This is a genomic window from Butyricimonas sp. RTP31003st1_G1_RTP31003_210430 (genome assembly GCF_040920905.1).
Lineage (GTDB): Bacteria > Bacteroidota > Bacteroidia > Bacteroidales > Marinifilaceae > Butyricimonas > Butyricimonas paravirosa.
This window is the reverse complement of record NZ_JBCOSQ010000021.1, coordinates 1-57,671: the sequence shown is the minus strand read 5'-3', so window position 1 is coordinate 57,671 and position 57,671 is coordinate 1. Positions and strand designations below refer to the sequence as shown.

Genomic DNA, 57,671 nt, shown 5'->3' with positions numbered 1-57,671 from the left:
GTTTTTCATTTTTTGGAGCGAGAGGGCATCGTCAAAGTCCTTGGCGTCTTTCGGGTCGATCGTGAACGTCGTGACTTCCCGGAAGTCTCTCCGGTTCTTGATCTCCTCTGCCGGGATGGCATCCTTTATTCTCTTTGCGGCTTTTTCCACGTTTGTCGGGAATTGCACGGGCAGTTCGTATTCCGCCATGATGGCATTCATTTCCGTGTCGTTGTCTCCCGGTGTTCCGAGAACTTCCAGCACTTTACCCACGGGGTTTTTCTGGTTCTCCGGCCACTCGGTGATCTTGACGATGGCTTTTTCTCCATCCTTGGCCCCGTTCAAGTCGGTTAAGGGGATAAATATATCGTAGGGTAACTGTTTGCCCGTGGGAACGAGAAAGGCGTATTGTTTGGAGCATTGTATGATGCCCACGAATGTCTCTTTCTTGCGTTCGAGGATTTCCACCACTTCCCCTTCGGGGCGTCTTTTGGAACTCCGGGCGTAGAGCAACACTTTTACCTTGTCGCCGTTTAAGGCGTGGTTCAAGCCAACCTGGGGGATGAAAACGTCTTCCTGGCAATCATCCGAGATCAAGTAGGCGGTACCTTTGGCCGTCAAGTCAATAATTCCGGTCACGTAAATGGTATTTACCTTGAATTTGAATACCCCGGTTGATTCTTCCGTGAGCATATTGTCATTTTTCATCTCGTAAAGAACGGTCATGATCAATTGCTTGGCATTCATGTTCTTGATGCCTAGTCTTTGGGCTAGTTGCTTGTAATTGAAGTTTTGATCGGGGTTACCGGAAAATATATCGTATAATAATCGGTGTAATTCTTTTTTACCGATGTCTCTCTTGCTTTTTTTCTCTTTCTTTGGCATAATCTAAATCGTAAAATATCGGGTATGGGCGATAAAAGAACGCCTGTCCCTCTTAAATAAAGTTACTAATGTACTGTTTTATTTTCGTATTTTTATATATAAAGTTTCAAAATCTCCGTTTTTCTTTCTTGAGAGATGTTTAGACAACTTGAATTGCTTGTCGGGGAGAATGTTTTAGCTTTCTTCCAAATAATCGTTTTTGATATTGTTAGTTGTATGATTTTTAGGTGGTTATTTATGCCCTTGTTAATAACGATTTGTGAAATTATACATGAGCAATAGCTGATCACTTTCGTGTAAAGCGCTATTAGAACGCTATTAAAACGCTATTAAAGCGCTATACTAAATAGCGTTTTAATAGAATTTTAATAGTGTGATTATAATTTTTTATCCGGAAGTGATCATCAAGTGATCTATTATACTTGATGTAATGATTATGAAATAAGGGACTTAAAAGGTTTGTCGTGGGGAGAACGACCCGATGGGTACCCGTTTTGTATTTACGGGATACCCATTTTTTTTATCAATTCTGGGCTCGGAATTCGTTGGGGGTGCATCCGGCCACCCGTTTGAACATCCGGCTTAAATGCTGGGGATATTGGAATCCCAGATCGTAGGCGATTTCGCTCATCGTTTTGTCCGAGGAGAGTAGGTTTTCCTTGGCACGTTCGATGACCTTGGTCTGGATGTATTCCGAGGCCGTTTTCCCGGTTTGTTTGCGGATCATATCGCCAAAATAATTTGGGGAAAGAAAGACCTTGTCTGCGAAGTATTTGACCGAGGGTAAGCCTTCTTGTTGCGGCGTCGGGCCATCAAAATATTCATCCAGCAAACGTTCGAACCGGACGATGATGTCGTTATTTTGCTGGTTGCGGGTAATGAATTGTCGGTCATAGAAACGGAGGCAGTAGTCCAATAGTACTCCAATATTTGCCGTGATCAGCCGTCGGCTGTGTTTATCAATGGCGTGTTCCAATTCTGCTTGTATTTTATTCAGGCAATCTATGATCGTTTGGCGTTCTTCCTCGGAGAGGTGTAGGGCTTCATTTACCTCGTAGGAGAAAAACGTGTAGTTACGAATCTCTTGTCCGAGTGCCGTACCCCGGATGAGGTCCGGATGAAACAGTAGCCCGTGGGCCATGGGGCGAACTCCGGGAGCCATGTCAATTCCGGTGATCTGTCCCGGGCCGAAACTGACGATGGTGCCGTCTTGATAGTCATAGAACTGCCGTCCGTAGCGAATGTCGCCACATTTGATGTCTTTTAGGAAAAGGGCGTAGATGCCGTAGTTAAAAATTGCCTGTGTGGGCCATTGGGTGGATTGTGATAAATCGACGACGCTGACTAACGGGTGGCGAGTTTCCAATCCGAAGAGTTTGTTGTAGTCGTCCACGTTGTTTATTTTCAGTATCTCTTCCATGTTGTTCGTTATTAGCTACTCACAAAAATAAGATATTTTATCGGAAAAATAATCGGTGTGTTTTCAAGTTCCGTAATTCAGGTATAAACTTCTGTAAATCGTATACAGGCGGGCCGCTTTTCCCGATCTACATTTGTATCAATGTAAAACGTATGATTGAAAAGACTACGATTATTAATTTGAATAAAAAGTGGAGATATGAAAAAGTTATTATTTATTCCGTTCATATTGTTGGTCCTGGTGTCCATGGCAGCGTGTGGCAGTTCGGGGGATAATTCGTTTGTACCGGACGAGGAACCCGGTATGTCCGTGGATTCGGTCGGTAACCGTCGATATTTGGTTCTTTATAGTTCCCGTTCCGGGAACACGGAAAAAGTGGCCCGTCAGATTAGCACGATACTTAATTGTGATATATTGGAAGTGGAACCCGTGACGGCTTACGAGGAGGATTATAATGCCATGCTTGACCGGGCAAGCGAGGAACTGGCGGCTATCGATAGGGGGAATTATCCGGCTATCGCAACGTCCGTGGATGACTTTGACAAGTATGATCTTATTTTTATCGGTTACCCGATCTGGTATGGTCGTATGGCCACGCCGATGCAGGCTTTCCTGCATGAACACGCTTCCAAATTGGAGGGGAAACGGATTGCCCTGTTTGCCACGAGCGGGAGTAGCGGGATGTCAACTTCCGCAAATGAGGCCCGGGGGTTTTGTCCGCAAGCAACTTTTACAGAGACTTTGTTGCTGACGTCAAGCGGGCTTGCCCAGATGGAGAGCCGGGTGGCAACGTGGCTTGAAGGGTTGGGTGCTAACCGGGAAGAAGAGGAGGATGAGGTGAGTTCGCTGAAAGTGAAGATTACTATCGGGGAACGGACGGTGACGGCGACAATGGAGGATAACGTGACGGCGAAGGCATTTCTGGCTCGCTTGCCGTTGGAGGTGGAGTTGAGCGATTACGCCGGGGCGGAGAAAATTTTCTATCCTTCACCGAAGTTGTCTACCGAGGGGGCTCCCCGGGGAGGTAATCCCACGGCGGGAAGTATTATGCTCTACGAACCGTGGGGGAACGTGGCGATTTTCTATAAGAGTGGCTCGGCTAGTAATAGTCTCATCCCGATGGGACAGGTTGACGGGGATGGGATCGAGGTCTTCCGTGTCTCCGGCTCCTTGAAGGTGAAGTTTGAAAAACAATAGAAGGAAAAGATTTGTAAATGGAGAGAAATATGTGAAACGAAACGTGTTAAGCGACACGTTTCGTTTGACGTTTATTTCTCCATATCTCGAAGATGGCCGGGAGTATCGAGATAACGATGATCAGAACAATGAGTAATTTTAGGTTTTTCTGAACAATTTCCAAGCCACCGAAGATGTACCCGGCATAGGTGAATAAAGCTACCCATATGACGCCGCCAACCACGTTGAAGGTTGCGAAATGGCGATAGCTCATGTGTCCCATTCCGGCAACGAAAGGTGCGAAAGTACGGACAATCGGAACGAAACGGGCTAGAATGATGGTTTTTCCCCCGTGTTTCTGATAAAAGTTGTGCGTTTGTTCCAAGTAGCTTTGCTTGAATATTTTGGAGTTCGGGTTGCTGAACAATTTATCCCCGAATAATCTGCCAATTAGGTAGTTGGATGCGTCCCCTAATATGGCGGCGATACAGAGGAAGGCCACGATAAGGTGAACGTTTATGTTGTTTGTCGGGAGAGACGCTAGGGTTCCTGCCACGAATAGCAAAGAGTCTCCCGGTAGAAAGGGGGTTACAACTAAGCCGGTTTCGCAGAAAATTATTGCGAAGAGTATCGCGTATATCCAAATTCCATATTGCGCCACGAGATCTGCTAGGTGAGTGTCAATGTGGAGGATAAAGTCAATCAGAAAGTGAACGTATTCCATAGGTGATTGGCAAGATGAGTTTATAGGAAAAGAGCCACTTTGTAGCAAGCGGCTCTTTTATGTAATCTTTATTTGATCAATCCTTTGTCGAATTTTTCTTTCACCTTGATCAACATATCGTTTGTCATGCTGGTAAGGTCGAATTTCGGAGCCCAACCCCATTCTTCGCGGGCGCAAGTGTCGTCCATGCTGTTTGGCCAGCTGTTGGCGATGGCTTGTTTCACCGGATCAATCTGGTAATCCATCTTGAAGTCGGGGAGGTGTTTGCGGATTTCGGCAGCGATTTGCTCGGGTTCGAAGCTCATGGATGCGATGTTGAAGCTGTTCCGGTGTTTTAATTTGCTGGGATCGGCTTCCATTAATTGTACAACTGCATTCAAGGCATCCGGCATGTACATCATGTCCATGTAGGTTCCCTCTTTCACGTTACAGGTGAATGAACCTTTGCGGATGGCGTCGTAGTAGATCTCTACGGCATAATCCGTGGTTCCGCCACCGGGGAGAGTCACGTATGAAATCAATCCCGGGAAACGCACGCTACGGGTGTCAACACCGAAACGGTTGAAGTAGTAGTCGCTTAAAAGCTCGCCTGTTACCTTGCAAACCCCGTAAATCGTGGTGTTAGAACGTTGCAGCGTGTCTTGGGGAGTTTTGTCTTTTGGGGTATCGTTCCCGAAGGCCCCGATAGAACTCGGTGTGAACACGGCACAATTGTTATCCTTGGCAATGTACAGAGAATTCGTTAAAGCACCAATATTGATGTCCCAAGCTAGTTTTGGGTTCTTTTCTCCCGTGGCTGATAACAGGGCAACCAGGTTGAAAATGGTGTCAATATTGTATTTTTTCACGATGGCACTGAAACCTTCCCCGTCAAGAGCGTTCAATTCCTCGAATGGACCTGCTTCTGCCAATGCTTTACATTTTTCAGCACTAATATCAGCTGCCACTACATTGTTGTTTCCATAAATGGATCTCAAGTGGGGTACCAGTTCGGAACCGATTTGTCCCCCTGCACCAACGATTAATATTTTTTTCATCTCTATAAGTTTTTGTGATGAATGATGTTACTTTTTCTAGTTTTAGATTGTAGCGCGAAAATAGTTATTTTAGAATCTCCTTGACTAACAATTGACAATTTTTTTTGCCTATTCACTAAAAAGTTGTTCGTCAGAACTCTGTTCTGCTTCATAATATTCATCGATTTGCAGGTTCGGGGCTTTATAGGCGGCCACGGCGAGCTGGTCACAACGTTCGTTTTCCGGGATATTGGCGTGTCCTTTTACCCAGATGAATTTCACGCGGTGTTTGCGATAAAGGGCGAGGAATTGTCGCCAGAGGTCTGGGTTCTTTTTTTTCTTGAATCCGGTCTTTTCCCAACCGAATACCCAACCTTTTTCAACGGCATCGACCACGTATTTCGAGTCGGAGTAGATGGTCACGTTGCTCCCTTCGAAGCGCAGGGCGGCAAGCCCGATGATGACGGCGAGCAATTCCATACGGTTGTTCGTGGTCCGGCGGAAACCTTCCGACAGCTCTTTACGATGCGGTCCGGCCATAAGTACGACCCCGTAGCCTCCCGGTCCGGGGTTACCGCTGGCGGCTCCGTCTGTGTATATCGTGATATTATGTGACATGTATTCGTTTTTATGCCGTAAAAGTAAGCATTTTGTTAAAATATTTGTATATTTATGTCGAGGAAACAACAGGCCTTTGTGTGGACCTGATAAAATAGCAAATATGATAAAATTAAGTCGAATTGTCTTGATGTTCCTGTTCGTGGGCATTCTCGTCGCTTGCCAACCGAGGGAACGGGTGATTGATTACCCGGCCTTTCAGGCTAAAAATTCTGCATCACTTGAGATCTCCCGTATTGTTTTGAATGACACGGCTACTATTATTTATGCCGATGTCGAGCAATTTCCCGGTGGCTGGGCCCGGGTGGATTCCGGGATCTATATTTTGGCGAACGGGCAAAAGAATCTTGCCTTGAAGTCGGAAGGATTGAAGTTGAGCGAGAAATTCGAGATGCGTGATACCGGGTTGCTCTCGTTCAAGTTGTTTTTCCCGCCGCTCCCGAGAGGGGTGAATTCGATCGATTTGATCGAGAGCCGGATGAATCTGGGGGGCTGGCATGTTTGGGGATTGAATTTGAATCCTGATGTTGAAGTGGCTGCCATGGCTGTCCCGTCGGACGTGTCTGCCCGGGACTGGAAGGAAGCTACCACGTTACCACCGGCTGAGTTGAAGACGGGGAAAACGAGGGTGAAAGTGCGTTTATGCGGTTATCGTGATTTGATGGACGGGCGAGATGTCGAGCTTTTCGTGAGCGATATGTTTAGCCCCGGGAAGGAGTTGTCGAAGAGGATTGATAAAGATCATAGCTGTACGTTTGAGTTTGATCAATATTCCACGACGTGGGTCTATTTGAGTAACACACTCTTCCACACGATGATCGTGCTTGATCCGGGGGATGACGTGGAGGTGTATGTCGATTTGGAAGAGGCTACCCGAAGGGCTTCCCGCTACCAGAAAGACCGGATGAAGGCTCATCGTTTGGCTTACGTGGTCGGGGAAAGTCGATTTATCCCCTTGAATTACGCGTTACAGGATGAGTACGAGGATGGATTTTCCATGTATTCTTTCTATGAGGATATAAACGGGATGAATGCCGACGAGTATATCGCGTACGTGATGAAGCTTTGCCGGGCCGAGATGGATCGTTTGGCGAATGACAAGGCGCTGCCGGACGGGGTACGGAAATACCGGGAGATCGGGGTGAAAGGTTTTGTGATGAGGCTGGTTTGTTCCGGGGAGTCTAATTTGGAAACGGCTTACCGGGAGGCGAATCATATCGGGTGGGATCAACGGGAGATCGATTTCAAGGCCCCGGAGTTCACGGATAAGCATTTTGCGGTGTTGAAGGATTTGGATGTGAACCGGTTGGATATGTTGTACGCTCGTGATTTCCCGTATTGTTTTGATATTGTTGGTTACCGGATTCCCTCGTTGAATCGGTTGGAAAAGATACTGGGGAACCAAGAAGGATTTTTAATTGATTATTTCAAATTGCAGGGTATTTACGAGCAATTGGAGAATATGAAACCCTTGACGAAAGAGCAACAGCGGAACCTGGCATCTATCGACCCCTATTACACGAAGGCTTTTGAACAGGTGAAGCAGCAGATTGACGCGAAAGTTGCGGAAAGTAAGGTGAAAGCGGGAAAACGAATCCGGGAGGTTCCGTCGGTGTCCGAGAAAAAGCTATTCGATGCTATTATGGCCCGGTATAAGGGGAAAGTGGTGATGGTGGACTTGTGGGCCACGTGGTGCGGACCTTGCCGGGGGGCGATTGCCTCTTTTGAACCCAGGAAGAATAAGTTCAAGGATAAGGATGTTGTTTTCGTGTATATCACGAACGAATCTTCTCCGGAATCCAAATGGTTGGAGATGGTGGCAGGAATCGAGGGGGAGCATTATCGTTTGAATCGTAAACAATGGGATTATATATGTGATTATTTCGGCGTGGACGGGATTCCCTCGTATGTCATTGTCGATCGGGACGGGAATGCCCGGTTGAGAAATGATTTGAGGGGATCGGGGATGTTGGAACAGGAATTGTCGGGGATGCTTTAAGCGTCTTGTTGATATTTCATCGTGAACTCTTGCCGGCCGGTTTGTTCGTCGGTTTGTTCACGTGTGATCGTAAAGCCTTGGCGTTTGTAGAATGTCAAGGCTTGCGTGTTTTCCGCGTAAACATTTAATTCCAATTCGGGGTGTTGTAACTTGATACGAGTCATAAGGGAATGTCCGATTCCTTGGCCTTGTCGGTCAGGAGAGACGAAAAGGGCGGCGATGTAGTTGCCGATTAAGGAGATAAATCCCGTGATCTCGTTTGTGTGTTCGTCTTCATTGACGAGGGTTTGGCTTTGTGGCAGGTACTTGTTACGCATATCCGGAACTTTGTTTTCCCAGTAGGAACGGGGAATGAAGGAGTGGGCGATGGCGGATGCTTCCAGCCATATCCGGATGACAGAGTCTTCGTCTTGTTGTTGGAAGTAGCGGATCATGGTTTTGTATGTTTTTGTGTTTATGTTGATGTGGGCGAATGTAGCAAAAAATAGGCGAGATTGAAAATGTTTTTTATGAAGAGGAATAAATGTTGGAAGAGAGGGTGATAAAATTGTAATAGCCTGAAGTGCTGATTTTCAGAAAAAAGTTGTTACTTTTGTATGGTTGCGATTCATTGGAGAAGGGATGGAGACATTGATTTTTTGTCATGAGGTGCGGCGCTTTACCAAAAAGTGTATGTTTAAATATTTTTTGCATTAAATAAAAATAAGAATAATGGATTTTGTATCTCCTGAACACTTGTTCGAGGAACTTCCTCTCACGAAAGAAGAGGCGAGTATTCTTGACGAGTATATTTGCGATTATGATTTCACGGTTGTTGGAAAACAAGGGCCGGAGTGGATATTTTCTTTCTTGGGTGTTGTTCGTGCGGAGTTAGGGGGAGAGGAAATGATCTTGGAAGATTATGATCTTCTGAATGATATTTTTATTCGTATATTGGAATGGATGCTTGAGGGGTCCGATTATTTGAAATGTTTTGAAGGGGTCAAGTTGAATGATGCCCGAATGCAAGTGGAACGTTATCTGGATGAGGCTATTGCCAGTAGAGAGGCGATCCGGTTGATTGATGCAGAGGAAGAAGGGGAGTATATTACTTCGAAGTTAGAGAAATTGATGGTGTCGGGTTACCTGTACAAGAAATCGCTCGTGTGGATAACGCTACTGACGATCGTTCGGTTTAGTCCGAGGTTGCATTTATTGCCGGCACGGGGGCTCGTTTTACTGGTGTATAACACGTTGAATAAACCTAATCCAAGGGTGATGGAACGTTTTAACGAACGGGTAGCTCTTGTGAGAGAACAGGATGATGCGCTGTGTTTTGAGGGACATACCCGGGATCAGATTCAGGAGGCTGTTTGGATTCTTGGGGCCCGGATTTTGTTGGGGGATCCCGTGCAGGAAGAACTGGCAAGCTTGCGTTCCATGTTTTTCAGATACTTGTATGTATTACAGGATAAGGAAGATGAAGTGATTCGGAAGAATGCGTTTAATTCTTTATTGTTTAACCAGAAGAATGCCGTGTTCACGTGGGAGGAATTGTTAAAATTCTCCATTCCTGTCCTGATGGAATCTATTGCAGAAAAGACGGTTGACGCGATTAGAAATTGTCAGGGGCGTCTGTACGAGGGACACGGGCAATTATTAGTGGAAACGAAAGCAATCACGCTTGCCGCTCCGGTTTCTTTAAAGTTTGACACGCTGATGGAGATTGACGGTGTCGCTTTGAAACTCGGGTACAGTAAGAAAAAGTTGAGTTTTGAAGAAGGGTTGGTGGGGACAACCCAAGCGTGGAGAAGTATCCTCGCTGACTTTTCGGATGAGTTGAGAAAGAGCGTGATTCATAAAAAGCGGCCGCCCGTGGGGGCTGTCGTGAATATACGGGTGAAGCTGGTGCATAATTTTAAACCCACGCTGGCTTTCGTTACGATCGTGGACCCGCGGTATGATGGACAGGGCATTTTGCATGTCAGCCAAGTGACACGGGCAAGGTTGGATAGTTTAAAAGATATTCTTCATCCCGGGGATATTATGACAGCGACGGTGGTGGAGTCGGAGGATGATCGCTTGCAGTTCTCGATCTGGGAGGAACTGAATCAAGTGGCCGTGGAGCATTTGCGGGTAGGGGATCAGTGCAACGCCTTACTCCTGAGTGAGAAGAATGGTTTCCTGACATGGTTGTCTGAAAGTGGTTTCTTGGTTTCGACTCCTCTTGCTGAAGGGGTGAGTGAGGAGAGAGGGGGGTATTATCTTTTGGAGGTTACCGATGTTCCCCCGGTAGGGAGGATCAAAGGAAAGATTCTAGGTGCCACGAAGGAACGATTTGACCGGCACGAGGCGGTTGCTAATCTGGTTTACAGTTATATAGAAGAGTGCAAGAAATATAAAAACGGGGATGGACAGGGGAAGTTTAACACGGGGAAGATCGAGCGTTCTATCGGGGTTTCAGGTAAGTACGTGAAGGAGTTGATCCGGCTGTTGCAGCTTTACCTGACGCAAGAGGTTTGTTTGGAGAATCTGAATTTACTTTATTTTATTCGCTTATTGGCTCACGTGTTAGGAGATTATCGTTTGAAAGGGTATTATGATTGCCTGATCAATCATTTGATCGTGAAGTATGAATTTATAGAGGGACGTTTAGAAACACTGGATCTGGGCGCACTGGAGAAGGACTTCCGGGCTTACCCGGCATTGGAACCTTTGTGGGCGGTGATCCGGATGCTGGCATCCTACGGGGATCGTTCTTTCGCGGGGGATTTGGAACGTCTTTCTCATTCTGAGGATGATTACGTGGCTAAAGTGGCCGAATCTATATTGGCTAAGGAGGGGCAGGGAAATCTTACGGAAGAATCCCGTTGGAGGGAAGATGAGTTATTGGAATTGTTGTCTTTGAAGGGGAAGGAGGATACCATAGTCGGGAACATGAAAGAAAAGCAAACGTTTAAGAATTCACTGGTCTATCCGGTGGGGGCGAGACATGTGGACGTGGAGGCTCAGCTGGATTCGATCATGCAGGATATGTGCAGTTTTTTGAATGGACAGGGGGGAACCGTGTATATCGGGATGAGTGATAAAGGGGTGCCTGTGGGGATTCAGGCGGATTTGGATTACTTGTGTTGTAATTTGGATAAGTATGAGTTGTTCCTTCATCAAAGGATAAAGGAGGCTTTCGGGGAAGAAGTGGACCGGACAATTCAGATTGAAAGGAAACAATTCGGAGATAAGGTGGTGGAGGCTCTCGTGGTTCCGCATTTCGACCGGGTGGTGGAGTATCATTCGGAGAATTGAAAGGCCGTTAGAGGTGAAAGTCGGTTTCAAGAGTTTTGGAGGGGATTGTAACATGAATAATTGGGATTATGGAATGGAATCGAGTGGGTAGCGTGATATGCCTGTTGGGTGGAATCATACTTGTCTTTGGTGGGGTTTATATGATCTTGACGGGACAGACGTCTGGGGGATATACTTCCGGGTCAATGGGGAATGTCCAGTATGGCACGATGGATGGGTACGGGGTGTTGTTCGTGGGAGGAGGAATGCTTGCAACTGCTCTTGTTTGTTATTTGAGCTATAAGAATCAGATTAAGAAAAAGAAGAAGAAAAAAAGAAAAGGTGGTTCGAAGAAGAAATTATAACCAATACTAAATATTTTTCATATATTTGTTTTTAAGTAGCACATTTATATGGAGCTTGGTGATGGATATACGAAATTAGTTTACGGGGTAAATCGTAAAGACGAAAAAGCGTGGCAAGAGTTGTTCGACTCTTACTATGAAAGTTTGTGTCATCATGCGGCTCGGATTTTATTGGATGATCACGTGGCGGAGGATGTCGTGCAGGAGGTGTTCGTGAACTTGTGGAACGGAACAGCTGTTTTCGAGAACGAGAAGGCTTTGACGGTTTATTTGTATCGTTCGGTGACGAACAACGCGTTGAAATATTTGCGGGACCGGAACACGGAAGAGGCCCGGTTGAGGTTGTGGAGTGAGGTGGAACGGGAGATGTCCGAAGAGGATTTTTCGAGCGTGGTGCGGGAAGAGGTGTTGCGCAAGTTGAGGGAGTTGATTGATTTATTACCGGGAGAACGTCGGAAAGTGATCTTGATGAGCATGGACGGGATGAGCGGGGAGGAGATTGCGGCGAAGTTGGGCGTGACGATTCATACGGTTAAACAACAAAAATATCTAGCCTATAAATTTATAAAACAGGAACTTGGCAAGTACTGGATCGTGGCCATGTTATTTTTTCTGTAAAAAAATCATTTTTCTTTTTATACTTTTTCGGTTTTTTGGATTTGATAAATGAATCCAATATAAAAAGTGTAATGAAACGTCACGGTCATACTATATTTGAGGTTGTTCAACAAGTGGTTCGAAACTTTTTCAACGAGGAAGATGAAGAGACGAAAAAGGAGTTTCAGCAATTGATGCGAGAACCGGGCTTGTTGAATAATGCTTCCGGGCTGGAAGACAAAAAACAGCTTGTGTCTTGGCTGAAGGAACCTTCTCGTTTTTCTTCGAAGGATGGGTACAAGAAATTTCAGACATACGTGAGACGGGGACGGAAAGTCCGGGTGATACGGAAGGTGGGGATTGCTGCCTCATTTTTACTGGCTCTTGTTCTAGGAGGGACAGCTTACTGGTTGAATGTACATTGGGAAAAACGGAATCACGTGGAGTTAGTTGAAGAGATACAGCCCATCATGTCAAAGGGATATATTATGCTGGACGATGGGACCCGGATTGATTTGGGAGAGGATAAAGGAGAGGTTCGGGAGGCGGATGGGATAAAGATTACCCGGGATTCCGTGAAGGTGGTGTATGCCTCGGAAAATGTAACGCCAACGGATAGAATTGCTTATAACGAGTTGAATGTCCCGCGGGGAGGGGAGTATATGTTGGTGCTGACGGATGGAACGAAAGTGTGGGTGAATGCTGATTCCCGGTTGAAGTTCCCGGTACGTTTTCGAGAGGATCGCCGGGAGGTGTATCTGTTGTCGGGGGAGGCTTATTTTGAGGTGGAGAGAGATGCATCGAAACCTTTTCTAGTGCATACATCCCGGGGATGCGTGACGGTGTTGGGGACGGAATTTAATGTGCGTGATTACCCGGAAGAGCATCGGGTGGTGACCACGCTGGTAAATGGTTCCGTGCAGTTCACGGGGAAGGATAAAAAGAAGGTTGTACTGGAACCGGGGTTTCAGGTTATCGCTGATTCTTTGACGGGGACGTGGGATGTGCGGGAAGTGAATCTGAAAGAGTACGTGGGATGGCGTAACGGGCTTTACGTGTTTAGTCATTTGACGCTGGAGGAATTGATGAGGGTGATCGAGCGGAATTATGACGTGACGGTCTTCTTCGCGAACGAAGAGTGTAAGCGACTGGTTTTTTCGGGAGATTTACAGAAGTACGAGATGGTCGAGCATTTTTTGAGATTTATAGAGACGGGCGGGGATGTTCGCTTTGTGGTGAAGGAGCGTACGATTACTGTGTATAAAAAATAAGACAGGGTTGCCCTGGTCCGGCAACCCCGTCTAAGTTGTTATAATTATCTATAATTAAACATTCAAATGTATGAAAAAAAATTGGATTAATAGGCGTGGTGTGCCTATCCATGTCTTAAAAAAAGTTTTTTTGATGATGAAACTGACTTTCTTATTAACCGTTGTGTTGCAGGTCAGTACTTGGGCAACGGGGTTCTCCCAGGAGAACAGGGTGTCTTTGCAGATGAAAGATGTTTCCTTGGAAACGATTATTCTGGAGTTACGGGAACAGACGGGGATTCGCTTTTTTTATAGTATCGATAAGATAAAAGCGATTGAGCACCTTTCTATCGATGTCAAGAACGAGGTGTTGAAGGATGTGTTGAGTCGCTTGTTGGAGGGGACGGGGCTCACGTACACGTTGCTGGATGATGTGATCGTGATCAAGGATTTGGTGGTCAATCAAGATCCCGTGAGGATTTTCATCCGGTTGAAAGGATGGGTTGTAGATGAGAAAAAGCGGGCGATGCCGGGGGTTACGGTAAAATTATCGGGAACTTCTCTCGGGACTGCCACGGATGCGAAGGGGTGGTTTTCGTTGCAATTACCTGTTCCCGAGGGTAGGCTGGAGTTTTCTTTCGTGGGGTTTGCCACCCAGATCGTTGACTTCTCGGTCCGCACGGCGAGAGACACGATGCGAGTTGTTTTGAAAGAGGATCTGATTAAAATGGATGAAGTGGTTGTCACGGGCTATCAGGCCGTGAAAAAGAAAGCGATGGCCGGTTCATACTCGAAAGTGGATGCCGATGAATTGGTGATGACCGGATCGCAGACACTCGAACAGATGTTGCAGGGGAAACTGCCGGGTGTGATGGTGATTAACCAGAGCGGTTTGACCGGTACCCGTCAGAAAGTGCGTGTTCGGGGTACTTCCACGCTGGTCGGGAATGCCGATCCGGTGTGGGTGGTTGACGGGATTATCCAACAGGACCCGTTGCCTTTCAGCACCAGTGAATTGACCAATATTGGTGATGATAATATGGATATGATCAAGAACTTTGTCGGAGGGGCCATTGCTTGGTTGAATCCCAATGATATTCAGGATATAACCGTGTTGAAGGATGCTTCGGCCACGGCCATTTATGGGGTAAAGGCCGCTAACGGGGTGATCGTGATCACGACGAAGAAAGGAGAGCGGGGACGTTTGTCGTTGAACTATTCCGGTAATTTTTCGGTGGGTGAGAAGTTGAATTATGACAAGCTGGAGATCATGAATTCCAAACAGCGAGTTGACCTTTCCCGGGAGGCTTACGAGAGGGGGGCTCAAGTGCCGAATGATAAAATCGGTTATATCGGTTTGGCGTTAGCTTACCAGCGGGGAGAGATTTCTTACGACGAGTTTGATCGGGGGGCTAAGGCGTTGGAATCCGTGAACACGAACTGGTTTGACGTGCTTTACCAAACCCCGTTTTCTCATTCTCATTCGTTGAGTTTTTCGGGAGGTAATGAAAACTCGACTTATTATGCCTCTCTGGGTTATTCAAGTAACCAAAATACGGCAAAGGGAAATTCACAGACTTCTTATACCGGGCGGTTGAATCTGAGTTCGACGTTTTGGAATAAACTACGGCTGAATGTCTCTTTATCCGGCTCACACACGGAGACAAAAGCTTTTGCCAATGGTGTGGACCCGTTCAATTATGCTATTAATGCTAACCGAGCTATTGCTTGTTACGAGGAGGACGGGAGCCTGTTTTATTATGCTAGCGGGGACAACGGGTATGATTATAATATTTTGAATGAATTGAAATATTCCGGGAATGAAAATAGGAGTAGAAGCCTGAATCTGAGTGTTGATGCACGCTGGACTATTCTGGATGGTTTTGTTTTCTCTACCACTTTGGGGGGAGGTTCTATTTCTACGTTCGGGGAGTCGTGGTTTACGGAACGGACTCATTACATTGCCGGAATCCGTGGGTATAATTATGGCGAATACGATGTGTTTGACACGGATTTCAAAGTTTCGCCTTTGCCCTATGGAGGCGAGCTGAACGTGGATGAGAATGAAGGATTCAATTATAGCTGGCGAGGACAGTTTGAATATATAAAGAATTTTGGCCGTCACGCCGTGAATGTGATGGTTGGGGGTGAGTTGAGTAGTAATAAGCATAAATCTTACGCGCAAACGAATTATGGTTATATGCCGGAGCGGGGCTTGTCGTTCGTGGATGTGCCTCTGGGTACGAGACCGAGTACGGATGCTAATTACACGCTGAACGGGTATGCGCGTACGGCTCCCTCTTTGACGAAATCGTTGAATAACACGTTGTCTTACTATGTTTCAGGTTCTTATATGTATGACAATCGGTATGCCTTGAATTTTTCCGTGAGAGGTGATGGTTCCAACCGTTTCGGGCAGGATGAGAAGGAGAAATATCTGCCGGTGTGGTCTATCGGTGCCCGTTGGAACGTGACGGATGAACATTGGTTGCAGGGGCAGGATTTGTTGAATTATTTGTCTTTGTCGGCAACCTTCGGTTATCAAGGGAACGTGGTGGAGAATGTGAGTGCGAATCTGATTGCTAAGATCCTGCCTTTAGACCCGGAGACGGGAGAGTTCAAGATGACTTACACGAAATTACCGAATCCCGATTTGAAATGGGAAAAGACGAAGTCGATTAATTTAGGAATTAATTTCAGCGTTTTGCATAGTAAGGTAAACGGTTCGTTCGAGTATTATTACAAGAAAACGGAGGATTTGGTTACCCAACGGGAGATTCCTTACGAGAACGGGGAGCATTCCATGTACGTGAATGGTGGTAATATGAAAAATTCGGGTTGGGAGTTGTCGTTCAGTTTGGTACCTGTTCGGACACGAGATTTCGTGTGGAGCTTGGGATTCAATACCTCGAAAGTGTATAACGAGGTGAGTTCGGAATTTGAACCGACAGGAGATTGGAAAGAGGTTACAGGCGGGAAATATAACAAGAAAGGGTATCCTGTTTCCAGTTTCTGGGCATTCCGTTTTGCCGGGTTGAACCCGAAAAATGGCGGGCCTTTATTCGATATGTCCGGGGCGGCCACGAATGCGGGGGAACTGGATGTGACACAGTACATGGTTCATGTCGGGAAGCTGGACCCGGATTTAACGGCTGGATTGAATATGAACTTCCGCTACAAGAATTGGACGCTGGCGACTTCTTTCTATTTATCAACCGGTAACCAGTGTTTTTTGAGTTCACCGTATGGAGAGATGAATAACACGTACGGTATGCCGAGCGAGTATAGGAATGCATCGACTCAATTGTTGAAACGCTGGCGGGAATCAGGCGACGAGAAATACACGAGTATTCCTTCTATCCCGGTGGGCGAGAATTGTTTGCCGATGTACCCGTTTAAAGATTCCAGCGTGAGCCTTTATCCTTACGAGGCGTGGGCGAATTCGGATGTCCGGGTTGTGGACGCGTGGTATTTGCGTTGCAACAGTATAAGTCTTTCTTACGTGTTCCCGGAGAGATTGATTCGTCGGTTTGCCCAGAACGTGGGTTTTACCATGACGTTATCCAATCCCTTCCAGATTGTGAGTAGCGATTTTGATAGCCGGGATCCGGAGGTGGCGAAGGGAAGCCAGCCATTGACGAGGAATTTTACCTTTAGTTTGAACGTGAGTTTTTAATTAAAATAGATAAAGAGCATGAAGTCGATCGTATTAACACTCGTTGGTTCGTTTATGTTGTGGATGCTTGTCGGTTGTGACGGTTTCCTTGACGAATATAGTATAACCGAAGTTCGGCCGACAGAACTTACCGATATAGAACAGTTGTTGCTGGGAGATGCTTATCTGGATGCCGGACAGAAAGAGGTGCAGTATAATATCATGGATATTTTCACGGATGATATAAAGTGTAACGGGTTGGGGAATGAAGGTTACCGGACTTATTTCGAGAATATGAGGTGGCGTTTTTTGTGGGATGCAGATATGTTCAACAATGCCGGGGGCGGGTATGACGCTGCCTTCTGGGAGTTGCCTTACAACAAGATCTTGGGATGTAATATCGTGCTGGATTGTCTGGATGAGATGACCGGGGAGACATCTTTGAGGGAGAACCTTCGGGGGGAGGCGTTGACGTTACGTTCTATGTATTACCTGATGTTGGTGAATATGTATGGAATGCCTTATAATGAGGGCGACCCGAATTTGAATCCGGGAGTGCCTTTGAAGTTGACGATGGAGGTGCGGGACGAACGATTTCCTCGTAATTCCGTGGCCGAGGTGTACGGGCAGATCGAACAGGATTTGTTGAGGGGTAATCGGCTGTTGACAGAGTATGATTATAACCGTAACTTTTTGAGGATAGGTCATTTGGCAGCCAAGGCTCTTTTGTCGAGGGTGTATCTGTACATGGAGGATTGGGACCGGGCGATAGCTTACGCGGACAGCGTGTTGCAGGTGAAACCGAATCTGTTGGATTTGAACAGGGTGAATTGGGGACTGCCTAGATCCCCGGAATCGTTATCCGTGTATGCTACCGGAACGCCGGACGAGGTGATCTGGATGCGTGAAGGTTACCGGGAATTGGCAGATATGCAGGCCTCTGATCCTTGTTATATAGTTTCCGATGAATTGTTGGATTTATATGGTTCCTGTAACCAAACGATGGTGCAACAAAAGACGATCCGGGATATACGGGGTTGCTTGTATTTCGCATGGAATTTTAAAATGGCTTTCCCGTCTGTGACGTATTACCGGAGTTATTTATCTATCGGGGGAAGTGATAATGGCGTGTATCAAGGGATTCGCACGGCTGAAATGTATTTGAATCGAGCCGAGGGATATATCCGTAAATATATGGCCGGAGGGGATGCGTCTTATTGCCGGAAGGCTTTAGATGATTTGAATGAATTACGTCGCCACCGTTTTAATAATCAGTACACGTATGAGGAGGTGAATATCACGGATCCGGATGATTTGTTTCAGTTTTACCAAGAGGAACGCCGTCGGGAGTTAGCCGGGGACTGGATGCATCGTTGGTGTGATTTGAGAAGGTACGGTATGCCGGAAATTAATCATACTCTTTTCGAGACGGCTTCCGGCAACAAGACCGAGGCGACTTTGCAGAAGAACAGGTACGTGTTGCCGATCGCGGAAGAGGTGATCCGTTTGAATCCCAGATTGGAACAGAATAAATAGTCATGGAATTTAAAACTAAGGGTATTATGAGATATTTTTTGATAATAATATTAGGATTGTTTTTGTGGACGGGATGTAATGATGATGACGAAAAGTTGACACCTTCGACAGAACCGGAGTTTCGTTATGTCCTTCCGCAAGGGAATCACGATTACGACACGAAGATCGTGAGCTGGTATGAAGACTGCGGGATTTATTTCCTGTATAAGTTCGAGGATAAGGATGTGTATTATAACGAGAATGACCGATGGGCGGGATTTGTGGATGATACGATGCAAATTAATGATGGTGAGCTAGCGTTTTATAATGCCGGTTTGCGTGTGGAGTTGCCGGACGAGGAATATGTCGGTAAGCAATTGGAGTGGATCGAGAAGTTGTTTTTGAATCATTATTCCAAGGAACTTCTGAAGAAGAAGATGGTGAAAAAGGTGATTCTTGCCAAGAATGTGACTTATTGTTATCGTTTGGGAAATAAGGATCTGGCAGAACAGGAACGGGATTATTTCAGTAATATCGCCAATACACTGATATTTAGTCATGGGGATGCGTCCGTGGAGAATATGACGAATGAAGATTTGCTGGAGATGAAGAATGAGTTGCACACGTGGATGTTGACGGAGAAGTTGGTGGATGATTACCCGATGGCGGAGTTGGAGGATTTCCTTTCCGTGACGGATTATTCTAAAACCTTGTCCGCGGATTATTACGAGGAGTGGATGGCTGAAGGTTGGTTAGGACGGTTGGCGAACTCCGAGGAAGCGGCAAAGAGCGAGGATATTCGGAATTACGTGGAGATGATTATTACGACGCCGAAGGAGATGCTGGAAATAGATGTAAATTCAATCTCCTATCCTGACCCGTTGTTTTGGGTAATCGGGGATTATGATTATGCCGGTTTTTTACATCCGTCGATGGACGTGGCGGGGAACATTAAGAAAAAATACGATCTTATTGTCGCCGCGTTTAAAGATTGGGGGGTGGATTTACCGGTTATTGGTGAGTTGTATTACGAGTAGTTGAGTGACGATAGAGCATACATATCTCTGTAATGACTTATTTTATTGTGAGTTATAATGTGGGATGTTAGAAATAATATCTAAAGACGGTGAGTAATTCAACTCTCCCTCTGTTTATAGAGGGAGTACCCGAAGGGGGAGGGAGTTTTTGTAAATAAGTTGACTACATTGAAATAAACTCCTCCGTCACTTCGTGCCACCTCCTCTATAAACAGAGGAGGAGTTGGGATACAATCTTGCTTTGAAAGATGTGTATAGAGAAATGATGGCAACTTGCTGTCATGGGAGAACTATGTCTAGAATTTTATAATAATAAATCGTTTGTATGGAAAATCCAATTGTAAAAGTTGAACATTTGTATCATCGGTACACTTCCAGTCGCTGGGCGATAGAGGATATTAATTTCCAGATCGATGAAGCCGGGGTAGTCGGTCTTTTAGGATCGAACGGGGCGGGTAAGTCAACCACGATGAACATTATTTGTGGTGTGATGAGACAGACCACGGGCGAGGTGTATATCGACGGGATAAACACGTTGAAAGAGCCCGTGAAGGCTCGTAAGTTAATTGGTTTTTTGCCACAGAAACCGCCTTTGTACCCGGATCTGACGATCGACGAGTATTTGCGTTTTTGTGCCGAAATACAGTGGATGGATAAGAAAAAGATTAAATCGGCGATCGCTGTTGCCGAGGAACGTTGCGGCATTACTCACATGAAAGATCGGTTATTGCGTAATCTTTCGGGTGGGTACCAGCAACGCGTCGGGCTGGCTCAGGCCATCCTACATGATCCGAAGTTCGTGGTTCTCGATGAACCGACGAACGGGTTGGACCCGAACCAGATACTAGAAGTTCGCCAGTTAATCAAGGATATTGCCGTGGATCGGACCGTGATGCTTTCGACGCATATCTTGTCGGAAGTGCAGGCCACCTGTTCTTCTATCAAAATGATTGAACACGGGAGAGTGGTTTTTTCCGGTAGTACGGAAGATTTTGATAATTATATTGAACCGAACACGCTTTATTTGGAATTTGATCAGCTTCCGGTCGTGGATGAATTGATGAAGTTACCCGGTATCAAACGGGCGGAAGTGTTGGACAATCATGGCGTTCGCTTGTGGTATGACGGGGAGCGGGGAACGATCAAGCAAGTGATGCGGGAGGCGGTTTCCCGGGGATGGGATATGACAGAATTGCGAAAGGAGAAGAGTTCCATGGAGGCCGTGTTCGCTAAATTGTCCGGTAAATAATCAATTAATTCTAAGAAGTAAATGTTATGAGAGCAATATACAGAATAGCTCGTTTAGAGTTATCAAATCTTTTTTACTCGCCGATTGCGTGGTTGATCCTGATCCTTTTTGTCTTTATGACTGCGATGAACTTTACGGATGTGCTTTGGGCGTATGCTAGAAGTCAGGAATTCCGGGGCGGGGGGTTGTCTGATTTGTCCCGGGCGTTGTTTTTCGATGTCACGGGACGGGGGTTGTGGCCCAAGATTAGTAATTTGTTGTACATGATCATGCCTTTGTTGACGATGGGATTAATCAGCCAAGAGTTCAGCCGGGGATCGATCAAATTGTTATTCGTGGCCCCGATTACCAGTCGTCATATCGTGCTGGGAAAGTTTCTGGGGATGATGATGTACGGGTTGTTAATGTTTAGCGTGTTGCTGGTGTACGTTATCCTTGGCGGATGTTGGATTGAATCCTTTGACTGGGCGGCCGTGTTGACCGGGTTGTTGGGGTTGTACCTTCTTTTCGGAACTTACGCGGCAATCGGTCTGTTCATGTCCACGCTGACGACTTACCCGATCGTGGCGGCTATTTATATGCTGGCTTTGTTGACTTTCCTGCGTTTCGTGTCCGGGCTGTGGCAGGAATATACTTTTGTCCGGGACATCACGTATTGGCTGGCCTTGGACCGACGGGCCGGTACGTTTATTAACGGGATGATTTGCAGCGAGGATTTCCTTTATTTCGTTATCATGACGGCCATGTTCCTCGGGTTTGCGATTTTGAAATTGCAGTTTATCCGGGAGCGCCGTTCCATGTTGAGTAAAGTCGGGCGATTCTTGGGTGTGTTTATCGTGGCGATGTTACTGGGGTACGTGACTTCCCGGCCCATGCTACGATTGTATCACGATTCGACGCATACCAAGACAAATACGTTGACCGAAGCTAGCCAGGAGATCGTGTCCAAGTTGGACGGGGGATTGAAGATGACGACTTACGTGAATCTGTTTGGTAGTATTTACAATATTACTCCTGCCAAGGTGATGGCCGATATAGCACGCTATAATTCTTATATTCGTTTTAAGCCGGAGACAAAAATGGATTATGTGTTTTATTACTACACAGACACGACGGATGGGTTCTTTGCACATCGTTTTGCCGGGAAAACGTTGAGCGAGGCTGCGAAAGAGATGGCAAAGTTTCAAGGTGTTAATGCTAAAAAATATGTTCCTTTGTCTAAAGTTGACCCGGACGTGGATTTGAGAGATGAGGGGTATCGTTTCGTGGTATTGCTGGAACGTGAAAACGGGGAAAAGACTTTTCTACGGGTGTTTAACGATGCTCAAAGGGTTCCTTTTGAGACGGAGATTTCCGCCGCGTTAAAACGGATTGGCATGAAATTACCAAGTGTGGGTTTCCTCTCGGATCACTATGCCCGCACGATTACCGGAGATCGGAACCGGGATTATTCCTATATGGTGTCGGAAAAGCTCTATCGTTCGGCCTTGATTAATCAAGGTTTTGATGTGGTGGACGTGAAATTGAGCCGTAATTCTCAATTGCTTGATAGTTTGGATGTGCTGGTCGTTTCTGAACCGAGGGAACCCTTCTCGGAAGAGGAGTTGGATAAATTATATCGTTACGTGGAAAGCGGGAAGAACTTGATTATTGCGGGAAAACCGAGGACGAACAGTTATTTGGCCCCGTTGATGGAGAAACTGGGATTGCGTTTTGAACCGGGGATTCTGGTGCAGAAACAGGATCAGATAGCGGATAAAAATGCTGCCAGTATGCCTTCTGCCAGAGGTGCGGGTGGTGGCCCCGGAGCTTTGGGGCAGGCCGAGGAAAGGGAATATCCGGTTAGCCTGTTTCTTTGTAGAGCTACCGATGAAGCCAAGGGATTATCTAAACTTTGGGACGATTTGTACATAAAAACCAATCATCCTGAATGGCCTTACTCGATCGTGATGCCGGAGGCTTCAGCGGTTTTGCAAGTGGAAGATAAAGGTTTTAGGGTGACCCCGTTACTGGTTGGGCGTGATCCTTCGAGCTGGAACGAGTTGGAGACGATTGATTTTGTGAATGAAACACCCCTGTTGAATCTTAATGCCGGGGAGCAAGCCGGGACGAAGACCACGATGATGGCTTTGGAGCGTCAACAGGCAGGAAAGGAACAGCGAATTGTGGTTATCGGGGATGCGGATGCTTTCAGTATGGGAGAGGTGATGGCGAATCGTAGGGGGATACTTTCTATAAACGGGGGGCTGATCATGTCGATGTTTGAATGGTTGTCTTACGGGGAACTCCCGGTGGATACTTCCCGTCCCGATCCGGTTGACAATAACCTGACGATTGGTGCGGAGGCCGCCGGAAACGTGAAGACGATGTTGCAATGGATTCTACCGGTGTTGATTCTGCTGGGTGGTGTGTTATTGCTGTTCAGGAGAAAGGGAAAATAGAGAATGTATTTTGGTGCTGTTTTAATACAGTGTTTTGTGCAATAATTTTCGTGTCACAGGGCCGTGGCGGGAGTGTCTCTTTTGACATGGCTCTGTGATTTAACTAATTTGAGAATGATGATGAAGAAATTGATTTACATGGCTGTATTATTGTTTGCAGTTATTGCTGTTAAGGCTCAAGATTACGAGGCTTTTAATAAGTTTATGAGAGATTATTCCAAAGGTTGGATGACAGATTACAGGAAACCGGCAGGCAATACGATGGAGATGATTAAACAAGTGGGAGAGCCTGCTCCGGAATTTTATTTTGATAAAAAGTTAAATAGCAAGGCGTTAAAAGGGAAGTTTATCGTGATAAATTTCTGGTCCACGTGGTGTGGTAGTTGTATTAATCTGGTTCACGATTTGGACACCGTGCTATTCCGGAATATGCAGCCTTACGGGGGAGTGCAGTTTATCGGAGTGGATTCACACGAGACGGTTTCGGAGCGTGAAGCCCAAAAATGGTGGGAAGATCGCGGGCTTCATTATCCTTGCGGTTACGGGAAAGGAGCAGATGCTTGTGCGGAGGCGTTTCATGGCAATCATCCGTCGGCTATAATTATTGATGATCAAGGGATCATTCGAGGACGTTGGGATGGTTGGAGTCCGAGGTTAGCGGAAATCATTCGAATGGCTATCTGGGCGCTTAAAATTGTCCCGGAACAGGGAATTCAGGCTGATCTGGCAACAGTCAAGGGGCTTGTAGAAGAAAAGGAATATCTTAAAGCGCTCTATTTACTCGAAATTATGCCGGAAAATATAGAGAGCGCTGCTTTGAAATACCAGTGTAAACTGGAGGTTTCCGAAAACAGTGCTATTCGGTATTTTGATGTAATACAGGAAAAATACAGGGGAGATGAGCAATATCTTGCTGTTATGGAGAGTGTCATGCATTTGGTGCTGGCCTCTGATTCGAGAACGGATGCCGTTATCAAGAATGGTTTGGATGCGGTGGAGAGGTTATTGAGAAGTGGAAGAAACGGGGACTACCGTGTTCATGAAGCGATGGGTATTTTGTGTTACAGGTATGGCGAAAGTTTCAGACGTAAAGGTGTTCAGGCTTTGGAAAATAGTATTCCGGCAGCCAAGATGAATCGTGTGGGGGATGATGTTATCAAGCATCTGGAAGAGCAGGTGAAGATTTATCGGGAGAAATTATATTGATTGTAGTCGATAGATGTGAGGAAATCACAACGTTCGTCCACGATTGCTCTGGGGTAGAGCTGGGGATGGGCTAGGACAAGTACCCAATAATTACACGGCACAAACATAGCAAGAACACTGGAGATTGTTCTTGCTATGTTTATGCTATGAAGATGCTGTTTTCTTGTCCTAGCCCATCGGCAGACAAAGGGATAACCATGGGCGAACAAATGTCGAATGTTCGGGATTTGTTCACGTATGTAAAGTTCGGCAGTTAGTTGTTGGGGTATTTTATGTATTAGTTTTATGATTGAGTGTCACCGTTTTTCTATCTTTTGCTTTTTCTGCTAAAATACCGGAAATATCCGGGCATTTCTTTTTGAATTTTTCGAACGTGTCACGGGAAAGCTCGTAGTGACGGCATATCGTGATAATTGATTTTCCTTCTTTTAACATTTTGATGATCGTGTGACGATTGTCCATCAATATCTTCAATTTTGTATAACTTCCCTTTTTACGTCCGAGTGTAACTCCTTCTGCTCGCCTTAAAGCTAGGGCTTCTTTGGTCCGCATGGAGATCAGGTTACGTTCTATTTCAGCCACAAGTCCGAAAGCGAAGCATAACACTTTACTGTTGATGGAGTCATCGAAAGTATAGCCGTCCTTGACGCTGTGGAGAACAATTCCTTTTTCCAGGCATTTACCCATGATGCTCATGATGTCTGTCAGGGTTCGACTTAAACGTGAAATTTCGGTAACGATTAGGGTGTCTCCTTTTTTGAGTTTCTTCAGCAGACTTCCTAATTGACGCTCTTTGCCTGCTTTTTTTCCGCTCGCAATTTCCATGATAAAACGATCAATATTGATGTTCTTTTGTAGTGCAAAGCGTTCAATCTCAGATCTTTGATTGAGTAAATTCTGTTTTTCTGTACTGACTCTCAGATAGGCAATAATCATAATAATTTGTATTAAATAATGGCAACCAAAAGTACAACTATTTAGGTGTCGTTTTATACAAATTATATGAATATTTCGTAAGTAAAATTGTTGGTTAAAACGTTGGTTTTCTGATACAAAGGTATGGATGATATATTAAAAAACAAAATATTATTGTAAAATAATGATACTTAATAGAAAACGTTTGCAATGTAGTGGATAACTGGATTGTTGTTTTTTAGCCTTTTAAGTATCTGTTTTAAACGAACGATTAAATCGGCCATTTTTGGTGTTAATCGTTTCAATATCAGATAAAAATATGATGTTGTCAATCTCTCGGCGTGTCAGATTGGGTTTTCGGTGTAGTAGAAGGATAATTATACTATAATTAAAAAGAAGGTGACATGAAGAAATCGTGTGTACTGGCCTTGCTGATACTTTTATTGTTCGGTGGGGGCCGTGTTTTTGCACAGAAAGTCGCGGTTAAGACCAATGTGTTATACTGGGCAACAACAACTCCAAATCTTGGTTTCGAGTTTGGCTTGGGTAAGAAAACCTCGTTAGAACTTTTCGGCGGGTACAACCCGTGGAACCTGGACAAGGGTGAGAACAAAAAGATGAAACATTATTTAATCCAGCCGGAATTTCGTTACTGGTTATGCGAACGTTTTCAAGGGCATTTTTTCGGGCTCCATGCCGGGTTCTCTGAATACAACGTGAGCGGCGTGCGCTTGCCCCTACCGCAGTTCCCAAAACGGATGAAGGATCACCGTTACGAGGGTTGGGGGATGCTGTTCGGTGTCTCTTACGGTTACTCCTGGATACTGGGGCGGCGTTGGAACCTGGAGGCCACGATCGGTGGCGGTTACCTCTACGGTAAATACGATGTTTACGATTGCGTGAAGTGCGGTGATTTCCGGGGTTCGAACAAGAAGAGCCGTTTCGGGATCACGAAGGCCGGCTTGACTTTAGTTTACTTGATAAAATAGGATAGATTATTATGAAAGCGAGAAATATATTGCTGGCTTGCTCGGTGGCGTTCTTGTCGGGCGAGTTAGGAGCCCAGGTACAGGTGGAAAACCCGTCGGTGAAGAAGGACCGTCGGGAGGTGGAGGTGCGTTTTGACATTCGTGATATGCCAGAGTATGCCCGTAGTCGTCAGAAGGTGGTTCTTCGTCCTTACCTTCACTCGGGGCCAGACACGTTATGGCTGGAACCGGCGCAATTATACGGTAAAAACCGTTTCCGCAGGGAACGCCAAGAACATTTCTTGGCGGGTAACAAGGAGTGGACCCTAACAGGCTACAACGTTTTCTTGAAAGGGGGGACGCTTGAATACTCCGAGCGAGTTCCTTACGAGCGCTGGATGAAAGAGGCCGGCCTGGGGATCGCTTATCACACGGAAGGTTGTGGCTGCGAGTGTTGTGGTGGTGACCAGGGTGTCCCGGTGGGTCCTGTTTACGTGGCGCCCGTGCCAGAAGTGACCCCGGTAGAACCGTCCGCGAAGAATTTCGAGGTGGTCGAGGCACGCAAGCGTTGGGTGTTCAAGGAAAAGGACATGAAAGTCTTCTTCCCGGTGTCGAAAACGGTGTTGAATCCCGATGCCTATAACAACAAGGCAACCCTTGACGAGATCATGGCGGGAATCCGCAAGATCGGGGACATGGAAAAATTGCGTCTGCAAGGAGTCGAGATTACAGGATTTGCCTCTCCTGAAGGAGGGTTGTCCTTGAACACTCGTTTAGGCGCGGGACGTGCCGCTGCTTTGAAAGAGTATATTCGAGGCGAGATGCCTGAATTACGTGACGAGGATTTTGTCCTGGTGAACGGGGTGGAAAACTGGGATGGTTTGCGCGCGTTGGTCGCGGCTTCAAACATGGAGTATAAAGATGAAGTGTTGGCCATTCTTGACGATAACACGTTAGGAACGGGGCGTAAAGCTGCGTTGATGAACTTGAAAAATGGTAAACCTTATCGCTACATGTTGAAGGAGTTTTACCCGGAATTACGTAATGCGTGTTACGTTTCTGTCTTCTACGATGTACTGGCGGACAAGGTGGCCGATGCCGTGAACGCCGCGAACGAGTTGATTCGTGCCGGGAAGTATGCGGAGGCGTTGAAGTCCTTGGAGGCTTACAAAAACGACGACCGGGTGTTCAATTCCATCGGTGTTTGTTACATGATGATGGAGGAGGAAGAGATCGCTATCGAATGGTTCGAGAAGGCAATTAAGGCGGGACACGCTGAGGCTGAGAAGAACTTGAAACAGTTGAAATAGTAGATATAAATATAGTTTGAATAATTTTTAGTCCGCAATTAAAATGTTGAAGTTTATGAAATTAAACAAGTTAGTTATGGTTGCGCTAGTTGCTCTAGGAGCAGTAGCCTGTGAAAAAAGTGATAAGGGAATTGATGATCAAAGTCCCAAGAGTGTGACAATTAATTTAGCCAATGTACAGGCTGGCTCTCGTTCAATGGGAGACCCCCTTGAAGAAACAGATAAGGTTGTTCTTGAACGTTTTCAAGTTTTTTTTACTGATGGTACGACTTTGTACTTGGGTAAGAAAGCAGATGGAACTGCTGAATCTGAACACTATTTTGAATCACAGCAAGGAGAAAGCTTGGATCTTACTCCAGCAACGTTCCATTTCTTACCGGCGAATGTGAGTAAGGTTATTGTTGTAGGTAATATGGATAAGATAGATGTAATAAGTGGCGTGACAAAAGTTGAAGTATTAGAAGAAGAGCTTGCCATTGAGACTCAACAAGAAGAACAAATTGGAGCATTGAGCCTTTACGGAGAAAAAGGTTTAACAGAAGCTCAAGTTGATGGAGAAGGACATATGCTTTATACCGCAAATGTAGAAGTTGCTCCTCGTATCGCTCGTATTGAAATCGCAAACTTTACTTGTAATTTTGCAGAGGCAGAGGCGGATCGTGAATATAAGGCATTTACAATTAATCATGTCGCTTTGAATAATTATTACACGAAGACAATTTTGTCTACAGCTGAGGTTCAAGAAGATGATTTAGAGAATACAGTTATTAATAGTGGTTCTGTTGAACCTTTCTTTGAAGGATTGGAAGATGGATGGAATAATGATAAATTTGCTGCTCCTTTAGAATTAACATGGGATGCAAACACAAAAGCCGTGGGTACTGTTGATGAAGTTTTGGCTTATAACTTTTTCCCGGGAGCAAAACCTCAGATTGTTGTGAGAATGACAGGAACAAAAAATGAGGAAAATGCACAACCAGCCCCGACTTTTCTTGCTACATTAAATTTGAAGGATGGTAATACACCTATCGCAGAGTTTGTAGCAGGTACAATTTATAAAATCGATTTCGTGTTTAATGAAAGCGATCCGGATCAAACTGAAAAATGTATTGATGTTACTGTTACCCCGGTAAATTGGTCTGTTGTTACTGTAACTCCTGAGTTTTAATATACAGTAAAAGGGCTAGACGAATGAAAACAGAAGAGGTGGGAGGTTTCGGACTCCTCCCTTCTTCTTCAAACTATAAATATGATGTAAAACATACAGATATGAAGATATTCAATAAATTATTATTCATGCTGCTGGCGGTAGGGATGTTTAGTAGTTGTATCAAGGAGGATATGGATGATTGCCCGAAATACAGCGTGAACACCTTGTCGTTGAGTTACAAGGGCGACGGTACTGCCGAGATTTTTAACGAGAAGATCGAGCGCGTTGTGATGTATGTTTTCGACAAGAACGAACAACTTGTAACGATGAGAGAGCTAACTAAAGATGAGTTAGCACAACGTAGTGTTTGTTTACCAGAGTTGGAACCGGGAACATACCGGGTTACCTGTTTTGGAAACTTGATAAAAGATCAGGTGAATGACCTGTATTGCGGGGATTGTGACAAGATTTATTGTGCAGCCCCAGAATATTTTAAGAAAGAGACAATATCCAGTAATGATCCGCTTTACTATTCATCGTTGGAATTGACGGTGACGGAAGAGGATCAAAATAGAGAACTTCTTTTTGCGAGTTCGCATTATAAAGTGCTTGTGGAAGTGGCTGGAGTTCCGGCTGAGTCTAACCTGTCGATAGAAGTGTGCGGTGTTTTACCCTATACGAACTTCGAGAATAAGGCAGGTGGTAATCCTGTGGATTATAAACTTGATACAGAATATAGTGATGGGCAATTTAATGCCCTATCCAATATAATGCGTCATTCGGATCATTCGGCCGTTGACGTGTGTGTGCGGGATGTTAATGGAAATGAGATTGCTAAAATAAATTTGGCGGAATTTCTAAGAGCAAACCCGAAAATTGATTGCAGTAAACATGAGGTGGTGATTCCGATTCATTTCGAATTCAAGTCGGTTGGTGTGGAAATTGGAGTGCCGGATTGGTTTGTCGTTCCGGATGTTAAACCTGAATTTTAAAAGAGATGATTATGCAAAATATGAAACAAATATTTTTAACCGTATTGCTTGGCGGTTGTCTCGGTGGTTTGTTCTCGGGTTGTACTGATGAGGATATGTCCGGAAAAACAACAGAAGATACACTTGGGGTGCGTGTGAATCTTGGTTCGCGGGCCAAGCTAGACGGGAGTGACATTGAAATTTCCTCACTGAAAGTGTATGCGTTCTGGGGAGAGGAGCAGGTCGGGTATCATGAATTAACCTCTTCTGAGCAGGAAAAGGGTAGCTTTATGATGGATGTAGTCCAAAAAACGATGAGTGAACAAGAAATGGCGTTTTACGCTATTGCGGATGATAAAGTTGTGGAGTATGAACGTGGGCAAGGTTTTAGTAAGAATATGTCTCGGGCAGATTTGGAGCAGATAGCGTTTACTTCTGTCATTAATGATGAAAAACTTCCGTTGACGTGTCGAGGAGAGGTCGAGATTACCGTGAGCGGTGGTGTAGAAAATGGAGCAGAAGGTCATGAGGGGCATTTGATTGTTAATAAAGATAAGCCAGTAGAATTAAAATTGTCTTATCCCGCGGGAAAATTGGAGCTCTATTTTGCGAAAGGACCGAACGTGAATTCCGATGGATTGGTGGTGAAGAGTGCCAAAGTATTGCGAAATGGTATGCGAGAAAAGAATTATGTTTTTCCGGTGTCACTTGATAAGTTACAGGCTGTGGGTCGTTATCCGGCAGGTAAACCGATTAATTTGAAAAATAATGGTGTTGTAGCTAAAACTTTGGAGAACAAAACAACTAATGCGGATGATTACGAGTTACTCATGGAGGGTAATGTTTTTCTGTTTGAAAATCCTTATGGGAGCAAGGATAATAATGTTGATCAACCGGGTGATAATGATGGAAACGTGATAGAGATCGTGTACACGGTGAATGGTGGAAACGAGAGGACAAAGGAAGTGTATTTGCCAGCAATCGAGCGAGGAAAGTGTTACCAGGTATTATGTTGGGTGGATTACCGAGGGACAGTAATTGTTACGTATAAGGTGTTACCTTGGGAAACTGAAGATATTTATGAGTTGGATGGGGGGGAACATCCGTCATATAATTGTACTCTTGATGGTGATAAGGATAATACGGATGTATGGGTTTCTGTAACAGATCCCGTTTTGCCTCGTGATCGAGAAGGGGCGGTGAATTTTCGATTCAAGATGAATAGTAAGCAACAGTGGACACCAACTTTAAGAAATTCCGTGGGATTCAAGATGGCTGTAATGCGGGTAACCGATGAAATGTTGATGCCCGATAGTGCTATTGATGAGGGGGAGTATATTATTACGATATGGCCGACGGAGGATTCCAAGGTGGGCGACGTGACATATTTAGAAATTACTTCCCGTTCTTTAACCGGAGAATTTGAACCTTTGTTGATTAATACTGATAAGAAGTGGGGATCGGATTCTCAAACGTTGATTAAGATTGTGCGTGTTGAGCAACAATCGACGAAGTAATGTATTATGAATAAGGCAAGATTGTATGAATAGAATCAGTAATCATATTATCAGTATATTGTTGGCAGTCGTGTTTCTCGTCGGCTGCGACAAGAGCGGGGAACAGTTAACTGTTTCGAACGATGGAAGTGATCGTATTATTTTGAGATTTGCTTCGGATAAGGCAATAGAATCTAGAGCATCCGAAGATGGAACTAGTGTCGAAAGTAAAGTAGAGAAATTGGATGTATTTATTTTTGATGAGGGAGAACTTTTTTATTATGAATCAGTGGAACCCCATGGTGCTACCGTGACATTAGAAAAACCGAAATCTGCTTTTGCCAAATCTAATTATTCTATCTATTTGGTTGCAAATAGTACAAATCCGAGTAAACCATTAAGTGAGATAAAAAATCTCACGGAGTTACGACAGGTAACGGAAACTTCAACAACAGAGAATCCGTTAAATGAGATAGATCCAACAAAAGAAAATGGAAGTTTCTTGATGAGCGGGAATGTGGATGATGTGAGATTGAATGATGGAAATGCAGATGTTAACACGGAAATTAATATTAATTTGGCACGTGCGGCTGCTAAAATTGAGGTCGTGTTGATCGAGGGGGCTAACAAGGGTGGCGATTGGTTCCAGTTTGCACCGCAAAGTAATTCAAATACTTTTCGTTTGAATAATTGGCAAGGGGTTTCTTACGTGTTACCGGATGCTGATGTGGTTGTATTACCTAGTGTGGATTTGAAAAAAGCTGATCCTTATGCGGGAAATGTGAAGTTTGGGAAGGAAACTGTTGATGGAAAAGAGGTTCAGACAATTACGATGACAACTTATTCGTACTCGAATGATTGGTCAACAGGTGGAAATGTATATGAAAAAATGACACACTTGGTTGTGCGAGTTCCTTATATGAAGAAGTCTGCGGATGGTGGAGTTGATGAGGTCGTGGACAAAAATTATTATACGATACCTGTTTCTAAGACAAATATGTTGAAGCCTAATCATCTTTACCGGGTGCGGGTGACACTGAAAGGGACAGGTGCGGAGAATGAGGGTGAGGATACGAATTTGGAAGATATTGAATACGAGGTTGTGTCATGGGAGGATTTAGATATTCAGATTGGTGCTGATGCTGTACCGCATTATCTTACATTGAATCGAGATGAGTTGGAATTGCATAATATGGCAGATGATAAAACGACCTTGCAATTTGCTTCTTCGGGAGAGGTGGAGATTATAAATAAAAGAGCGTATTATTATAATAAATATGGTGTAGAGACAGATGTTAGTAGCGATGTTTTGAATAGTATTGTGATTGAGCCGGCTGAAGGATTGAACGGGAATATTAATATACATAGTCCTGTGCCAACAAACAATTTGATCCGGTATATAGAATTTACGGTAACTAATGGTGATCCGGAATGTACCCCGATAACAGTGACGGTGGTACAGTATCCGCAGGAGTATATCACGTATTATTTCGGATGGTATTCTTATAGAAAGGATTTCGGATGTAATTATGAGACAATTTCGAGTCGTAATAATATAGTAGCGGCAAAATCGTATAGTAATGGAACATGGAATTATTCGTCGACACCTAGTATTCTGGGGAATGACTTTTTTGTTTCTAAAGTTGTATTAAATCAGCCTGATAATGGATATATGGAACAAAATTATAGTACATCTTATTATTATTGGAATCAGGGAAACCTTAAGACTTCTAATGCTGAATCATCTGCAAATCCGCGTATGTACCATGTACAAATAAATTCTTCTGCATTGCCAGATTTTCCTGAAGATTCAGATTTTGATGAATTGCATAAAGATATGATTTACCAATTGGGAATTCCTCGTAAGGATGAACAGGGCCGGACAGCAAGGGATGATGCTAATAATAATTTAGTTTCTCCTTCTTTTATGATAGCTTCTCGTTTAGGAATGGTGAATGGATATGGATTACCGGATGACGAGGATGTGGCTTATGAGATGGCTGCAAGTCATTGTGCTAATTACGTAGAAGTATATTATCCTCGTGATCAGAGAGGTTATCGTTTAAAAGATAAAGATGGGAAAGAACTGCCTCCTGTTGTGTTAGATGATTGGCGTTTGCCAACAAAAGCGGAGTTATTGATTATTATGAGATATCAAGGGACGTCGAATCAAGGAACGGATGCAATGGATTATTTATTAAATGGTCTATATTATATGAGTGCCTCAGGGCGGGTGCAAAATCCTCATAATAATAATAATGGAACAGGTCTCCGTTGTGTTCGGGATCATTACGAGAATAAAGAAATAAACAAATAAAAGGCTATGATAACGCGAGTAATATGGAAATTTGCTGTTTGTTTACTAGTAATGGTAACAGCGGCGTGTTCTCGGGATGAATTGGAGAGTGGTACGGGAGAACAACAAGTACCAGAAGGATATTTGGCGATTCAGTTTGGAACAAACGTTCCTGATATGCAACAGGTATCAACACGTAGTGTGGATTCTGATGGGCGTGGAATTCAAGATATGGTGTTGTATTGTTTCTCGGCATCAGGGTCTTTTATTACAACCGTTGAGGCGAAAATTGTAACAGATCCTATTGATCCTAATGTTAATGCCTCGTTAAGTGGGTCTTTTAGTGCAATCGTGCCGGATTACACGAAAATTATACACTTTGTGGCGAACCAGAACTTGACGGATTTTAATGAATCTGAAATGGGTGGAAAGCACGAGTCGGATTTGATGGCGACCTTGATTGCTTCCTCGGGACGAATGATTTATTGGCAACGAGTGGCATGTGAGGAGGGAGAGGATAATATGACCGTAGCTTTGGAACGAGAAGGAAAAAAGATTGTTATGGTCCGTAATCAAGCACGAGTTACGGTGAAAAATCCTCAGAATGGCTATGTTAATATAGATGCTTTCACAACGCATAACACGCATGCTTTCGGTACGGTAGCTCCTTATAATTCAGAAACACATGATTTTGAATGGACGCCGGGTGTAAAAGGTTACCTGTCTTTGCCGGCTAATGACGAACAGATTCATCTAGAGGGTACTGAGGATGGTTCGTTTAATTTGGATGAAAAGTATATCCTGGAGTGTGAGAACGAGCTTTCGGATCCTGTGAGTGTCATATTGCATGGTGAGAATGGAAAATATTATCGGGTATTGTTGTTGGATGAAGAGTCGGAGCCTTTACCGATCCGGCGGAATCATTCGTATAATATTGAGATCGTAGGTCCCTTGTCTTATGGTTATGATTCTTTTGCAGAAGCATTGGATGGAACACCCACCAATAACGTGTGGATCTCTGTTCCGGATGATATTAACGAGGTAAGTGATGGGACTCATCGATTGATTGTAGATGAAACTTTTGTAGTTTATTTAGGTACGACTACTCGTAGTGTGGATTTGACATATAGATATGAGGTGAAAAATGGGGATGGGGAGTATGGACCAGAGACAACTGGTCAAGTGCTTGCTACTTGGGTTGGCGGAGGTACGACCGTGGCAACCTCTGAGATTAAAAATGTATATGATAATAATACCGGAATAGGTACTTTGACAATTACATTGAATCAGTTGGGACAGAACGAAACGAAACGTGAAGGAATAATTCAGGTAAAGGCCGGTAAATTACGGCGTACAATTAAGGTAATTACTGTACGAGAATTTAAATTTGAACCCACATGGACTTCGGCTCAAATTTATGGTAACGTGGAGGGACAGCCGGTGACATTGATGTTCACTATTCCGGAGGATTTTCCTGAAGAGTTGTTACCTTTACGGGTGAAAATTGGTGCCGATTGGTTGAATATTCGGCAATCAACAGGACAACAGTTGGCAACAATTACATCTATTAGTAATCCTGATGAATTTAGTGAAAACGATCCTTGGAAATTTAAATTTGTTTACGAGGCAACACATACAGGGGTACAACGTGTTTATTTTAATACCGTGTTGAAACCTGAAAAGGAGGGTGATGCTTATAAAAATGGAACATTAACCATTGAAGCGGAGCATTTTATTACTTTAGAGAAGGTATTCCCGTTTAGTGATCATAATTATTATATTTCAATTGGAGGATTAATTGACGTGAATGGTTCGAACCTAGGAGATGAAATGCCGGATGGGGAAACCGTGTATTATTGTTTGGTGCCACAAAAGGTGAGCGCTCCGGTAACTTTTGATGTGCAATTGAGAGAAGAGAGCGAAGGAGGAGGTAATGGTCCTGTTGTTTCTGACGAGAATGATGTATTTTTGCTTTATTCTCAGTACTTAACTCGCTATGATGATGAGGATATTCCTGGCGGTGCGGGTAATAAGGAGTGTGATTTTGAACCTATTGATGAGGGAACGTGGGGGAGTGGTGGACGAGTATTTTCATTTACTCCGGTTCAAAAAGGAAAGAGCGATTATAAGATTTATTTAAAAACAGATAGACCTAATAGTGCAGAAGTAATTCGTATTGCGTCAAGTGAGTCGAATCCAGAAGCTGGTTATGAATATAAAGGAAATCATTATCGTTCGATTACTTTCGAATTGGCAAATAATGATCCATTTAAGTTCTCAGGAAAGTTGAAGAATGGAAACTTAACGATAAATGCGAATGAATCGGGAGAGTGGAGTTACGAAGTTGGGCAGGAGGTTGATTTGGAATTTGACATTACGAGTTTCCGTGGTACTGATAACAAGTCTGCAGATCCTTTTGGAACAGAATTTAAGGTTTATATTGATGCTCCGATGCTGGAGATTGATGATAATAGAAGGGGAAGCGCCTATCCGGAAGAGATATTTAAGGAGGATCCTAATGTTGAGGGACGATTTATATATGTTGTAAAGGCTAAACGGGATGAAAATCGGAATGGTACAGATGATGTAGCCATTAAAGATGTTGATAATGGTAATATACAGGTGAATCCGGAAGTGGGACCTGCAGATCAAACGGGAGAACATAAAGTGTTACCATTTAAAACGAAGTCTATCGTGAGTGCAGGAGAAATCACCATATCTGCGGATGAAAATGTCGTGATTTTTAGTGATGAATCATTTACAATTGCTAATACGCCGATTACAGGAACGATAGAATTCAGTGAAGATGGTAAGTCATATTCTCCTGTACCCAAGGATGGTTTTGTCACTTTTGAGGTGGAAGGAGGATCTCCCCGTATTGGTAGTATGACGATTACTGAAGATGGCAAATACACGTTACGTTTGCGTAAAGAATACCGTTACGATTGGGAAAGAACGAAAATTTGGGTTCATTATCGTGTAGATGATAAGATTTATCATGCAGATGTGAACAGCTTGAAGGAATTGTTTGAGAATAGTACTATTAAAATGAACTTAGAACAATAGAAGGGAGTTTCTTTCATACGAAAGTAATTATTCAAAGAACAAAGTAGGAATATATCTGAGGCGAGATGAAATACAAACCTACTTTTCATATTCAATAAATGCAACCAGTTGGGGGTGTCTAACGAGTTTAGGCACCTCTTTTTAATTTACAAAGTTGGTAGAAAATGATTTTTCTCGATTAACCCGTCTAAGGAGGTTTTTCAAGGGGTGATTCCGGAAATTGTCTGGTTGTAGGGCGGTTATTAGGCGAAGTTTAGGTGCTATCTCCCGATTATCACTACTATTTTAACAGAGCGCTTTAAATCTTTATCTATGTATAAAAGTGTAAGAACGGGGGCTTTGAGGACGTAGATGATATAGACAATATTTTCTTACTTCGTGGTTTACTAGATTTTCTTTAATGGTGCTTTAGGTTTGACAACAGGCTTGTAGATACATTATCTCGGGATCGTGTAAGGTGAATTATACTTTAGATAGTAAAATTGAGGAGAATGCGACGAGATAGATTTTCCAAAGAATTGAAGATTATTTTTTTACGAGATTTTGCTGATTTTGTATCAATAAACGATAAATTATTATCGTGTTTTTGTAGAGCGAATTTCACGTCAACGGGGAGCGTGGCAGATGAAAATGTTACTTTCGGGGCAGTGAGAGGGTGTGAGATGAATGAATTATCATATCGTTATTACACAACTATGGATGGTATGTATAATAAGTATTTGAATAATCCCAGTGATTCGGAGTACTATCTTTCAAAGAAAATGCGGGATTTGTATCAAAAACAAGATTATGGGCGTTATGGTGATAAAGATGGACGATTGAGAGTTTGTTTCTTGATGGATGCACTACTACTAGTGGAAATTCCGGTAGTGCTGTAGTGTAGGTTAAAAAAGTCTGGGTGTGAATTTTAATATTGCACCCAGATTTTCTCTATTTATAGACTTATTTTTTTTATATGGAGAAGACAGTACGAATCATTTTCATAAAAAGTCATATTATCCCAATAAAACGTAATCTATATGATTATGAGTTAAAATTCATGGAGATAAGAATGCTAGGAATTTGTGTTGTGATTGTTATTCTCATTTTTTTCTCTATTTTTGTTACCTCAAGAGAGTTTTTGGGGTAAATGGAATAATCATGTCTGATAGTGATCAAAATAACGATGATAAATTATTTGAATCCATTCGTCAAGGTAATATTGATGCCTACGAAATGCTTTTCAAAAAATATTACTTGTCTATGTGCATGATTGCTCGTCGTATTGTTGAGGATGAGGATGTGGCGAAGGATCTTGTTCAAGAAATATTTATTCGCTTGTGGGAGAAAAGGGAAACTTATGATTTTCGGGAGACGGCAGATATATTTTTATACGTGTCTGTCAGAAACAAATGCTTTGATTATTTGAGGAGCCGGAAAAATTTACCACTTCAAGAAGGATTAAGTGCTGCCGGTAACGAGTACTTTTTTCGCGATATTTTAATAGAGGAGGAAACCTACAGGATCGTGATGGAAGCTATTGATGCCTTGCCTGCCCAGAGTGGACGGATTATAAAACTAAGTTTGGAAGGAAAACAGAATAAAGAAATTTCCGAAAATTTGGGTATATCTGTAAATACAGTCAAATCGTTGAAATATAAGGCAATGGATGCTCTTCGTGAGGTTTTAAAGGATTACTTCTATCTTCTTTTGGTGTTTTTAGCGGAAAATAATTAAAAAAAAGCGGGAAGCTCACTCATCCTTTAAGATGAATTTGTCGTTCTATGTATAGAAATGTAATAAAACGTTTGTATGGTAGAGTGTCCTAAAGATTATAAAATATCCCGTTTAATAGCTAAAAAGTTAATGGGAGTTATCCTGCCCGAGGATGAGGAAAAACTGAATGCTTGGCTGGAGGAGGATGTAAGAAATAAGGATTTATATCGGCGCATTCTTGAGGTAGAAAATTTTTCTACCAGGGATATGTATGCGAAGCGTTTAGATGTAGAACATACGTGGGATGCCTTGAAAGAACAATTAGCCGGACAAAGAAAGCGTAGATCTTTATTCTCTGCTTGGCAGATTGGTGTGGCAGCTTCTGTGATATTGCTTGTAGGAATAGGATTGTACTGGGGTTTCAATAAAAAGCCGAAGGTGAAACAAGTAGAGGTGGCGGCTCATGTGGAAATGGGGGGAGCTAAAGCTATTTTAGTGACTTCCCGGGGGGATGAGATTGTTCTGCAGGATAGTTCTGTACAGTTGATCACGTTGGGAGGGGGAATGGTTGCCAAGAACGATGGAGTTCAAGTGTCTTACAAGGAGAATGAAGGGGCAGGGAAAGAAGATGTGTTAGAATACAATACGATTCGAGTACCTCGGGGTGGGGAGTATAAATTGTTTTTGTCCGATAACACGGAGGTCTTTCTGAATTCTGATTCAGAAATTCGTTTCCCGGTGAAATTTGGTAAGGGGAAACGTGATGTCTTTTTACGAGGAGAAGCTTTTTTCGTAGTTACTAAAGATGCTTCACGTCCTTTTGTTGTGAATGCAAACGATAAGATGTCGGTGGAAGTTTTGGGAACACAATTTAATTTGCAGGCTTATCCGGATGATGCTTTCGTGGAAACGACTTTGAACGAGGGAGCAGTACGGGTATTTAATGGCAAGCAGGGTGTAAGACTTCGTCCGGACGAGCAAGCTGTTTATGATGAGGGAAAATTCACCGTTCGTAAAGTTGATGCCAGTAGTTATTCTGCATGGAAAGAGGGGAGATTCATGTTGTTGAATCATTCGCTGGAGAATATCATGACCCGTTTGGCGCGTTGGTACAATATTGATATATTTTGGGAGAATCCGGAAGTGAAAGAGTATCATTTTTCTGGAGAGTTGGCCCGGTATGAGGATTTCACGGAGATATTGAGAATGTTGGAGTTGGCAACCCGGGTACATTTCGAGGTAAAGGATAGGACGGTATTCGTGCGTAAAATTGAAGAATGATGAATTTAAATAAAAAAGAGCAGAAAACATTGGCACTATTTTCTGCTCGTGAGTGAGTCTAAATAACGATTAAAAACAGAATTATTAATCATTAAGCATGTAAAAGTATGAAAAAAAACGGAATCGAAGTCTTTGAAGGAGTTCAAAGATTAAAAAAGATGCGATTTATTTTAAAACGCAGCCTTCTTTTTCTGTTTGTGTCAGTCTTTTTCTTACAGGCCGAGGCGGCCTCTCAAGTGGTAAGATTGACGTTAAATTTGAAAGATGTTACTATTGACGAGGCTATCACGGACATGAGTCAGAAGACAGGGTATCGTTTTTTGTATCAGATGGAGGAGGTATTGAAGTATGGGAGACGTGATGTGAACGTGAAGGATGCGACTTTGGACGAAGTATTGAAAGTTTTGTTTAAAGATACACGTTTATCCTACGTGATTCAGAATGATGTGATTATCATTACTCAAATGAAAGACGAGAAAAAACAAGAACAATCCCGCCAAATTAAAGGTAAGGTAATTGACACGAAGGGAATGCCGTTACCGGGAGTTACCATATTAATCAAGGGAACTAAATTGGGCGTGATAACGGATATAGACGGAAAGTTTAAAATTGAGATCCCGAAGCTTGATAGTACAATTCTGGTATTTTCGTTTATTGGAATGGAAACTGTTTATCACCAATTGAGTAATGATCGAAAAAATGATGAAAAAGAGCTGGTGATCACGATGAAGGATGACGTGAAAGAGATGGACGAGGTGGTCGTGACAGGGTATAGCAATATCAGAAAGGAAAGTTTTACCGGTAGTTCTATTTCCGTGAAACGGGAGGATTTATTGAAGGCTTCTGCCACGAACGTGATTCAAGCTCTATCGACGTTTGATCCGTCATTCCGTATACAACAAAACAATAAATGGGGATCGGATCCGAATGCTATCCCTGAAATATATATACGCGGACGTTCCGGTATCGGGGTGAAAGAATTGGATAAAGATGCGTTATCCAAGTCATCTTTGAAGAATAACCCGAATCTTCCTGTTTTTATCATGGACGGTTTCGAGGTGAGCGTGCAGAAAGTGTATGATATGGACCCGATGAGGATTGAAAATATCCAGATATTGAAAGATGCTTCAGCCACGGCGATGTATGGTTCCCGGGCTGCCAATGGGGTTGTAGTGATTACTACTGTCGCTCCGAAACCGGGAGAAGTGACTATTTCGTACAGTCTGACAGGTTCGGTTTCTATGCCTGATCTTTCGGATTATAATTTGGCTGATGCAAAAGAGAAATTGGAAATAGAGCAAAAAGCCGGGATTTACACTCCGCAATATTATATGACTTGGAAACAGGCTTTGGATGCTTATAACGAGCGGCTATTGCGTGTAAAGGAAGGAGTGAACACGGACTGGCTATCTATTCCTTTACGTAATGCCGTTAATCATAAGCATAGTTTTTCGATAGAGGGGGGTAATGCGGATCTGCGTTATGGCCTTGATCTTTCTTATAACAAGAATAATGGTGTGATGAAAGATTCTTACCGAGATGTCATGAACGTGGGGTTTCACGTGGATTATCGACTTAAGAATTTGCAGGTAGTGAATTATATCGAGTATAATTATACCAAGGCTCAAGAATCTCCTTATGGTGATTTCTCCGATTATGCTCATTTGCAACCTTACGATCGTCCTTATGACAAGAATGGGACGTTGATTTCAGGAGAATTGGAATTTTCAAAAAGAACTCATACTGATTATCGTGTAAATAATCCTTTGTATGAAGCTCGTTTAAATAATTTTGAATACGAGAAAGGGGATGTGTTTATCGACCGATTGATGGCTCAATGGTTCCTCACGAATTATTTGCATTTAAAAGGTCAGATTGCCATAACGAAAGAATTTACTAAAAAAGAACGTTTTATTGATCCTCTTTCTTCCAACACGACGGCGAAAATTCAGAAAGAAAAAGAATTGGAGGGGGATCTCTATTTGACGAAGGGAGAATCCACGAATTGGGACGCTCAAGTGGGTGTATATGTATCAAAATCATTTGGTGCGCACGCTCTAAATGCTTCAGCGGTAGTTAATGCTACATCTCGTGAATCTGAAAGTACTTCCAGTCATTACCGGGGATTTCCTTCCGGAGAGTATCATTCTCCTAATTATGCAGCGGAGATCAAGGATAAACCCTCAAAATCTCAGAGTACTAGTCGACTGGCCGGTTTTTTGTTTTTAGCGAATTATACTTGGAATGACATTTATTTGGCAGATGTGTCCGTGCGTTTTGACGGTTCATCCGAGTTCGGTCTGGATCAAAAGTGGGCTCCATTCTGGTCGTTTGGAGCGGGAGTTAATTTGCATAACTATGCTTTTTTGCATGGTAGTAAGGTGATCAATCGCATGAAATTTCGAGCTTCTTACGGGCAAACCGGTAAGGTGAATTTTCCGTCTTATAGTGCCAGAACGGTTTATCGGACGTTTGATCGTTGGTATATTGCCGGGTTTGGGGTTGGTTTGAAGGCATTGGGGAATAGAGATCTTAAGTGGGAGACAACGAATAAATTGAATGTCGGTACGGATATGGAATTTTGGAATAGCCGGATTTCTTTGATTTTTGATTACTATTACAATAAAACGGTAGATTTGATCACGGATGTAACTTTGCCGGGATCTGCCGGTTTCTCTTCTTACAAGAGTAATTTGGGTGAAACGTTGAACAAGGGATTCGATATCCAGTTCCGTTTCGATGTAATGAAAAACAAGGATTGGAATGTTGCCTTGTGGGGTAATCTGAATCACAATAGGAATGAAATTCTGAAAATTTCAGATGCGTTGAAAGCTTACAATTCTCAAGTAGATGATTATTATGAACTTGCGGAAGAGGATCAAACATCAAATTCGTCATGGGTTAAGGCCAATAAAACATACTCGGATTTTATCAAACCGATCATGAAATACGAGGAAGGAGCTTCGTTAACAGCAATCTATGGCGTGCGTTCATTGGGAATTGATCCCTCAAACGGTAAAGAATTATATCTCTATCGCAATGGGCAGGCCAGTCACAAATGGAAAGCAACTGAAGAAATCGTGCTTGGGGATTCGGAGCCTGAGGCCAGTGGATCTTTTGGTTTAAATGTTACTTACAAGAATTTCTCGTTGTTTGCTTCTTTTGGTTATGAATGGGGAAAACAGACGTACAATGAGACCTTGATCATGAATGTCGAGAATGCGGATATTCAAGGAAGTAATGTTGATAAGCGCGTGCTGACACAGCGTTGGGAAAAACCGGGCGATATCGCTCCCCTGAAAGATATAAAAGATATGAACAGTGTTACCTTGCCTACTTCCCGATTCGTGCAGGACGAGAATGTTTTGTCTCTGGATGCATTGACATTGAGCTATGATTTTGATCCGCTATGGCTTCGGAAAATATACTTGAAGACACTGCGCTTGGAAGTAAGTACGAGCGAGTTGTTCCGTTTGTCTTCCATCAAGCAGGAGCGAGGAACGAGCTATCCATTCGCCAGAACGGTGAACTTTTCTTTACGTGCAACTTTTTAGTAAGTCAAGAATATGAGAAATAAATTATTGTATTTAATTTTTGTTTTACCGTTCTTTATGTCATCATGTAATGAATGGTTGAATGTGGAACCGGAAGATGAGATTAGTGAAGAGAAGTTGTTTTCCACGGGTACAGGTTTCCGGCATGCTTTAAATGGTGTTTACTTTACCATGGAGTCAAGGAATTTATACGGAAAACATTTGACTTGGGGAATCGTGGATGCATTGGGGCAGGTGTATAATTATGGAAAAGCCGCTGGTGTAAACGAGATGCAGTTTGGTGCCGATGAATATGCATGGGACCATTATGCCTTTAAACCTGTGCTATCTTCCATTTGGACAGAGGCTTATAATGTAGTGGCCAATTGTAATAATATAATACAACAGATAGAACATGCCGATCCCGAAATATTTAGTTGGAAAGAAAAGGAGAAAGCTATGATCTGGGGTGAGGCCTTGGCATTGCGGGCATTTATACAATTCGATATGCTGCGTTTATTTGCTCCGGCTCCCTCTACGAATCCGGGTGACCGTAAGTTTATCCCTTATGTAAATACTTACCCGTCCTATATTTCTAATCCCAAAACGGTGAATGAGTGTTTGGAATTGATTGCCAAGGATCTGATCGATGCAAAGCAATTATTATGGAAATTCGATACAGCGAAATCCTTTAGTCGGTCGGACAATTTTGAGACTGCAGGATCCGGTGAGACTATGTTTTTAATACGTCGGGGATTTCATCTTAATTACTGGGCGACTACCGCTTTGTTAGCTCGCGTGTATTTGTATGCGCAGAAAGAAGAAGAGGCTCTGAAACAAGCAGAGGAGGTGATGACTTTTGCTGCCCAAAAAGGAGCCTTTGCTTTAGCAGATAGATTTTATTACGGAGATCGGAAGTGTTATTCCGACGTGATATTCGGGTTACATGTTATTGATCTGTTGGATTATAATAAGGAGATCAATACTATGGAAAATAAAAAAAATGCCAAGTATTTATCAATCTTGGAAGTAGAAAAGAATTATTTTGGTAAAGATCTGACAACTTCCAAAGGGGATAACGGGACTATAATGACAAGCAATGATTATCGTTTCAAGTATTGGATCGAAGATATGGACAATGAACATAGCTATTATCGATTTATGAAATACGATGCATCGACTTCAGGAGCAACGGCTGGGGTAATAGAGGTTTCTGAGCATATCGTACCTTTTATTCGGATGAGTGAGGTGTACTATATTGCTGCAGAGATCTTGTGTAAGCGGGGAGCGGAAGGATTGACGAAGGCTAAATCTTACTTATCGTATATAAAAGGGCAACGTGGATTGAAAAAGACGGATGTGACCGTACAAGAAATTACGAATGCCCAATCTGATGAATTTATGGATTTGTTGATTAATGATATGCGTCGGGAATGGATAGGAGAAGGACAGACGTATTTTCTTTATAAACGTTTAAATAAGAATATTCCGAAGGAAAACGGAGGTTTTGTTGTTGCTTCTGAGAATGTATTTGTGGTACCACTTCCGGATGTTGAAACTAATTTGTGATGATTATGAAAAAAAATATATTGTTTTTATTTGCATGGATGTGCATGTTGGTTGCTTGTAGTGAGAAAGGAATCATGGAATATTCCGATAATACACTTTATGTATATTTTGCTACAGATGCAACGAAAGATAGTACAACGTATTCATTTAAAGCTTACCCTAGTGGAGAGATTCACGTGAAGATACCGATGAAATGCGACGGTGTTTGGGCGAGAGAGGATCAAGAATACACGGTGTCTGCAGACGAAAATTTTACTACGCTACCTTCCGATTTATATATATTGCCGGAGAAATGTGTTTTTCCGGCAGGGCAATTGCAGGACACGATTGAAATCGTGTTGTTGGATGGTGATATACTGAAAGAGAAAATGTGTCGGTTGATGTTGAAAGTGGACGAAACGGAATTTGTGAAAGAGGGAGAGGTTAATTACAGTCGTGCCATATTCTTGGTTTCTTCGAAGTTAGTTCGTCCTGTTTGGTGGACCGTGTGGGATGGCGGTTACGGTGGACCGGAGAATTTTTATAACATTGCGGAACAGATTTATTTAGGTGAATATTCGGAAACAAAATACACGATGTTTTTGGAGGAATTGGCAAAGGATGGGGTGGAGTTTGACGGCCAAAATAAATTGGTGTTGAAAAAGTATTCCTTACGATTGAAACGTCGAGTAGAGGAATTTAATAATGATCCCGAGAATATCGCTAATGGCAAAGTTCCATTAAAAGACGAGAATGGTAATAAAATAGTTATTCCCGCAGTTGGGTAAAAATGGATAGAGTATGAAAAAAAGTTTGATATATATTTTTATTCTGTTGTCAGTCATGGCTTGCTTGGATGATAAGAGCAACTATGACTACAAGGATTTGAATGACTTTGAAAATTGGGATCGTAATGGAGTAAGTAATGTCGCTGGTAGTTACACGTTATATCCCGGTGAAGAGATATTGCTTGAGCCGAAGGTTCGATTCTCTATTGATACTTTAAATCCAGATGCATCGTATGCTTGGTATTTGGGTGAAGAAGAGGAAATGACCTTATTGTCAGATCAGTTAAACTATACTTATAAGGCAGATCAGATAGGGAAATTTACTTTGTTGTTTTGTGCTACTGATAATAAAACGAATGTTACATTTACGAAAGAGCTTACCGTAAGTGTAGTTGCTTCATGGAAAAACGGTTGGATGATATTGTCTAGGTCTGCCGGTAATGAATCCCAGTTATCCATGATCCTGTCAAAAAAGCAGAGTATAAGCGAGATTGTTGATGGTAAGGAAGTATCCCGGGATACTGTTGTTTATGTGGGAGAAAATATAAATGTGATACCGAGTTTGGGGCGGGGGCCTCGTAAGTTGGTTGAGAATTTCATCTATCCGACAGCAATCGGGATGCAGGTTGAAGATGAGGTCATGGTGTTGCAGGAAAGCGGACCGGTGGAGTTGGACGGAAATGAATTGACCCCGGTGGGATATGCAAGAAATGAATTTTTTGATGGGATTCCAGATCGTTTTGATCCGGTGGATGCCGTGTTGACATTTGACGGGAAGTGGCTTCTGAATGCTGATAATTACATTTATATGGCTAATCTTTCCGTTGCGATTGATCTGCATTCAGGATTCTATTTGAAAGATCCGTCGTTAAATGGGAAAAAGGTGAAGACGTTATTGCCATATTATAAAGGCGAAGATAATTATCTGATCGTTGGTATCGACGAAAATAATACGTATTTCGGGATAGTGAATGATGGAGAATGTATTTATAATACAACCGATTATGTGATAGGTCCCTTGAATAATGTGGGAGCTTGTGCGGAGTTTAGGGAGGATTACGAGAATGATCTTTTAAAAGAGGTAAAAGGAGATTTTATTTTTCATGCTTGGGCTAACGAGGCAAATTATTATACTCCGCCAGCCTATTTTTCAATTCTTGATCAAGATGGTGTGTATTTATGGCATTATTATGAATTGGATTATCGGGAGGAAAATGATAAATTCCGTTTGATGGAGGAAGGTAGTGAATCTGGTCAAATACCTGCTTCTATCATGGTTGATTATAAATGTATGGCTCTATTCCCTTGGCATGAATGGTTGCTTGTGGCTTCCAGTGATCGCTTACACTTTTATGATTATTGGGAAAATAGAATAATTAATTTGTCTTCTTTTCCGCACTTCAATTCGGAAATTGTAGGTCTTGCCGTGAAGGATTATGATTCATACTATGGTACGGTGAATGCTCATTTGGCGGTAGCATTGAAATCCGGGGAGGTTTATGTTTTTGAAGTAAAGTATGATAGCGAACTAGAGGTAATGGAATTAGTGGAGTTGTATCATAAAGACGGCTTCGGGGAGATTGTAGATATCGAATATAAGTTTGGTCAAGGAAATAAGCCGGGCGCATCTAGTATGTATTAAGCATGTTGTTTTAGTCGATAGAATTTCAAAGGGAGCTATGCTCCCTTTGGGTTCTCTTTTGTTGTTTGTAAAAGCGAGTGTGTTGCTAGTTAATCGTATGTAAATCATTTAATTGTATGAATAAGATATTGGTTTTGTTGTCATTATTATTGTTTACTTTTGGGGGAGAAGCTCAGCAGAAAGCAAATTATAAATTGGCAGAAAAGTTACGGAATGTTTCATTTGGTAGTTTAATCGGGAAGTATAGTATGAGCGTGTTTCCCAAACAGATTAACGATACGGATAAGTTCTGGTTCGAGTTCACCACGGAAGAGGGAAAGAATTTCTATTTTGTCGATCCGGCAAAAGGGGAGAAACGTTTGCTTTTTAATAATACGGATATTGCACAGGGGGTTAGTCTGATTACCCGGAAAGGCTATAATGAGAAGGATTTGAGAATCTCCAATATGGAATTTTCCAAAGATTTGACCAAAATGACCTTTTCTATGGATGGTCGTTATGAATTTGACTTTAAGACAAAGAAAGTACAGGCCTTGGAGAAAAAAGATCATTCAGAGGAGGATGACGAAGTGATTTATTCTTGGATGACCTTTTCCCCGGATCGGAAATATATATTGTACGCGAAAGGTCATAACTTGTATATACGGGGTAATAAAGCTAAAGGCGTGGATACCACGGAAGTTCAGTTAACAACTGACGGGGAAAAATATTATTCCTTTGCCCGGGATCCGGAAGATGATCAAAAAGATGAAGCGGAAACAAATGCTCGTTGGTTTAAGGATTCCAGACATATTTACGTGGTACGTGAAGATAGCCGAAAGTTGAAAGATATGTTTGTTATTAATTCTTTGACTAAGCGTCCGACGTTGGAAACGTATCGGTATGAGATGCCGGGAGAGAAGGATTTATGCCAGTACGAATTATGGATTATTGATATCGAGAAAAAAACTGCCAATCGGGTTTCGGCTGATAAATGGACAGATCAGTATATTCAGGTTCTCCAACCCGGAGAAAAAGGAGACAAGCTTTTCTTTCAGCGTTTTAAACGTACATGGGATGAAGTTGATATTTGCGTGGTAAACACGGAGACATTGGAGGTGAAGGAGTTGATTCACGAGGTAGACAAACCTTACCGGGATTATCATATGCAGAATACGGTAATATTGAACGACGGGAAAGATATTTTGTTCCGTTCGGAGCGCACGGGCTGGGGACATTATTATCATTATGACGGGGAAGGACGTCTGAAGAATGTTATAACTTCAGGACCTTGGGTGGCCGGACAGGTGGCTGCTATCGACACCGTGGGACGTACTATTTATTTGTATGGTTTCGGACGGGAGAAGGGGGTTGATCCTTACTATTATATGCTTTATAAGGCAAGTATCGATAAAGAAGGGGTTACCTTGCTGACACCGGAGAATGCTCAACATGGGGCTTCATTCTTATCTTCTAAACGTTATTTTGTGGATACTTATTCACGGGTGGATATGGAACCGAAAATTGTTTTGAAGAATAATCAGGGAAAGGTGATCATGGAATTGGCAAAACCCGATACCCGACGTTTGAAGGAATTGGGATGGAGAGCCCCCGAACGTTTTACCGTGAAGGCAGCTGACGGTTTGACGGATATATATGGGATTATGTGGAAACCTGCTGATTTTGACCCGAACAAGAAATACCCGATTATTTCTTCCGTGTATCCCGGTCCGTTTTTCGAGTACGTGAACACTTCTTTCCGTGTGGATGATAGTTATAACATGAGGCTGGCTCAACTCGGTTTTATCGTGGTATCTATGGGACATCGGGGAGGAAGCCCGATGCGGGGTAAATTCTATCATCGTTACGGGTATGGAAAATTACGGGATTATCCTTTGGCAGACGATAAGTATGCCATCGAACAGTTAGCTGATCGATATGCTTATATTGATCTTTCCAAGGTGGGTATTTTCGGTCATTCCGGGGGTGGATTCATGTCAACTGCGGCACTCTGTACGTATCCGGATTTCTACACGGCAGCCGTGTCTTCCGCGGGAAATCATGATAATAATATTTTTAACCGGGGATGGTCTGAAATATATCACGGGGTGAAGGAAGCGGTCAAGACAGTGAAAGGGAAAGACGGGCAGGATAGTACGGTGTACACCTATTCATGTAAGGTCCCGACGAATATGGAATTGGCAAAACGTCTGAAAGGACATTTGTTGTTGGTGACAGGAGATATGGATAAAAATGTGCATCCTGCCAATACATTGCGTATGGTGGATGCTTTGATTAAGGCAAAGAAGAATTTCGAAATGATCGTGTTGCCGGGTAACGGGCATGGTTTCGGGGGAAAGGCAGATGCTTTCTTTGAGCGTAAATTGTGGTATCATTTTGCGAAATATTTGTTAGGGGACGAGAGTACGATGGAAGATGTGGAATTGCAAATAGAGAATTAAGATGAACAAGATAATAATATGCGTGGTGTTGATTGTCTGTTCCTTGTTGGCGAACGGACAACAAAAGGCAAATTATAAGTTGGCGGAACGATATAAGAAACATGAAATCGTGGGAATTTCAGGTAATAGTATGGCGATCCATCCTGAATTTATCAATAATTCCGATCGTTTTTGGTATTCTTTCTCGGATAGTAACGGGAAAAGATATTATTACGTGGACCCGGCGAAGAAACTAAAACGATTGTTGTTTGATAACGACGATTTATTGGCCCAGATAAGTAGAGAAACTCGTAAGGCATACAATTCAAAGGATTTATCCTTACATTCTATCGAGTTCGATAAGAAGGAACGTTCATTTACTTTTGAGTTTGATGAGGCGAAGTATCAATACACGATCAAAACCGGGAAAGTGGAAAAGATTGATTCCTTGAAACCATGGTCTGGTTGGGCTTCGTGGATGAAGTATTCTCCGGATAGTTTATATATTTTGTATTGTAAAAATCACAATTTGTACGTGATGGGCAACAAGAATAAGGGACAGGATTCCACGGAAGTACAATTAACTTTTGATGCAGAAAAGAATTTTACTTTTGCTAAAGAGATGGATGAATCCGATGAAGAAGTGGAAGCTGTTGCTGAATGGTTTAAAGATTCAAAGAAAATCTATGCGGTGAGAGAGGATGCTCGAAAGGTGAAAGACTTGTATCTGATTAATAGCCTGTCACAACCTCGTCCCACGTTGAAAACTTACAAGTATGATATGCCGGGCGATAAGGAAATATCGCAGAGTGAGTTGTTGGTGATAGACCTGGAAACGAAGAAGATTACCAAGTTTAATATTGACAGATGGCAGGATCAGTATTTTGAAGTGCTGTATGCAAGTAAAGATTCGGAAAGAATTTATTTTGAACGGACAAACCGGGCGTATAATGAAAAAGAACTATGTGTTGTAAACGTGCTTACCGGGGAAGTAAAGGTGTTGGTTCATGAGGTTGACAAGCCGTTTATGGATTTTAAGATGGTGAGTATCTCCTTCCTAAACGATGGTAAGGATATCGTGTACCGCTCTGAACGTAGCGGCTGGGGACATTATTATTTATATGACGGGGAGGGGAATTTGAAAAATGAAATCACTTCCGGGGATTGGGTGGCCGGTCCGATATGCGAGATTGACACGGTGGGACGTGCACTCTATTTTTACGCCTTGGGTAAGGATGAGAATATAGATCCGTATTACTATACATTGTGCAGAGCCAGTTTGGATAAACCAAATTCTGTCGAGCAACTGACATTTGATAATGTAACTCATACTGTGGATTGGTCTAAAACGTTTAATTATTTTATTGATACTTATCAACGGGTAGATTTGGAACCTCACGTAGTTCTGCGTAACAAGCATGGGAAAAAGATCATGGATTTGGAGAAGGCCGATATTTCCCGAATGCAAGAGATGGGGTGGAAAGCTCCGGAACGTTTTAAAGTAAAAGCGGCAGATGGCGTTACGGATTTGTACGGCGTGATGTGGAAGCCATTTGATTTTGATTCCACGAAACATTATCCCATAATATCTTCCGTTTATCCGGGTCCTTTTTACGAGTATGTGCCAACTCAGTTTGATTTTATTCATGGTCGTAATACTCAATTGGCACAACTTGGATTCATTGTTATTGCCGTAGGACACCGGGGAGGTTCACCAATGCGGGGAAAATATTACCATACCTATGGTTTTGGAAACTTGCGAGATTATCCTTTGGCGGATGATAAATATGCTATCGAGCAATTGGCCGATCGCTATTCTTATATTGATGCTACGCGAGTGGGGATTTTTGGACATTCGGGAGGTGGTTTTATGTCGACGGCAGCCATCTGCACGTATCCTGACTTTTATAAAGCAGCTGTTGCAGCTGCCGGTAATCATGATAACTACATTTATAATAAATGGTTTACCGAAACACATAATGGTGCGACAGAGGAAAAGAAGGTGATCAAGGATAGCGTGAATGGAGATCGTACGGAGTACACGTATAAGTTCCGGGTGAATACCAATATTGATTTGGCAAAGAATTATAAAGGCGGTTTGTTGCTTGTCACAGGTGATATGGATGACAATGTACATCCGGCGCATACTTACCGTATGGCAGATGCTTTGATAAAAGCTGGGAAGAATTTCGATATGTTGGTTTTGCCGGGACAGGATCATGGATTTTCCGGGGCCGCAGAGCTATTCTTTGAACGGAAGTTGTGGGCTCATTTTGCAAAATATTTGTTGGGAGATTCTTCTGCGGATTACAAAAGTTCAATTGGAAATTAGGACATAGAAAATGAATAGGATAATTATTTTATTGGGATTCATCGCCTTTCATGTTACGAGTTTTGCACAACAAAAGGCAAATTACGAATTGGCGGAACGTATGCGGGAAATTACGCAAGCTCCGATCTCAAAGAATACATTGCTTATAAGACCAACTTTTATAAAAGGGAGTGATTGTTTTTACTACTCTTTTCAAACAGAAGAAGGGAAGAAATATTATTGGGTGGATCCGAAACGGAAAGAGAAGAGGTTGTTGTTCGATAATGCTGAGCTGGTGTCTAAGGTGAGTGAGATGACGAGAAAGCCTTACAATCATAGAAATTTTGACATCGAGGTGAAGTTCTTGGATGAGGAAACGTTTAAATTTTATCTTGATCGTCAGGATTATACTTATAATATTCGGACGAAAGAGTTGAAGCTTTGGAAAGCAAAAAAACAATTTACGTCAGATCCTTATTGGATGTATTATTCTGCGGATAGTGCTTATATGTTGTTTGCCAAACGTCATAATTTGTATTTGGTGGGTAATCCGGCGAAAGGTAGGGATACGACAGAAGTGCAGCTTACGTTTGATGGCGAGAAGAATTATTCATTGAACCGGGAAGACGAAGGGGAATTGGATGGGCGTTTCCTTTGTGAAGCTAAGTGGTTTAAAAGGGGGAATAAATTTTATGCCTTGCGAGAGGATTCTCGTAAAGTGAACGATATGTGGGTGGTGGATGTACTTGCAGAACCTCGTCCTAAGCTGGAGACCTATAAATACGAGATGGCAGGTGATAAACATGTTATTCAATATAGCCTGATTATCGGGGATGCCGATACGCGGCAAGTGCGGGAGATTGATATTAATCGCTGGCCGGATCAATATGTAGATGTTGTTTATAGCAGTAATGACGGGAAACGTCTTTATCTTCAGAGGTATAAGCGCACGTGGGATGAAGCAGATATTTGTATGGTGAACGTGGAGACCGGGGAGGTAAAATCGCTTATCCATGAGAAAAATAAACCTTATTTGGATTATCAGATGAGGAGTATTACTTTCTTGAATGACGGAAATGAGATATTATTCCGTTCGGAACGTAGTGGTTGGGGGCACTATTATTTGTACGACAAGGATGGAAATTTGAAAAATCAGGTTACCTCGGGAGCTTGGGTTGCTAGTCCTTTGCTACAAGTGGATACGGTTCGCCGTCAGATATATTTCTATGCGTATGGACGGAAGGAGGGGGTGGATCCTTATTACTATATCTTGTATCGGGCAGATTTGGACAAGGAGAATGCATTGACTTGTTTAACTCCGGAAAATGCGACTCATAATATAACGTTATCTCCTTCTTGCGATTATTACGTGGATGGATATTCACGGGTGGATATGGAACCGAAAAACGTTGTTCGAAATCGGAAAGGGAAAATTATCATGACGCTGGAGGACCCGGATTTGGATCGCTTGTACGAGATGGGATGGCGGGCTCCGAAGCGTTTTTCGGTGAAAGCTGCTGATGGGGTTACCGATTTGTACGGGGTGATGTGGAAACCTGCGGATTTTGATTCTACAAAATTGTATCCGATTATTTCCTGCGTGTATCCCGGACCATTTTTCGAGTATGTCCCGACACGTTTTACCATCAATGACGAGTTGAATACCCGATTGGCACAACTTGGTTTTATTGTTATCACCGTGGGACACCGGGGATGTTCTCCCATGCGAGGCAAATATTATCATACTTTCGGGTATGGCAATCAACGGGATTATCCTTTGGCTGACGATAAGTACGTGATAGAGCAGTTGGCTGATCGTTATTCTTTTATTAACCGGAAGAAAGTTGGTATTTATGGTCACTCCGGGGGAGGTTTTATGGCAGCTGCAGCCATTTGTACGTATCCTGATTTTTATTCGGCAGCTGTTGCGTCTGCTGGTAATCATGATAATAACATGTATAATAAAGGATGGGTCGAGATTCATTATGGCGTGCAGGAACGTAAAAAAATGGTGAAAGATTCTCTTGGTAATGAGCATGAGGAAATTACATATTACACGTCCAGCAAAACAAATATGGATTTGGCTAAGAATTATAAAGGAGGTTTGTTGCTTGTGACAGGAGATATGGATAATACGGTTCATCCTGCACATACGATGAAAATGGCAGATGCCCTTATTAAAGCGGGAAAGGATTTTGATATGCTGGTATTACCCGGTAATAGACATGGATACCGGGGTATGGCGGAATATTTTTATGAACGGAAATTATGGCATCATTTTGCCCGGTTTCTTTTAGGGGATTCGTCTGCCGATTATCAGACAGATTTGGATTATTTTATGAAGAGATAAATTCGTATTGTATATTTAAATGTAAAACACAAGATATTTTATTGTGAGGCTAAAATTTAGTCATTGTTTTCATGAGCTTTTTGCTCGTGCAGGAAGTTTTTGCTCCTTCTTCTATGGCAATAATCTGGAAAAGGGAAAAACATGAATCGGTCAAGGAGTTAATAATCTTTTTAATGAAATAGTATATGATGAAATTTGTAATAATTTTTTTGTTGGTATTCTCCGGTAATGTAGGATGGTCTCAAAAAAGAGCTTTGGATACAGCGGCATATAAGTTATGGCGAAGGGTAGATGCTCCTAATATTTCGGAAGATGGGAAATGGGTGACTTATCATTTCGTACATATTGACTCAAAATATGATACATTACCTCGGGTGACTTATCTGTATAACCCGGAAAAAAATATCAAGGTGGAACTGCGACACGTGGTTAGACCTTCATTTTTCGCAAACGGGAAATGGTTGCGCTATACGGTAACGGCTCCAGAGGCGGATTCCTGTGCTTGCGATTCGACCTTTTTGTTGCGTTTGCGGGATATGAAAAAGGTATATTGGGACCGGGAATATGATTTTAACGAATATAATACTTCGGAGTTGATCACGTATTCTTACCCGATAGATAAAAAATCCCCGAAATATAGGCGATTTGTCATTAGGAATATCGGGAACTGCGACTCTATCGTGATGGATAGTGTGGAAAATTGCACGCTGTTGAGGGGGCATAAAGCAATGGTTTATATCAAAAATCATGGAGAGTACAAATCTTTGTGCTATCGTCCCTTGAAAGGAAAATCCGTTGTTATTTTTTCCGATAAGAAACTTTTATTAAAAGATTATTCATTAGCACATGATCAATTGGGAGGAACGTTCACGGTGGCCTCGGATACATCAAAAATGAATAATCCCGATCTTTTTTATTCTTTTTCTATCCCGAAGGGAGAGTGTCGGCTTTTGGTGGATTGGGATGATGTGCAATTCCCGAAAAATTATGTTTGGCGAAGTAGGGCTTATCGTTTATCCAATGACGGAAAGCGTGTTATCTTGGATGGGGATACGATTTTGCCGGTACCGGAGAAAAAACGGGAAAAAAAAGATACTCGTTTCGAGCTAGAATTATGGACTTGGAATGATGAGATTTCATCTTTGCAGCAAAGAGAAGGAAATTATAGGTCCAGTAACGTGAGACTCGCCTATAATTTGGATACAAAAATTTGTTGCCGGGTGACGAGTCAGAATATGGAAAAATTGATTTTGCCGGAAGGAAATAAGTACGACTATGCTTTTGCATTGGACAAAACTCCTTACAGACGTTTTTCGGACTGGAAAAATGATATTAATGCGGATATTTATCTGATTGACCTAAATACGGGAAAAACTATTCTCTTTGAGCGAAATTCCTACACGGAACCGGAATGGAGTCCGAACGGTAAATATGCATTATGGTATAATGCTTTGGAAAAAGTCTGGTATAAAATTGATCCGAGGACCTGTCAACGGGTAGATCTCTCGAAAGAGATAGGCTATCCTGTCCACAATGAATTACATGATTTGCCGAAACCAGCGGAAGCATACGGCATTGCGGGATGGTCGAAAGATGGTAATCGGGTTGTGCTGTATGACCGCTATGATATGTGGGTAATAGATTTGGCGGGGGAAAAGCCTGTTTATTCGTTGACAGGCGGTTATGGAAGGGCTACAAATCGGCAATTCCGTTGGTTAAAAGATGATTATGGGGATAAAATTATTGATTTCGAAAATGGATTTCTGATGACTTCCGTGAATTTAGAAAATCGGGATGAAGGAATTTATCACTTCCAGTCTAATGGGAAATTGAAAAAATTGATGGAAGGTCCTTATTCAGTCACGGTGAATCAAAAATCAGAAAATCAGAAATACTGTATATTTACTCGGCAGGGGTACACGGAATTTCGGGATTTGTGGTGGAGTGATTTGGCATTTACTCGCCCGGTAAAGATAACAAATACTAATCCGCAACAGGAGAATTATTTTTGGGGATCGGTGAAGTTGGTCGAATGGACAAACTTCGAAGGAAAAAGAAATCGGGGACTACTATATTTGCCGGAGGATTACGACCCATCGAAACGTTATCCGGTTATCGTGAATTTTTACGAAACACACACGGAGACTTTGCATAACTATATCGTACCGTTTTGGTGTAGTGGTATGCTTAACGTGATTTCTTACGTGAGCAATGGTTATGTGGTATTCATGCCGGATATCCATTTTACAGTGGGCGCTCCGGGTGAGAGTAGCTATAATGCTGTCGTTAGTGGCACTGAAATGCTTATTGACCGGGGAATAGCTGATAAGGATAGAATCGGGATACAAGGGCATAGTTGGTCCGGTTATCAAGTGGCTTACTTGGTGACTCGTACAAATATGTTTGCCTGTGCCAGTCCGGGGGCAGCCGTGTCCAGCATGGTTTCTGCCTATACAGGAATTCGTACGGGAAGCGGGATGCCTCGAATGTTCATGTATGAGGAAACGCAAAGCCGTTTGGGTAAATCTTTGTGGGAGGACAAAGAAATGTATCTTCGTCACTCGCCCATTTTGAATGCGGATAAGATACAGACTCCATTATTGATTTTTCATTGTGACGGGGATGAGGCTGTCCCCTATGCTGAAGGATTGAATTTATTCCTTGCCATGCGACGTTTACAGAAGCCTGCTTGGTTGCTAAATTATAAGGGAGAACGCCATTTCTTATTCAACAAAGCTGCAGAGGTGGATTGGACAATTCGTTTACAACAATTCTTTGATCATTATTTAAAAGGAGATCCCGAACCCCGATGGATGAGGGAAGGGATTCACGCTAACGAGCGTGGAATAGATCAAAAGTATGATTTGGTAAAATGATTTTTGAAATAGTAATTTTAATTTAGAATAGTATGAAAAATTTGTTTTGTATAGGTTTAATCTTGTTATGTTTAGCTTGTGGCAGTGATCCGCAAAAAGAGATGGAAAAGAAAATTGTTGGGGAATGGTGTAATCCTTATACTTACGAGTCGACAGGAGAGCTGAAAGGTTTTCATTTCAAAAAAGGGGGAGTATGTGAAGCGATTAATATTCCTTCGTTGGATCTGAAAACATGGAGTATTCAAGATGGTTATTTATTGATAAAAGGTTTTAGCCTTGAGGAAGATGGGAAAAAAGAGGTTTACGAGACGAAGGAAAAGATCGATCTTTTAAGTCCCGATACGTTGAGTCTCGTGGCACGTGAATCCAATCCTCGCCTTATCTTTCTTTATTTGAATACGAAGATTATTAAAGAACGAGTTGCTGTAGATACGATGTCTTGGGAATAGTATTTCTTGTATTAACGATAGACGATAGAAAAGAAGTTCAAAATGTTGTACCCTTGAAAAGTTCGTGTTCGACTTTTTGGGGTACAATCCCTCTCGTGGAGTCGTATAGAAACGTGGGAGAAATTACACCCGGTTTGAAGTTCGAAGACCTTACCGCCATGACATACTCGACGACCACGAAAACCGTTACTCACGTCACCACGTGTCTCGTTA

At 42.8% G+C, this 57,671-nt stretch carries 38 protein-coding genes (1 of these 38 running past the window's edge); 31 read left to right on the top strand and 7 right to left on the bottom strand.

Annotation, left to right across the window (positions count from 1 at the left end; genetic code table 11):
• Together rnr and AB5542_RS08585 are read right to left on the bottom strand one after the other, a co-directional pair.
• Positions 1 to 864, bottom strand: partial view of a ribonuclease R gene (gene rnr, locus AB5542_RS08590; RefSeq protein ID WP_279039303.1) — the 5' portion only. 1,431 nt of this gene lie to the left of the window's left edge; 864 of the gene's 2,295 nt are visible here — the first part of the coding sequence; it begins with the start codon at positions 862 to 864; the stop codon falls past the left edge of the window.
• A 523-nt stretch (positions 865 to 1,387) separates the two neighbouring features.
• Positions 1,388 to 2,284, bottom strand: coding sequence for a helix-turn-helix domain-containing protein (locus AB5542_RS08585; protein WP_279039305.1), 897 nt, complete (start codon positions 2,282 to 2,284; stop codon positions 1,388 to 1,390).
• Between the two features lie 198 nt (positions 2,285 to 2,482).
• On the opposite strand from AB5542_RS08585, the gene AB5542_RS08580 reads away from it, so the two are divergent.
• Complete coding sequence (locus tag AB5542_RS08580) at positions 2,483 to 3,481, top strand: cyclophilin-like fold protein (RefSeq protein ID WP_279039307.1); 999 nt, start codon at positions 2,483 to 2,485, stop codon at positions 3,479 to 3,481.
• Positions 3,482 to 3,527: 46 nt separating this feature from the next.
• Here AB5542_RS08580 and AB5542_RS08575 read toward each other — a convergent pair whose 3' ends face one another.
• The 3 genes from AB5542_RS08575 to rnhA form a co-directional block, all read right to left on the bottom strand.
• Entirely contained in the window at positions 3,528 to 4,184 is a 657-nt protein-coding gene (locus AB5542_RS08575; RefSeq protein WP_279039309.1) for a DedA family protein, read from the bottom strand.
• A gap of 68 nt (positions 4,185 to 4,252) precedes the next feature.
• On the bottom strand, positions 4,253 to 5,221 hold the full coding sequence (locus tag AB5542_RS08570) for an NAD-dependent epimerase/dehydratase family protein (protein ID WP_087419403.1): 969 nt from the start codon (positions 5,219 to 5,221) through the stop codon (positions 4,253 to 4,255).
• A 108-nt stretch (positions 5,222 to 5,329) separates the two neighbouring features.
• On the bottom strand, positions 5,330 to 5,818 hold the full coding sequence (rnhA, locus tag AB5542_RS08565) for a ribonuclease HI (protein ID WP_279039312.1): 489 nt from the start codon (positions 5,816 to 5,818) through the stop codon (positions 5,330 to 5,332).
• 103 nt (positions 5,819 to 5,921) lie between these two features.
• On the opposite strand from rnhA, the gene AB5542_RS08560 reads away from it, so the two are divergent.
• On the top strand, positions 5,922 to 7,817 hold the full coding sequence (locus AB5542_RS08560; RefSeq protein WP_279039314.1) for a TlpA family protein disulfide reductase: 1,896 nt from the start codon (positions 5,922 to 5,924) through the stop codon (positions 7,815 to 7,817).
• On the opposite strand, the gene AB5542_RS08555 is transcribed toward AB5542_RS08560, so the two are convergent.
• Positions 7,814 to 8,251, bottom strand: a complete 438-nt coding sequence (locus tag AB5542_RS08555) for an N-acetyltransferase (RefSeq protein WP_118594332.1) — start codon at positions 8,249 to 8,251, stop codon at positions 7,814 to 7,816. The genes AB5542_RS08560 and AB5542_RS08555 overlap by 4 nt on opposite strands.
• Positions 8,252 to 8,528: 277 nt before the next feature.
• Between AB5542_RS08555 and AB5542_RS08550 the strand changes: the two genes are divergently transcribed.
• From AB5542_RS08550 to AB5542_RS08505, 10 genes are all read left to right on the top strand, one after another.
• Entirely contained in the window at positions 8,529 to 11,099 is a 2,571-nt protein-coding gene (locus AB5542_RS08550; protein ID WP_279039317.1) for an ATP-binding protein, read from the top strand.
• A 68-nt stretch (positions 11,100 to 11,167) separates the two neighbouring features.
• The gene (locus AB5542_RS08545; protein ID WP_118303072.1) at positions 11,168 to 11,443 is read left to right on the top strand and encodes a hypothetical protein; all 276 of its coding nucleotides are present in this window, start codon (positions 11,168 to 11,170) and stop codon (positions 11,441 to 11,443) included.
• A gap of 48 nt (positions 11,444 to 11,491) precedes the next feature.
• Entirely contained in the window at positions 11,492 to 12,061 is a 570-nt protein-coding gene (locus tag AB5542_RS08540) for an RNA polymerase sigma factor (protein WP_087419409.1), read from the top strand.
• Positions 12,062 to 12,132: 71 nt separating this feature from the next.
• Positions 12,133 to 13,311, top strand: a complete 1,179-nt coding sequence (locus AB5542_RS08535; RefSeq protein ID WP_279039320.1) for a FecR family protein — start codon at positions 12,133 to 12,135, stop codon at positions 13,309 to 13,311.
• 133 nt (positions 13,312 to 13,444) lie between these two features.
• Positions 13,445 to 16,966, top strand: a complete 3,522-nt coding sequence (locus AB5542_RS08530) for a SusC/RagA family TonB-linked outer membrane protein (protein ID WP_279039322.1) — start codon at positions 13,445 to 13,447, stop codon at positions 16,964 to 16,966.
• A gap of 18 nt (positions 16,967 to 16,984) precedes the next feature.
• Positions 16,985 to 18,481 (top strand): RagB/SusD family nutrient uptake outer membrane protein, encoded by a 1,497-nt coding sequence (locus AB5542_RS08525; RefSeq protein ID WP_279039324.1) that lies wholly within the window; start codon positions 16,985 to 16,987, stop codon positions 18,479 to 18,481.
• Positions 18,482 to 18,507: 26 nt separating this feature from the next.
• Positions 18,508 to 19,497: a hypothetical protein gene (locus AB5542_RS08520; RefSeq protein WP_340278294.1), complete on the top strand. Its 990-nt coding sequence runs from the start codon at positions 18,508 to 18,510 to the stop codon at positions 19,495 to 19,497.
• A 325-nt stretch (positions 19,498 to 19,822) separates the two neighbouring features.
• Entirely contained in the window at positions 19,823 to 20,746 is a 924-nt protein-coding gene (locus AB5542_RS08515) for an ABC transporter ATP-binding protein (RefSeq protein WP_118303082.1), read from the top strand.
• A 26-nt stretch (positions 20,747 to 20,772) separates the two neighbouring features.
• Positions 20,773 to 23,187: a Gldg family protein gene (locus tag AB5542_RS08510; protein ID WP_270543071.1), complete on the top strand. Its 2,415-nt coding sequence runs from the start codon at positions 20,773 to 20,775 to the stop codon at positions 23,185 to 23,187.
• 114 nt (positions 23,188 to 23,301) lie between these two features.
• Positions 23,302 to 24,393 (top strand): TlpA family protein disulfide reductase, encoded by a 1,092-nt coding sequence (locus AB5542_RS08505; RefSeq protein ID WP_368243030.1) that lies wholly within the window; start codon positions 23,302 to 23,304, stop codon positions 24,391 to 24,393.
• A gap of 270 nt (positions 24,394 to 24,663) precedes the next feature.
• Here AB5542_RS08505 and AB5542_RS08500 read toward each other — a convergent pair whose 3' ends face one another.
• Entirely contained in the window at positions 24,664 to 25,329 is a 666-nt protein-coding gene (locus AB5542_RS08500; protein WP_118303088.1) for a recombinase family protein, read from the bottom strand.
• A gap of 383 nt (positions 25,330 to 25,712) precedes the next feature.
• Here AB5542_RS08500 and AB5542_RS08495 point away from each other — a divergent pair, with 383 nt between their 5' ends.
• From AB5542_RS08495 to AB5542_RS08405, 19 genes are all read left to right on the top strand, one after another.
• Positions 25,713 to 26,297 carry a DUF3575 domain-containing protein gene (locus AB5542_RS08495; RefSeq protein ID WP_118303090.1) on the top strand — a complete coding sequence of 195 codons (585 nt, stop codon included), beginning with the start codon at positions 25,713 to 25,715 and terminating at the stop codon, positions 26,295 to 26,297.
• Positions 26,298 to 26,308: 11 nt separating this feature from the next.
• Positions 26,309 to 27,586, top strand: a complete 1,278-nt coding sequence (locus AB5542_RS08490; protein ID WP_270543073.1) for a hypothetical protein — start codon at positions 26,309 to 26,311, stop codon at positions 27,584 to 27,586.
• A 55-nt stretch (positions 27,587 to 27,641) separates the two neighbouring features.
• Positions 27,642 to 28,754, top strand: coding sequence for a hypothetical protein (locus AB5542_RS08485; protein ID WP_087419419.1), 1,113 nt, complete (start codon positions 27,642 to 27,644; stop codon positions 28,752 to 28,754).
• A 23-nt stretch (positions 28,755 to 28,777) separates the two neighbouring features.
• A complete protein-coding gene (locus AB5542_RS08480) occupies positions 28,778 to 29,728 on the top strand; it encodes a FimB/Mfa2 family fimbrial subunit (protein WP_087419420.1) in 951 nt (316 codons plus the stop codon).
• A gap of 11 nt (positions 29,729 to 29,739) precedes the next feature.
• Complete coding sequence (locus AB5542_RS08475) at positions 29,740 to 31,224, top strand: hypothetical protein (RefSeq protein WP_340278288.1); 1,485 nt, start codon at positions 29,740 to 29,742, stop codon at positions 31,222 to 31,224.
• Positions 31,225 to 31,249: 25 nt separating this feature from the next.
• A complete protein-coding gene (locus AB5542_RS08470) occupies positions 31,250 to 33,520 on the top strand; it encodes a fimbrial protein (protein WP_279039335.1) in 2,271 nt (756 codons plus the stop codon).
• Positions 33,521 to 33,526: 6 nt separating this feature from the next.
• The gene (locus tag AB5542_RS08465; protein WP_279039337.1) at positions 33,527 to 36,565 is read left to right on the top strand and encodes a hypothetical protein; all 3,039 of its coding nucleotides are present in this window, start codon (positions 33,527 to 33,529) and stop codon (positions 36,563 to 36,565) included.
• A gap of 491 nt (positions 36,566 to 37,056) precedes the next feature.
• The gene (locus AB5542_RS08460; protein WP_279039340.1) at positions 37,057 to 37,443 is read left to right on the top strand and encodes a S46 family peptidase; all 387 of its coding nucleotides are present in this window, start codon (positions 37,057 to 37,059) and stop codon (positions 37,441 to 37,443) included.
• A 262-nt stretch (positions 37,444 to 37,705) separates the two neighbouring features.
• Complete coding sequence (locus tag AB5542_RS08455; RefSeq protein ID WP_270543079.1) at positions 37,706 to 38,281, top strand: RNA polymerase sigma-70 factor; 576 nt, start codon at positions 37,706 to 37,708, stop codon at positions 38,279 to 38,281.
• A 75-nt stretch (positions 38,282 to 38,356) separates the two neighbouring features.
• A complete protein-coding gene (locus AB5542_RS08450; protein WP_270543080.1) occupies positions 38,357 to 39,541 on the top strand; it encodes a FecR family protein in 1,185 nt (394 codons plus the stop codon).
• Positions 39,542 to 39,648: 107 nt separating this feature from the next.
• The gene (locus AB5542_RS08445) at positions 39,649 to 43,095 is read left to right on the top strand and encodes a SusC/RagA family TonB-linked outer membrane protein (protein ID WP_118303110.1); all 3,447 of its coding nucleotides are present in this window, start codon (positions 39,649 to 39,651) and stop codon (positions 43,093 to 43,095) included.
• Between the two features lie 12 nt (positions 43,096 to 43,107).
• The gene (locus tag AB5542_RS08440) at positions 43,108 to 44,643 is read left to right on the top strand and encodes a RagB/SusD family nutrient uptake outer membrane protein (protein WP_270543081.1); all 1,536 of its coding nucleotides are present in this window, start codon (positions 43,108 to 43,110) and stop codon (positions 44,641 to 44,643) included.
• A gap of 5 nt (positions 44,644 to 44,648) precedes the next feature.
• Complete coding sequence (locus AB5542_RS08435; protein WP_162613687.1) at positions 44,649 to 45,410, top strand: DUF4843 domain-containing protein; 762 nt, start codon at positions 44,649 to 44,651, stop codon at positions 45,408 to 45,410.
• 13 nt (positions 45,411 to 45,423) lie between these two features.
• On the top strand, positions 45,424 to 47,052 hold the full coding sequence (locus tag AB5542_RS08430; RefSeq protein WP_279039343.1) for a PKD-like family lipoprotein: 1,629 nt from the start codon (positions 45,424 to 45,426) through the stop codon (positions 47,050 to 47,052).
• A 116-nt stretch (positions 47,053 to 47,168) separates the two neighbouring features.
• Positions 47,169 to 49,493, top strand: coding sequence for a S9 family peptidase (locus tag AB5542_RS08425; RefSeq protein ID WP_270543083.1), 2,325 nt, complete (start codon positions 47,169 to 47,171; stop codon positions 49,491 to 49,493).
• A 1-nt stretch (position 49,494) separates the two neighbouring features.
• Entirely contained in the window at positions 49,495 to 51,804 is a 2,310-nt protein-coding gene (locus AB5542_RS08420; RefSeq protein ID WP_118303116.1) for a S9 family peptidase, read from the top strand.
• 10 nt (positions 51,805 to 51,814) lie between these two features.
• Positions 51,815 to 54,133 (top strand): S9 family peptidase, encoded by a 2,319-nt coding sequence (locus AB5542_RS08415; protein ID WP_279039345.1) that lies wholly within the window; start codon positions 51,815 to 51,817, stop codon positions 54,131 to 54,133.
• 185 nt (positions 54,134 to 54,318) lie between these two features.
• A complete protein-coding gene (locus AB5542_RS08410; RefSeq protein WP_288214992.1) occupies positions 54,319 to 57,009 on the top strand; it encodes a S9 family peptidase in 2,691 nt (896 codons plus the stop codon).
• 32 nt (positions 57,010 to 57,041) lie between these two features.
• Positions 57,042 to 57,458 (top strand): lipocalin family protein, encoded by a 417-nt coding sequence (locus tag AB5542_RS08405; protein ID WP_087419435.1) that lies wholly within the window; start codon positions 57,042 to 57,044, stop codon positions 57,456 to 57,458.
• Positions 57,459 to 57,671: the final 213 nt, after the last annotated feature.

Excerpts from the sequence above, each read along its gene's own strand:
- AB5542_RS08585 (WP_279039305.1), bottom strand. The coding sequence starts at position 2,284 with ATGGAAGAGATACTGAAAATAAACAACGTGGACGACTACAACAAACTC.
- AB5542_RS08580 (WP_279039307.1), top strand. The coding sequence starts at position 2,483 with ATGAAAAAGTTATTATTTATTCCGTTCATATTGTTGGTCCTGGTGTCC.
- AB5542_RS08575 (WP_279039309.1), bottom strand. The coding sequence starts at position 4,184 with ATGGAATACGTTCACTTTCTGATTGACTTTATCCTCCACATTGACACT.
- AB5542_RS08570 (WP_087419403.1), bottom strand. The coding sequence starts at position 5,221 with ATGAAAAAAATATTAATCGTTGGTGCAGGGGGACAAATCGGTTCCGAA.
- rnhA (WP_279039312.1), bottom strand. The coding sequence starts at position 5,818 with ATGTCACATAATATCACGATATACACAGACGGAGCCGCCAGCGGTAAC.
- AB5542_RS08560 (WP_279039314.1), top strand. The coding sequence starts at position 5,922 with ATGATAAAATTAAGTCGAATTGTCTTGATGTTCCTGTTCGTGGGCATT.
- AB5542_RS08555 (WP_118594332.1), bottom strand. The coding sequence starts at position 8,251 with ATGATCCGCTACTTCCAACAACAAGACGAAGACTCTGTCATCCGGATA.
- AB5542_RS08550 (WP_279039317.1), top strand. The coding sequence starts at position 8,529 with ATGGATTTTGTATCTCCTGAACACTTGTTCGAGGAACTTCCTCTCACG.
- AB5542_RS08545 (WP_118303072.1), top strand. The coding sequence starts at position 11,168 with ATGGAATGGAATCGAGTGGGTAGCGTGATATGCCTGTTGGGTGGAATC.
- AB5542_RS08540 (WP_087419409.1), top strand. The coding sequence starts at position 11,492 with ATGGAGCTTGGTGATGGATATACGAAATTAGTTTACGGGGTAAATCGT.
- AB5542_RS08535 (WP_279039320.1), top strand. The coding sequence starts at position 12,133 with ATGAAACGTCACGGTCATACTATATTTGAGGTTGTTCAACAAGTGGTT.
- AB5542_RS08530 (WP_279039322.1), top strand. The coding sequence starts at position 13,445 with ATGATGAAACTGACTTTCTTATTAACCGTTGTGTTGCAGGTCAGTACT.
- AB5542_RS08525 (WP_279039324.1), top strand. The coding sequence starts at position 16,985 with ATGAAGTCGATCGTATTAACACTCGTTGGTTCGTTTATGTTGTGGATG.
- AB5542_RS08520 (WP_340278294.1), top strand. The coding sequence starts at position 18,508 with ATGAGATATTTTTTGATAATAATATTAGGATTGTTTTTGTGGACGGGA.
- AB5542_RS08515 (WP_118303082.1), top strand. The coding sequence starts at position 19,823 with ATGGAAAATCCAATTGTAAAAGTTGAACATTTGTATCATCGGTACACT.
- AB5542_RS08510 (WP_270543071.1), top strand. The coding sequence starts at position 20,773 with ATGAGAGCAATATACAGAATAGCTCGTTTAGAGTTATCAAATCTTTTT.
- AB5542_RS08505 (WP_368243030.1), top strand. The coding sequence starts at position 23,302 with ATGATGATGAAGAAATTGATTTACATGGCTGTATTATTGTTTGCAGTT.
- AB5542_RS08500 (WP_118303088.1), bottom strand. The coding sequence starts at position 25,329 with ATGATTATTGCCTATCTGAGAGTCAGTACAGAAAAACAGAATTTACTC.
- AB5542_RS08495 (WP_118303090.1), top strand. The coding sequence starts at position 25,713 with ATGAAGAAATCGTGTGTACTGGCCTTGCTGATACTTTTATTGTTCGGT.
- AB5542_RS08490 (WP_270543073.1), top strand. The coding sequence starts at position 26,309 with ATGAAAGCGAGAAATATATTGCTGGCTTGCTCGGTGGCGTTCTTGTCG.
- AB5542_RS08485 (WP_087419419.1), top strand. The coding sequence starts at position 27,642 with ATGAAATTAAACAAGTTAGTTATGGTTGCGCTAGTTGCTCTAGGAGCA.
- AB5542_RS08480 (WP_087419420.1), top strand. The coding sequence starts at position 28,778 with ATGAAAACAGAAGAGGTGGGAGGTTTCGGACTCCTCCCTTCTTCTTCA.
- AB5542_RS08475 (WP_340278288.1), top strand. The coding sequence starts at position 29,740 with ATGCAAAATATGAAACAAATATTTTTAACCGTATTGCTTGGCGGTTGT.
- AB5542_RS08470 (WP_279039335.1), top strand. The coding sequence starts at position 31,250 with ATGAATAGAATCAGTAATCATATTATCAGTATATTGTTGGCAGTCGTG.
- AB5542_RS08465 (WP_279039337.1), top strand. The coding sequence starts at position 33,527 with ATGATAACGCGAGTAATATGGAAATTTGCTGTTTGTTTACTAGTAATG.
- AB5542_RS08460 (WP_279039340.1), top strand. The coding sequence starts at position 37,057 with ATGCGACGAGATAGATTTTCCAAAGAATTGAAGATTATTTTTTTACGA.
- AB5542_RS08455 (WP_270543079.1), top strand. The coding sequence starts at position 37,706 with ATGTCTGATAGTGATCAAAATAACGATGATAAATTATTTGAATCCATT.
- AB5542_RS08450 (WP_270543080.1), top strand. The coding sequence starts at position 38,357 with ATGGTAGAGTGTCCTAAAGATTATAAAATATCCCGTTTAATAGCTAAA.
- AB5542_RS08445 (WP_118303110.1), top strand. The coding sequence starts at position 39,649 with ATGAAAAAAAACGGAATCGAAGTCTTTGAAGGAGTTCAAAGATTAAAA.
- AB5542_RS08440 (WP_270543081.1), top strand. The coding sequence starts at position 43,108 with ATGAGAAATAAATTATTGTATTTAATTTTTGTTTTACCGTTCTTTATG.
- AB5542_RS08435 (WP_162613687.1), top strand. The coding sequence starts at position 44,649 with ATGAAAAAAAATATATTGTTTTTATTTGCATGGATGTGCATGTTGGTT.
- AB5542_RS08430 (WP_279039343.1), top strand. The coding sequence starts at position 45,424 with ATGAAAAAAAGTTTGATATATATTTTTATTCTGTTGTCAGTCATGGCT.
- AB5542_RS08425 (WP_270543083.1), top strand. The coding sequence starts at position 47,169 with ATGAATAAGATATTGGTTTTGTTGTCATTATTATTGTTTACTTTTGGG.
- AB5542_RS08420 (WP_118303116.1), top strand. The coding sequence starts at position 49,495 with ATGAACAAGATAATAATATGCGTGGTGTTGATTGTCTGTTCCTTGTTG.
- AB5542_RS08415 (WP_279039345.1), top strand. The coding sequence starts at position 51,815 with ATGAATAGGATAATTATTTTATTGGGATTCATCGCCTTTCATGTTACG.
- AB5542_RS08410 (WP_288214992.1), top strand. The coding sequence starts at position 54,319 with ATGATGAAATTTGTAATAATTTTTTTGTTGGTATTCTCCGGTAATGTA.
- AB5542_RS08405 (WP_087419435.1), top strand. The coding sequence starts at position 57,042 with ATGAAAAATTTGTTTTGTATAGGTTTAATCTTGTTATGTTTAGCTTGT.